Below are 57,671 nucleotides of genomic sequence, written 5' to 3' on the forward strand. Positions count from 1 at the left end.
GTTTACAAAAACAGAAGAAGAGTTTTTACGAATTGCTGCTCCCAAAGTAATCGGTACAACGTTACTAAGGAACGCTTCTGCAAATCTGCCACTTCAATTTTTCGTTACAAGTTCTTCGATGACAACGATCGTTGGTTCGGCTGGACAATTCTCTTACACATTTGCGAATGCATTCTTAGAAGGTGCATCGCTTGCAGATGAGCGGATCACGTCAATCCAATGGCCGGGCTGGAATGATACAGGAATGGCATTAAACTTTGGAGATATTGCCACAGCTGATGAGCATTTATTAATGAAGTCGATTCCTGCTATTGTCGGACGAGAATATATCAGATTAACGCTTGATGCTAATACGCCAAGAGTTATTGTAGGGGAATTTAATAACGAGAAAATGGAAGAGTATCTAGGCAGCTATATCCGTTTGCCGAACCTAGAAGGACGTAAAGTTGTTCGTTCTGAAGGAGATGAAAGTGCGAATGGTGCGAGCCCATACAAAATTAAAAGTTTTGAATCACTGACGGTTACTGGTGCAGAAATGCTGAATGAAACACAAAAATTTATTACTGTTGTATTCGCTTCTGTACTTGATCTTGACCAAATCGATGTGAAAAAGACCTTTACTGAGCTAGGGGGAGATTCTCTCAAAGCATTTGGTATCTATGCGCCAATCGCAGAGCAATTCAAGATTGATATGGAAGTAGCAGACGTATTTATTTATCCAACGATTCTTCAACTAAGTGAATACGTGGAGGAATTGCTAGAGGATGCTGCAGCATGAGCAAGAGTGAAAGCAGTGTAGTTATCGTAGATTGCCGTTATGATCTTCCTGCATCGAATGCCGATGCAGCGAAGAAACTCTTTTATAATAAACGGGCTATTTGGGAAAACAGGCTACTAGAGCTGAGTAGACACTTTAATACGAATATGGAGGGAATAGAATCCTTTGACGGATTGTTCTATCCCTCTGTAACAGAGAAGTTTGAGTTGGAATCGGTTGAGGCAAATAAAGCCCGATTCCTCCTCTCAAGTGAACGAATGACGTTATCTTTGTTTCAATCACTGGTAGATGCACACCTCATTGGGACAAAAAGCAATTTGCTCGTTTCAGTTGGTTCACCCCAGACCGATCAGCTTTCTAAATCGATGTATTTGGGGTTAGAACCGGAAAACTTTATGACGGCGATGGAGTTTCTCGATCCCCTCGCCTATCTAAAGCAACTGAAGACGGGGAAATCACCAGCAATAGAAATGATAAGTGAGGCATCGACTTCAGGAATCGGATCGCTTTTTAGCAGCTATAACCGGATTAAGCAAGGTCAGTTCGATACTGCAGTATGTGGAGGTTCATGTGCAGCTACTAGCCCTTTTCCATATGAACTCTCCCCATTCGGAGTAGGTAACGATCGATTCACAGAGCCATTCGAGCAAGGTGCTTCTGGTCATTATTATTCGGAAGGCGGAGCAGCCTTTCTGCTCAAAGATAAGGAACAAGCGTTATTAGACGGAGACACCATTTTAGCTGAAATTCGGCATATCGGAGTAGGAACGATGAGGAGCGCTGTTGTTAATCGTAATGCAGTCAAAAAGCTGATTGTAGCTTCATTAAACGAAGCAGGAGTACACACAGACGAACATATTTTCCTCGATCTATATGGACGAGGGAATGAAATCGACGATACAGCAGAGTTTTCATGCCTGCGTAATGTGCATAAAGCGTATCCCAATCTTAAAGGCGGCTTCTTAAAAGAAGATGTTCAATACGTTGTTGGATATTACGGACTAATGGGTCTATGCCGCTTGCTGGAAGCTAAACGTGATGGAACCGTCATTCAAGGCAGGTATGTTGAAAGACCAAACCATTATATTGGCTCAATTGATGAAGAAGTTTGGGCTGCAAACAGCAACGATTACCATTTGTTTTCATTTCCGATCTATTCAATGCACGGAAATATGTATCACTTGTTAATTGATACAGATATAAAAGGGAGGAATGTTTGATGAAAGTACTATGTTTCCCTTATGCAGGTTCACATATCAATGTATTTGCAGAACTGCAGAAACATTTAAAGAAAATTGATGAGGAAATTGAAGTGATTTCGGTAGAGTATGCGGGCCACGGACGAAGATTTTCCGAAAAGCCCTATGATTTGCTCCATGACAACGTCTCTGACTTGTATCAGCAACTTTCTGGTCAGCTAAATACGACTGAAGAAATCATCTTTATCGGCTACAGTATGGGATCCATTATCGCTTACGAATTAGCGAAATTGTTTGAAAGCGAAGGATACAACATTACGAAATTGATGTTTATGGCAGCTACACCGCCTCATCGTATTGAAGTAGTCCATGAAAACATTGAAAGTGATGAAGATCTACTCCGGTATTGCAAAGTTTATGGATTAATTAGCGAAGATCAATTTCAATCACCACAAATGCGTAGGCTATTTCTACCAGCGCTGCGCAGTGACATTAAGTCTATTCAAACGTACAATCTCTTCAATCATTTTCACTGTCATTCTTTTGACCCCTCCATTCAAGTTGCAATCTTCCAGGGGAGCGAAGATCGTTCTGTATCCGAAATTGATCATTGGGATGAATTATCAAGCGGTGAAATTAGCAAATACAATTATGCAGCTGCGCATTTTTTCCTCTTTGAATGCCAGCAGGAAGTCATTACTGATATAACGACATTTATTTTGAATAAAAAGCAATCCCTGATTTAAAAATAGGAGGCTAAGGATGATATGACTAATATTTTAGATTTTTTAAAAACGCAGTTTTCGAGCAAAAAAGATAAAGTCGCCATTTCGGAGACAAATCGATCTATCACATTTGGAGGACTAAATGCACTTTCAAATCAATATTACAATCATTTACGTGAAGCAGGCGTTTCTCCTGGTGAAGTTGTAGCTATCGAACTGGAACGTAGCATTGAAGCTATTGCTTCAATGATTGCCATTTTAAAAGCGGGTGCGGCATACACGGTTATTAATAAAGACTATCCAGAAAGCCGTAAGCAATATATGCGAGAAACGCTTAGCATTCAAGTAACGATCGATCAAATCCTTGAGCCTGATGCTTCTCTCGAAGAGGTATGGCAGGTGGAAGAACGAACGCCGGAGCATTTATGTTACGTTATTTTTACATCAGGAACAACATCATTACCTAAGGCAGTTGGTATTCCAGACCGCGGAATCATTCGGTTACTTGGTGAAGAACGTCTTGGTTTCTCAGCAGATAAAACGATTTCGCATATTAGCCCATTAGAATTTGATGCCTCAATCATTGAGATTTGGGGAGGATTAATGAATGGGATGACGGTAGCGCTCTTATCCAAAACAGAAACTTTAAACATTTATCTAGTCGAAAAACGTATTAAGCAAGAAATTGACATGATGTGGATTACAAGCTCGTTGTTTAACTTCTGGGTTGATAAAAAGCCGGAAATGTTTCAAAAGCTTAGCCACATCATTATTGGAGGGGAACAGCTTAGCTTACATCATGTGCGCCAAGTGCTGCCATATACGAAAGTTATTAATGGCTACGGTCCGACCGAAAATTCAGTGTTTACAACAATAGATGTAATGGAAGGTGAAGTAGACGAAATCGCAATAGGGAAAGCATTTTATGGTACAGAGTTATTTATTGTAGATGATAAGGGAGAGCTTAGTACAGAAGGAGAGCTTTATGCAACTGGTATGGGGGTAGGACTTGGTTACATCGGTAACGAGGAGAAAACACGGGAGTCCTTTATTAACTGGAACGGTAAAAAAGTGTACAAGACAGGAGATTTGGTAAGGATCAGAGATGACGGTAGAATTGTTTATCTTGGTAGAAAGGACACTCAAGTGAAAATAAACGGCTATCGCATTGACTTGCAAGAGGTCGAATATGCCGCTAAATCATTAGGTGTAAAAAATGCTCATGCTTTCGTACAGGATAAAAAAATCTATTTAGCTGTTACGTCTCGATTAGATAATCTGAGCAATAAGCTCAAGAAAGTTCTTCCGATGTATATGCTCCCATTCAAAACGGTGTATGTAAGTGAGCTACCGCTCACAAACAATGGAAAAACGGATACAAAAACGTTGTACGATCATTATTTCTTACCTAAAACAAAAAGGATCGCAAAAATTATACAGAAGTATGTAAACGCTGAAGAAGTAACCGATGGAACGAATCTATTCGAATTTGCTATCGACTCTATTATTATTTGGGAAATTGCTCGTGAGATTAATCACGCATTCGGAAGCGACCTTAGTTTCTTTGACATTATCGAAAACCCAACCATTTCTGAAATTTCCAGCATGATAGGAGATGAAAGGCATGCAGCGTACAATCTATGATTTTTTGTATCGGAAATACGAGCTGCAAATGGACAGCTCCCAGCGTACAATGTTTGAAGGAAGTTTGAAAGTATATTGGGGTATAAAAATGCTCATGGTAACGGCCTACATTGTTTATTTTTTAGTTGCTATAGGTGAAGATCAATTCCTCCCTAATGAAACGTATTGGATCGTCATTGGAATGGTAGCTTCAATGGTAGTAGTAACACTAGCTTACATGAATGTAGTCACTGCCTGGTTTTCTATTATGCTAGGGCGCCATCGAAAATGGATTGATAATTTGCTCATTATAGCAGGAATATTGCTCTGCTTGAAAATTCCAACCTATACGTTAGGCCAAGATGGATTTGAGTTTGGTTCAATACAGGAATCGTTGCTGTACCCAGGAATATTCCTGTTCGTAGCAGGCCTTTATCGGAAGCTGCATTATCGATCTGCAAAAGTTGTTCAGCTTTGTGCTGCTGTCAGCGTACTCCTGTCCGCTGCAATATTATCTACATTTTCACTAGATACTATTGGAGGCAGCTTATATCTAGGTTTTATCTTGCTAATAAACGTCGGCTTTACAGCCGATCTGTTGTTCTACTATTATTGGCAGACAAAATCGAAAAAAATGTTATCGTATACGGGGTGATTCACCTATGATTATCCCGAATCTTATCCGGATCGGTGGACAGGAGTCGATCGACGTCGGCACAGTTTTGAGCCCTTTCGAAATGAACATGTATCAAAAAATATCAAATGAAGGAAGGAAAAGAGAGTTTCTTTATGGTCGATATGCCATTAAGAAAAATTTATCAGACAACTTCCCTTCTCTTGATGAAGCATATAATCGAATAACGGTTGAGTACGGTGTGCTCAGGTTTCCTATTATTAAAGATCATATTATTGAAGTAGGGCTTAGTCATTCCAAAACATATGCTTTATCTATTCTTTATTCGAAAGACAACTTAGTAGGTATAGATATGGAAACGATGCGTCCAGACATTCCGATTGAGGATATGTTAAACGAGTCAGAGAAAGTTCTGATCGGGGAATCATCATCCAAAATAGAAATGGCTTACATGTTCTTTAGCTGTAAGGAAGCATTAGGTAAAGCACTTAAGATGGGCTTGCTAGCTGACTATACCATTTACGAGATCCAGACGATTCAATCAGAAAAATATGGCGAGAAGGAGGTTTATAACTTTCAGTTTAAGCGATTCCCCTTTTTGACAGGGTATTGCTTCATGAAAGAGGAGACGGAAATATGCAGTATCGTCGTTCCAAAAAAAGCTGAAGTGAAAGACATTATTGAAAAGTTGATTGCCAGCTGATAACGGAATGTCATTCATTAGAAAGTAAAATAAAAACCACCTTACTAGCAATGGTGTACAACCAATGTTAGTAAGGTGGGTTTATTTATTATTATTGCGGTTAGGCAATAAGGTCACCCGATCTTTTCAGCTGCTTTTGAGATGGAGTTGGTTTTGAGCTGCTGAACTCTAACATGATGAAGGTCATCTAGCCTGAAGTTGCTGCTTGACTGTATCCCTTGGCTAATCGGCAATATTTTTTGTTCGAAATAGACTTGGAGACGATCAACATCCTTGGAACGAATGTATTCGGACATCGTCAGCAAAATATTGACATAGTCATGGCGGAATTTCTGCATATCTACATACAGGCTTTCTAAATCTTGCGTGTATACCTTCAGTCGATTATATTGTATTTGCTGGTTTTGTAAGTTTGTTTCTTTCACTACAATTCTCATCAAAACGGCACATACGGCGATAATCATAATAAAGTAGAAGAAAAAAAGAACACTGTTTGCTCTAACAATTTCATCAGAAAAATCCTGTTGCTTGCCAAGCCATATATTAATGTAAAAAATAGCGAGTGTGAGAACACTCATTATCGTAAGGAGCAGCCCGAAACGTTTAAAAAACAGTTCATTTTCACCCATTTTATAAAACAAGTAGCGACCAGCGTAGCAGAAAGTGATTCCAAGAATTGAAATTCCAGTAACAAGTAATAAAAGGTAGTGAGGTTGTTGTAAATCAGCACTGGAAAGTTTGAGGAAGTGCATGGTTAATAGACTAATCGTATAATCACTTATGACCATAAGGAGTACTGGGATAATTGAAATTGTTATACTCATTAATACTTTTTTTGTCTTCACATACATACATCCCATAAAAAAGACGACTATAATCAAGGTACTCATTGCGCCCATTACTGGAAACAAGTTATAACCTATCGATTGCGCACCTATGAGCATTACGGCTATTGTTTTCCATCCTAATCGTTCTTTTAGTAGAATGGGGATAGCCAGACAATGCGCAGCCATTTGTATTAATGAAATAAAGAAAAATGACATGTACGTCCACCTTTAAGGATGAATTTATATATCTTCCAAGTAATTTCTTCTTATTGTCAATGAAAAACACCTTCAAATTTGTCTCCATATCTTCCGACATGGGAACATTATATTGAAGGTGTTTTCTGTGTAATAAGATCACCCGATCTTTTTAGCTGTTTTTGAGAAGGAGTTAATTTTGAGCTGCTGAGTGAAATGAAATTCATTTAGTTGTGTATCCAGTTCAGCGGTATCACAAGTAGAAACGATCTCTGTCAAAGTTTTAAGAGCAGGGCTGATGTCAGTACCTTTTGATGTGAAGCCTCTTGTTAACAACTCTAAGACAAATGGCGTTTTGGATTGGCAGCTATTTGTTATCGTAATATCAACTGAATTTTCTGATTTGGTGATGCTTAAGTTGACACTTGGCTGAGCACATAAGACAGCTTCTTCAATGGCACTATCGAGCATAATGTCGAGACAGCGAATTAAGACAATGGAGTTCATATTCACTTCAACAATTGGCTCAGAAACCTCGGTAACAACATCAATGTTTAGTGCTTGTGCTCTAATGAGTTTGGAGGATAGATGCCGTTTTAATTCCTGAACTTTAACATTATGAAGCGCATCTAGTTTGAAGTTGCTTGACTGCATGCTTTGGCTGATCGGTAATATTTTTTGTTCGAAGTAGACTTGAAGACGATCAACATCTTTGGAGCGAATATATTCGGACATCGTTAGTAAAATGTTGACATAGTCATGACGGAATTTCTGCATGTCTACATACAGGCTTTCTAAATCTTGTGTATAGACTGTCAGCCGATTATATTGGGTTTGCTGGTTTTGTAAGTTTGTTTCTTTTAATACAATTCTCATTAATACGGCACATACAGCGATAATGATAAAAAAGTAGAAGAAAAAGAGGATACTATTCGCTCTAACAATTTCATCAGAAAATCCTTGTTTCTTGCCTAGCCATATATTAATGTAAAAAATGGCTAATGTGAGAACAGTCATTATCGTAATGAGCAGCCCGTAACGTTTAAAAAATAATTCATTTCCTCCTACTTTATAAAATAAGTAGCGACCAACATAGCAGAAAGTGATTCCAAGAATCGAAATTCCGGTAAGAAGTATTAGAAGGTAGAGAGGTTTTTGTTGAAGATCAGCATTGGACAGTTTGAGGAAGTGTATAGTTAAAAGACTAATCGTATAATCGCTTATGACCATGAAGAGTACCGGAATAATTGGAATAGTGATACTCATTAATACTTTCTTCGTCTTAGCGTACATACATCCCGTTAAAAAAACGAGGACGACTAAAGTACTCATTGCTCCCATAATCGGGAATAAGTTATAGCAAATTGACTGTGCACCTATGAGCATTACGGTTATCGTTTTCCATCCTAATCGTTCTTTTAGAAGAATGGGGATAGACAAACAATACATAGCCATTTGTATTAATACAATAAAGAAAAATAACATGAAAGTCCACCTTTAGGTATAAATTTACATATGATCAATTCAATAGTATCTAACACGTTAATTATTGTCAACGACATGAAAAATCACTTTACTTAGTTTTTAACATAAGTAAAGTGATTTTTATTTGGGTTTGATTGTATAGTTAAGATTTCTTCAACAGATCTAAAGGTATGCTCGGTTCGTAAAATGTACCAAGACAACATTTTTCTAAAGCAACTTCACCACTTTTAATTACAAATTTACTCATCGATTTCGTAAATTGATCTTTCATTCCTTTAACAAACTTATCTCTCATATTGTTCATAATTCTGAACACTCCTATTCAATAGTTTATAAGTTATTGGAAGAATCATTATGACCTGTAACGCTAATCCGATCATAAGCAAGCTTTTAATAAGTATGTTTGGACATAAGAGGGCAATTAGTGTAATAAGAATACTAGTAATGACTGATGAACGGCGTAACTTACGTCTACGTTCTTCCCCTAGTAATGGAAATTTGTCAGTGTCAGCCGGTGCGTACCGGTATAACAATAGAGTAAGCAAACTTCCTAGTATGGTTACAACCAAATTGTTCATCAGGAGGTAAGAGCCGAGCATCGGTGTTCCTACAAAGAGTACAATACTGACAGCACTACATCGGAGACGGGTACTAGCATGTAATCCGAAAGAAACTCGTCGAATGGCATAGTAAGCACTGTGAAGGACGAGCGTCTGAAGTACCAAATTACAAGCTAATGCAACTCCATAGATGAGGACACTAGTTGTTAGATTTGTAAGTATTATCTCGATACCTAACTTCATCTTTAAATAGTCAATGTGGCTTCCATTACGTTCTTTGTTTAGCCATAAGGCCACTTGGTCTGCAATCGATTCTATTACATTCATCTGTACAGTAGCTTGTTTTTGCATCTCGTTTGTTCACCCCTCTGCAACTAATAATAAGGGAGAACGTACGATTGTGATTATATTAGCCCTATCAGCTTCATTTTCTATCATAGTTGAGTAGGAATGGATAGGATAGGTTTCATAACTGTAATAAAAAACCATGTAACCGTATATTTACCTTCCTAGTCCTATTAAATTAAGCTAGAAGACTCAAACGCAATAACTTGCAAACTAACATCTATCAATACAAAATTAGGACTATGAAGGTATCAATGGTCTTTGTTCCTAATATTGACTATTCATGTAGCGATAGGTATCCTATATTTAAGTGGTAATGTTTGCACGTAAGGAGAAGTGGGAAATTGATCTATTATATAGAATCACTTCAGTTGATAAGTATTGCGATTTTCATCCTGGTGTTATCCAAAACGAAATGGAATACTAGTATACTTCTTGCAATGATAGCAGGCGGAGTAGTACTAGGGATATCTTCTCTTTATGCAATGGGATTTTTAGGAATAATAGTAGTTATTATTTATTATATGATTTGTTTATTTTTGAAATATAGAGAGATTGGGACTAGCATACTACTTCCTATTGTGTCTCTACTATTACTAGAAATAGGTCATTTCATCTACCATTTTATTAGTACTAAAATGTTTTCTATTACATCAGAGATGACACAAAATGAAGCATTTTACGCTTACGTCGGTCTCATTGGTAGTTTTGTTATCAGTTTTATCCTGTGTGCAATAATCCGTCTTTTCTTATATAAGATCAAGAGTGAGCAAAAGATGGTTAAACGTTATAGCATTCTCTTTATTACACTTTGCAGCGCAACATTTTTGATTCTCTATGCCAATAGCTGGATCGGTGCCCAGCAAGGATATACCGACGATAATATCCGAGTGAACAGCGTTATGTTTCTTTTTTATTTTGCAATGTTGGTCATCGTATTTATCATTATCATTCGCAGTGTAAAGCGGGATATGGTCATGCAAAATGGACAGCAGCAATACGAGCGAATGATGGAATATACAGTGAATTTAGAGCAGCTTTACGGCGATATGCAAAAGTTCCGCCAAGACTATATGGATACATTACTAACGATGTCTGAATATATTCAAGGAAAAGACATTGGGAGACTACAGTCCTATTTTGAACAAAAAATCATTCCGATAAGCTACGATATGCAGTCAAATGACTTCAAACTAACTGCGTTACATAATGTGAAGCTGCAAGAGCTTAAAGGGATTTTATCCTCCAAACTAATTAAAGCACAGGAATTAAAAATCGATACAGTACTTGAGGCTTCGGAGCCAATTGAAACGGTTCATATGGAATCCGTTCAGCTATGCCGCTGTTTAGGTATATTGCTCGATAATGCTATTGAAGAAGCTGTATTGTGTGAAGCACCCACATTAAAGGTAGCTTTAATTAAGTATGAGCACTCAGAACTAATCATAGTAGCAAATAGTTGCCGAGAGGGAGAAGTACCACTCTACAAATTGTTTGAAAAAGGATTTTCAACAAAAGGAAGCAACCGCGGTCTTGGACTTAGTAACTTAAAGGAAATCATCAGTCAATTTCAAGGTGTTACGCTCGATACTCAGAGCAATAAGGGTGAATTCGTTCAACTACTCTATTTAGGCAAATAATAGTAGCAGGAGGGTACCGTATGTTAGAGGTGTTTATTTGTGAAGATGATGAAGAGCAACGTAATCGGATGATAAAATATGTGTCTGACTATATTATGATGGAAAACCTCGATATGAAGATCGTTCTAGCAACGGAAAATTCAGAAGAAATTATTGACTATTTAAAAAATAATAAAGTCATAGGATTATATTTTCTAGACGTCGATTTGAAAGAAGAAAAAAGCGGGATTGCACTCGGAGCAGAAATTCGTCAATATGATAGTCAGGGAGCAATCGTATTTGTTACTTCACATCCTGAGCTAACCTATTTAACGTTTACTTATAAAGTAGAAGCAATGGACTATATTACGAAGGACAAGTTTACGGACATACGCAAACGTGTTACTGAGTGTATTGATACAGCCAACCAACGTTATGTGCTCAATAAAACTAACAACCGAAAGCTGTTTCAAATGAAAGCCGGAGATAAAATGATTAGTGTAGAATACGGTGACATCATGTTTTTTGAAACGTCATCCCAACTGCACAAAATTATCCTTCATGCCAAAAATCGTCAGGCTGAGTTTTATGGTAAGTTAAAAGAAATTTTGGAGATGGATAGTCGATTTTACCGATGTCACAATTCGTATATTGTAAACAAAGATAATATCGTTGAAGTAGACGTTGGCAAACGTGAAATTAAGATGGTTAATGGTCAAATTTGTTACGCATCTAGTAGATTTCTAAAGGGCTTAAAGGATATTGTGCAAAATAAATAGACTAACAAAAAAAGAGACTTTTCATGAGAGCTACAGTTCCATGAGAAATCTCTTTTTTGTGTTCATGTATCTATAACTCTGTGCTTAACGCGAAATAAGCTAAAATATCATTAATAATGTTTTCTCTGCCTTGTGGCGTCCAGCTCATTATAAACCAATTGTCAATAAACCTGATTTGCCCAATATGATCGGTTTGAATAGATTGCCAGAAGGGCAAAGCTTGTACTTTACGGAGTGTTTCTTGAACGTCTGCATGATCGGAATATAACCGAATCCATAGTTGCTCAGTTTCTAAAGGTGGGATGTCTGGGGTGAATAGTTCCAATCTCATCTTTTTGCTAGGAATATGTTTCCCAGGAAGTAATTTGAGCTCGGAGTAGAGCAGGTCATTCAGTGGGTGATTGATTGTTCCTTGCAGAATAACATGGTCGCTCATTAATTGCATAACGGCTACACGTTTTTCTGCTGCTATAACCTTTAATAGCTCTGCGGCTTCAGCGATTCGTTCATTTAATTGACTGATGACCCTATTCGCATCCTCTTCACGGCCAACCAATTCAGCAATTCGCATATATGGAATTTGCCAATTCAGATCATAATCGATCATTACAGTTGGTGCAATCCGTTTGAATGTATCATAGAAAGGAGCATGAGAATAGTCTCCAATGATCAGATCTGGGCCAGCTATTTTTAACTCTTCTAGTTGACTGGCTAACCGGCGTTCATAGTCTGCTTCATCTATTCCGGGATGTTTATAGCAATCAATAGTAACTACTGGCTCGATGCCTACTGAAATGAGACTAAGATGATAATCGAAACGAGAAGCAACGGCGACTCGGAGGTGTTCCCTTTTGAGATACAGTGTTGGAGGAAGTCCGGTCTTCTGTTTAAATAAGCGACTAAAGTAATATTCACTCGCGTATCCGAGAGAAACAGCTACATGTTTGCTGGGTATTCCTTCAGATAGTAATAACTTAGCTTGGTTAATCCGAATATCGCTTAAATAATCCATAGGGGACATACCCTTTGATTTTTTGAAGCTTCTACAATAGGAGCTGGGTGTTAGCTGTGCGATACGAGCTAATGTGTCACGGTCTATTTTTTGAGTATAGTTGTTGTGCATATAGGTAATGCTTTCTTGGATACCACTCCAAGCTGCACTATTTCTTTCAGTTATGAGGCTGTTCTCTTTAATGAGTAATAATAATTTATGGAGGGAAATATCTAACTCATTCGTTTCATGGTCGGTGTTTTGACTTAATGAATAGAGCTTACGAATAGCTATAAATAGGGTCGTACTTCTTCTTAAGGGAATATAACCTATTGTTAAAAAAGATAGAGGGTTTAACGAAGGTGAACAAATCCAATGTCCATCACGTTTGGTTAACGTGAGTGCTTCGTATGTAATGGTATACCATTCCACTATGCGTGAATGAAAGGTTCCTTCATAAGAGCCTCCTTTTGGCACAACATATAAATGAAGGGGTTCTACTTGATAGGTGGAATGATTAATGACAAGAGTACCTCTGCCTTGTGAGAAGTATAGGAGTGTAGGTTCATCGACGCTAGAGGGTGGCAACTTAGTATCACTAACTTGTAAATGATTATGAATGCTAGTAAGCGTATGTATGGTTCGTTCCTTTATGACTGACAAAACCATGAGCTTTACCCTCCTTAATAATGTAACCAATCGAGTGAGAATACGAATCTTTCGAAAAAAGTTAGTCACTCTAATTGCTGAGCTGCAACAATAAGGCAAAGTTTAGGAGATTCTAAGATATGGACGGTTAAATAAGGATGATTTATCCTAAATATTATAGTGATAATGATCCTTATTATCAACTATAAAGTAGATAATCGTTTAGGAGGAATGTGAATCTAACTCATTCATCGCAGTGCTTTCTAATATCCTTTAAACCAACTTATAGGAGGTAATTAGTAGATGGGTAATACGTTTACGATTAAGATTCATTCCCAGCGGGTGGACAAGCATGATGAGAAGAAACTATTAGAATTGTATCATTTATTAACAAGCCACGTATCCGATTTTTATCCCCTCGAGCAAGTTCAAATCACATTTCTGAGTAGTATAGAACAGTCTACGATTCCAATAGATATTCATCCACGATTAAGTGAACGACAAAGGCAGGTAGCCAAACTTCTCATAGAGCATTATTCGATTAAACGAATAGCAGAACTGATGTTTATTTCGGAAAATACAGTAAAAAAACATATCCAAAATATTAAAAAAGAATTGAATTTAGATAAAACGGGCGGCGACTTTGTCTATGAGCTGAATCGAGAGCTAGGGAAGTATAGTAAATCATTCAATTAGATAACCATTAGTATCTTTTCGGATAATATACCATGTGGAAATAGGGTGATAAGATATGGATGTAGATTGATAATGATACTCATTATTAACTAATGCGTGAAAGGAGGCGTCATAGTCCATGTTACAGTCGCAAGCTACTTTACAGACTTATCCGTTTAAACAATCCGTTATTGAATGTATTGGGGATACACCACTCGTACATTTGGGAAGACTTTTCCCACAATTAGATGTGGAAGTTATCGCTAAACTGGAATATATGAATCCCGGAGGAAGTATGAAGGATCGTCCAGCCCGCTACATTATTGAACAAGGTTTAAAGAAGGGGACGATTCAACCGAATACTCATATTGTGGAGAGCACATCAGGTAATTTAGGGATTGCACTGGCCATGATGGGGAGATTGTATGGACTCGCTGTTACTTGCGTCGTTGATCCCAAAATATCTTCTACCAATCTAAAAATTATTCGTCAAATGGGTGCGAACATCGAGATGGTGACGGAGCCTGACGAAAAGGGTGGATATTTAATAACCCGTATTCAACGAGTTCATCAATTGCTTGAGAAAATTCCAAATAGTATGTGGGTTAATCAATATGCTAACGACGATAACTGGAGAGCTCATTATGAGGGAACTGGTTCGGAAATTGTAGATCAGCTTGATTATGCGGATATACTAGTCGCTGGTGTTAGCACATCAGGTAGTATTATGGGAACTTCTCGTCGTATGAAGGAGAAATTTCCGAATCTTCAAGTGGTAGCTGTTGATGCGTTAGGATCGATTATTTTTGACGGTCCGCCAGCTTCACGTGATTTACCGGGGATTGGTGCAAGCAGAGTTCCGGAAATTTTAAATCGTAACGAAATTGATCGTGTTATTCACGTGAATGATCGCGACTCGGCCGATGGATGCCGTGACTTGTTAATGTATGAAGGTATTTTTGCTGGTGGCTCCTCGGGTTCAGTCGTTTCAGCTATCAAAACGTTGCTTCCGCAACTGCCAAGACCATTAGATCGACCATTACGCATAGTTGTATTGCTGCCGGATCGTGGGGATCGTTACATGGATCTTGTATATGACGATGATTGGTACGCCACTATTGCATCCAAATATGAATGATTAGGGAGGAAATTAGGGCAATGAATGTACCAGTTGTGCATGCAAATGTAACTATTGAACAGACTGCTGCGAAAAAACGACCGCAACTCATGTATTTAAGTAGGGAAGAGATTGTGGAGGTTGGCGGTTCTTCTTCCACTTTATATGTAGAAGCTATAACGAATGCATTATCTTTACATGCACAAGGGAAATATGTGCAGCCGCTTAAACCGTATCTACGAACACAAGATGGTAATGGTCACATTGCTGACCGTATTATAGCGATGCCTGCTCATCTGTCTGGAGACGATGCGGTTTCGGGTATTAAATGGATTGGGAGCAAACATGATAATCCAGTTGTGCGGGGACTTGAACGTGCAAGCGGAATTATTGTATTAAATGATCCTGAAAGCAACTATCCAATAGCTGTCATGGAGGCTGGACTTATTAGCAGTATGAGAACGGCTGCTGTAACAGTAGTTGCTGCACGTCACCTAGCTAAGAGTGGCTTCCAATTCGTCACGTGCTTAGGATGTGGTTACATCGCGAAAGCACAACTTTATTCCTTATTGCAACAATTCGAATCTATCGAAGTGATTACTTTGTTTGATGTAAATAAAGAAGCGGCTGTCCAGCTAGCTTCTATACTTAGTAAGCAATTTAATCGTGTCGACTTTAAAGTTGCAGACAGTGCAGAAGAAGCCATTAGAAGCGGGGAAGTCATTGTGACATGTACCGTTACGGATACGCCATATATTCCTTTTGAGTGGATTCCTAAAGGTGCTTTTGTAAGCAATGTATCGATTATGGATGTTCAAAAAGATGTGTTTCTATTAGCAGACAAAGTAGTAGTAGATGATTGGGATCAGTCTAATCGTGAGAAAAAGATCATTAACCAGCTTGTATTGGAAGGATCATTTTCTCGTGAAGGACTGCATGCAGAGCTCGGGGAAATCATCATTGGCCGTAAGCCAGGACGTGAGAATGATGACGAAATTATTATTTTGAACCCGATGGGTATGGCAATTGAAGACATTGCTTGTGCGAAGCGCATTTATATGGAGGCAGAACTTAAAGGGTTAGGTACGAGATTGGATTTGTACTAAATTCCGAGCAAACTATCTCATATGTAGGTTAAGAGTGGAAGGTAGTGATAGATATGAAAGCAATAGTTACGCAATCGACCGCGGAAAGTGCGCTCCTATCAGAGCAATATACAGCAGTTAAGAAACGAATATTTAAACAGCTAGTAGAAGCATTGTTATTTGAAGGTGTGCTTCATGCTGATATAGCGGATAATGGCGAGGAAACTGAATTTACGATACGTGTTCAGGATGAGTCGAATAAGCCAATTATATATACGTGCTGGGGTAAAAGAAGATTAACGTTTGGAAGAATTACGTTAAGTGATAGGTGGATAATACGCTGTGCAGATGGAATAACTGTTCCGGTAGATTCACTTGCTCAATTCGTTAGTGATATTGAACATACTATTGGGGCGGACCATAAGTTATCTGCGATGTTTGTACGTGAGCTTGAGCAGACACTATTAAATGATACGTTAGCCCAGCATTTCCGTGTGGAGCGTGGGGAATCTCTATTAGCAAGCAGTTACGATGATCTTGAAGGCGATGTTATGGATGGACATTTGTACCATCCAAGTTACAAATCGAGAATAGGCTTTACTATTAATGATCAGTACGCATACGGTCCTGAGTTCAAAAATAATATATCTCCCATCTGGATTGCCCTCCATAAAGAAGGAGCTACTGCGGTTTGTTCATCTCACTTGGATTGGGAGTGCTGGTTAAAGGCTGAATTAGGAGAATCACAGTGGCATAACTTTAGGCAAAAACTACATCAAGCGCACGTCTCCTCTCAAGATTATATTTGGATGCCTGTTCATCCATGGCAATGGAGTAACCACATCATCCCTCACTACCATGAACAACTCCATAACAAACAAATCATATATTTGGGTGAATCCCTAGACTACTATCGTCCGCAACAATCCATCCGTACACTAACAAACTATTCTGCACCGACCAAAGCTTATACGAAATTGTCCATGAATATCGTTAACACATCTACAGGTCGTGTACTTGCGCCGCATACGGTTATGAATGCACCAATCATATCGGACTGGCTATCAGCGATTGTCCAAGGGGATACGTATTTGTCACAGGAATTAAGAGTATCGATTCTTGAGGAATTTGGAGGTGTAACTTATGAACCTTCGGGTAAAACTTCGGCTGCAACCTATGGATCATTGGGTTGTATATGGCGATCTAGCATACACACGAAATTAGTTGCAGGTGAAGAAGCGATTACTTTCACTGCGCTATGTGCTCGCGACATTGATGGAAAACCATATGTGGATCGTTGGATTCGTCAGTATGGGTTACGCAATTGGGTTAACGGATTGCTTGAGAGCAGTATTCGCCCCATCATCCATTTACTGTATGCCCACGGCATTGCTTTTGAATCCCATGCACAAAATATGATGCTCGTTCACAAAAAAGGATGGCCGACTCGTATTGTGTTGAAAGACTTCCATGACGGCATTCGGTTTTCACGAACGCATCTTGCTGATGAAAGCATATGTCCGAGGTTACTAGAAACACCAGAGGCACATGCTAGAGTGAATCGTAACTCGTTTATCGAAACGTCCGATACGGACAATATTAGAGATCTTGTATTAGGTGCGTTTTTCTTTATTAATTTAGGGCAGTTCGCCATCTTTTTGGAAGATCATTATCAGTTTTCAGAGTCAGAATTTTGGCAGGAAGCTAGACGGGTCATATCGGATTACCAAGAGCGGTTTACACACTTGCAAGATCGTTTCCAATTGTTTGATCTATTTACATCACACAATGAGTTGGAGCAGTTAGCCAAACGTCGATTGTTTGCCGACACGGAATTGCGCAAACATAAAGTTCGAAACCCGATGTCTATATAGGACGATGAAGGAGGATGAAGATGGAGCGGGGGAATAGCTTTTATTTAAATAGCCAATCTAGTTGGGAGTCGAATGCACGTTCATATCCTCGGAAAATTCCGATTGCGATAACTTGGGCTAAAGGAATAATGGTAAGGGACGCAGATGGAAAAAGTTATTACGATTGTTTATCCGGTGCAGGAACATTGGCACTCGGGCACAACCATCCTGTCGTCATAGAAGCGATGCAGGAGACATTAAGAAGTGGTCTTCCGCTGCATACGTTAGATTTAACGACGCCGATGAAGCAACAGTTCGTTGAAGAGTTGTTTCAATGTTTGCCTTCTAAGTTTGCGAATAGAGCCAAAATACAGTTCTGTGGACCAACAGGAGCAGATGGTGTAGAAGCAGCTATTAAGCTTGTGAAGACGGCAACTGGCAGACGCAATATGATGTCATTCCACGGGGGATACCATGGTATGACAAACGGAGCACTAAGTCTTACAGGTAATTTGAGCCCAAAGCAACACGTCGCTAATCTTATGCCTGATGTTCAGTTCATGCCTTATCCTTACAACTATCGTTGCCCATTCGGCGTCGGAGGGGATGAAGGCCATCGGATAGGCAGTCGTTATATGGAGCATGTCTTAAATGATCCCGAGAGCGGGATTGTGAGACCGGCTGGAATGATTATTGAAGTTGTGCAAGGGGAAGGCGGAGTTATACCAGCACCAGTTGAATGGCTTCGTGAAATACGACGTATGACATGTGAACGGGAAATCCCTCTCATTATAGATGAGGTCCAGACTGGTCTTGGACGTACTGGGAAAATGTTTGCGTTTGAACATGCAGATATTACGCCGGATGTACTGGTCTTGTCGAAGGCGATTGGTGGAAGTCTTCCACTCGCAGTCATTATTTATGACGAGTCGCTGGATCAATGGCAACCAGGGGCACATGCTGGAACATTCCGCGGTAACCAACTTGGGATGGCGGCTGGAATTGCTACGATACAGTTTATTAAGCAAAATCAAATCGATAAACATGCTGAAAAAGTTGGCGACTTATTTCAGTACCAATTGGTAAACGTGAAATCTGATACATCCTGTATTGGCGAAGTTCGCGGCAAGGGATTAATGATAGGGGTCGAAATTGTTAATAAAGAGGGTACCCCTGATCATCTAGGCAGTTATCCTGCTTACCCGGAACTTGCCAAAATGATTCAACAACAATGTGTGTCCCGCGGTTTAATTGTTGAGCTTGGAGGACGATATGGCAGCGTTGTACGTTTCCTGCCACCATTAATAATTACGGATGAACAAGTTCATGACATTATAGCTATATTTCATGATGCTGTAACGGCATCAGAGCGGGCGATCATATCGAAGCTTGTGGAGGTTCTTTCATGACTTCATTTGCTTCCCCTCTTTTCCTTGATGGGTCGCCGGAAAGTGAATCGGCATTCCGGGAGGCCGTTCAAGCTGCACAAGAAACGATTCTTTTTTGTTTTGCAAATCTAGATCGACCATATAGCGGTGAATCACCACTCGTATTAAGTGAGCTGGCAAAGGGGATGAATCGTACCTTTGCAACTGGTGAAGCGCTGGATGCGGTTATTCAGCAGGTGGGACAATCCATCCTTCGTCATTCAGCTGTCGTCACTCATCCTGCGTGTATTGCTCATCTTCATTGTCCTCCCCTTATTGCATCTGTTGCGGCGGAAGTTATCATTGCAGCGACAAATCAATCGATGGACTCGTGGGATCAGAGTATGTCTGCCACATTTGTAGAAGAAGGTATGATCTCCTTTTTATGTGATCTATTTCGTTATGATCATCATGCGGATGGTGTCTTTACGAGTGGTGGAACACAATCTAATTTGATGGGTCTACTGCTCGCAAGGGATGCTGCAATTGAACGGCATTTGGGCTGGAATGTACAGAAGCAAGGTTTGCCTCCTGAGGCGTCTAAGCTCAGAATGCTTTGCTCGGAGGTTGCCCACTTTACCGTTTCTCAATCTGCTGCCCTCCTTGGCCTTGGTCATCAAGCAGTTGTAACGGTAGAAGTAGATTCCGATTATCGGATGTGTCCTGAAGCTTTGGATCGTAAGCTAATGGAATTAGAGGAAAAAGGATTGATTCCGTTTGTTCTCGTGGCTACTGCGGGTACAACTGATTTCGGAAGTATTGATCCGTTGAAATCACTTTCTGAGCGAGCTAGAAAGTACGACATGTGGCTACATGTAGATGCAGCATATGGCGGTGCGCTGAAACTGAGCTCTTTGCACAGCTACAAATTAGACGGAATTGAGTATGCGGATTCTATAACGGTAGATTTCCACAAACTATTCTATCAGTCTATTAGTTGTGGTGCGTTTTTACTGAGAGAGAAATCAGACTTCAAATACATGCAATTGTATGCAGATTATTTAAACCCCGAATCGGAGCAGAGCCATACACCCAATTTGGTCGGAAAATCACTTCAAACAACGAGACGTTTCGACGCTCTAAAGTTGTATATGTCCTTGCAACATGTTGGAGTAGAGCGATTTGGCTCTATTATCGATACGACAATTGCACTTGCAAGCAATGTAGCAGTGTCCATTGAGCAGGACCCTTCATTAGAGCTTCTGCATAAGCCTTCTCTTAATGCGGTTGTATTTCGTTATGTTCCTCACCAATTGCCAGCATCAAGAGATTACGAGCAATGGTCTGACGAAATAAACGGACATATTCGTAATACTTTATTGCTTGATGGGATAGCTGTACTTGCTAGAACAAAAGTAGCAGGCAAAGCCTGTATGAAATTTACGTTGCTTAATCCACAAACAACGCTCCACCAGTTGGAAGCTATCTTGGAACAGGTCAAAGGAATTGGTAGTCACTATGAAATAGAAGAGGGGCAGAAACAGAATGAACGCTGCAAAACGTTTAGCTGAACAAGCAACTATCCAAAGCTTCTTGAATTGTTATTTGCGTGAATCAGGTCCGTTTGATTGGATTAACGCATCATCTGATGTTATACCAGATCCTATTCATCTAGCGGTTAAAGCGGATCAATACATTCGTTTTGAACTTATCCATTTGAATGTGACCTTCTATGTCGGGGTTCATTATAAATCACCAACGGGTCGGCATATTTTCCGTTTCCCTGTCTTTTCTATTAACGATTCAGAAGGGGAAGCAGTTGAATCTGACTATGTGTTTGTTGTTCGCTCGCTTTCAGAACAACTATCGTTGGAAGCTAGCTTGGTAGCGAAACCAGATGAGCTAGTGGAGCGGGTAATGGAAAGTTGTGCGTATATGGAAAGTTTTATTCTTGGACGAGAGTGGGATGCTAGCGAGTTGTATGAAGGAAACACGACGTTCCTTGAAGCGGAGCAAGCATTGCTGCTTGGACATCTCATTCATCCTGTACCGAAGAGTAGACAAGGTATACCTGAGGGACTGCATGGTCTTTACGATCCAGAGCTAAAGGGGGAATTCCAGCTTCATTATTTCCGTGCACATAAATCGATTATCAAAGAAGGATCTTTGCAAGCTGTTACAGCTACTAATTGGGTTAAAGAAGAATTAAAAAAACAGTGTGGTGAAGAGGATTCATTTGTACTTGATTATTGCCAAGAAGATGATTATTCTCTCATCCCTATTCACCCATTGCAAGCGATGTGGTTGCTGCGTCAAGAAGAGGTAAAACAATTATTAGAGGGCGATCAGCTTACTTATCTCGGAGCAAGTGGTCACAAATATAGTGCAACTTCATCGATGCGAACAGTCTATCAGGCTGAATCTGAATTTATGGTAAAAGGATCTATCCCCGTTAAAATTACAAACTCCCTTCGAGTGAACAAATATAAAGAACTTGAACGGGGCGTGGAAGTTAGTAGATTATTGGAAACATCACTTGGAAGTAGTTTGCGAAATCAGTACCCGCAATTTCAAATTTTATGTGATCCAGCCTTTTTGACGGTGCATATTGATGGGCAAGATGAATCTGGTTTTGAGGTCGTTTTGCGAGACAACCCGTTCCGGGGTGAACATGCAGTAGATGCGATAGTCGTCGCTTCATTGTTCCAAGACCCTGTTGTTGGTACGAGGTCACGTATTGGAGAGACGATCCATACGATTGCTGAGAAGGAGCAACGACCTATAGTGGAGGTAAGCTTGGACTGGTTCCGACGTTACTTGGATGTTTCACTAGAACCGATCGTCTGGTTATATTTACGTTATGGTATTGCACTGGAGGCTCATCAACAAAATAGTGTTGTGAAATTAGAAAATGGTTATCCTTCGAGTTTCTATTATCGTGATAATCAGGGCTACTACTTCTGTAAGTCTACTTTTAACACGCTAAATACGTTGCTTCCGGGAATAGGGAGTGTCAGTGAAACGGTTTGTGAAGACAGTGTTGCAGATGAACGGCTTCGTTATTATTTAATATTTAATCATATGTTTGGTGTCATTAATGGATTTGGTACGGCAGGTTTAATCGATGAATCGATATTACTCAAAGAACTTCGTGAGCGTCTACAACGTTTTGTTCCTCAAAACCGTGAGCCTTCCGAATTTCTAAGCAGCTTATTAACATCGCCACATTTGCCATGTAAAGCAAATTTGTTAACTCGATTGTATGATATGGATGAGCTGGTAGGGGCAATGGAGACGCAATCGGTTTATGTATCTATCCCTAATCCGCTTTATTCAGAGGAGAGCAGCTATGTTTACCGATAAAACAATAAAGCAAGATGTGGGAAGTTCCACCGTATTCGAAATGATGCATCCTAAACTCGGATGCGTTATTTCGTTTCGACGTGTAGAAAGTGAGATCGATTTCGAGCGACTGTATGAATGGCAACATTATGACCATGTGAAACCTTATTGGAATTTGGCCATTTCTCGTGAAGCCTATCGGCAACACTTAGAAGCATTCCTATTAGATACTCATCAAACACTATATATCGGCTCGATTGATGGTGTACCTATGAGTTATTGGGAATGTTATTGGGCGGTTGACGATGTGATAGCGGGTTGTTACGAACCAAAAGTTGCGGATCAAGGCGTTCATTTGTTAATAGGTCCACCAGAATATATTGGGCGCGGCTATGCGCTGCCGATGCTGGAGGCGATGGTTTCTTTCTTATTTCTGCACAAGGAAACGGATCGTATTGTTGCAGAGCCAGACATAAGGAATGACAAAATGATTCATATCTTTAAGAGATGTGGCTTCGAAGTGCAGAAGACCATAACGTTGCCAGATAAGCAGGCATTGCTTCTATTTTGTAATAGAGAAAACTTTCGGGGGAGCGGTAATGATAATGACTGATAGATTAGCTCCTTCTGATGTAACCTATGACGTAATCGGAATAGGCATTGGTCCGTTTAATTTAGGACTCGCTGCTTTATTGCAAGGATCGGATGAATGTGCGGTAAAAGCTTTATTTTTCGAGCAGAAACCAGAGTTTGAATGGCATGGCGGCATGTTAATTGACGGAACGACGTTGCAGGTTCCCTTTATGGCTGATCTCGTTACGATGGCTGACCCAACAAGTCCGTATAGTTATTTGAATTATTTGAGGGCAGAAGGAAGGTTATATGCCTTCTATTTCTTTGAGAAGTTTCATATTCCACGGCAAGAGTACAATCACTATTGTCAGTGGGTTGCAAAGCAGCTAACGAGTTGCCAATTCGGACAACAAGTTGTTCGTACTACACAAGTAACACGAAAGGATGGAGTTTGTTATGAGGTTGTTGTCCAACATGCGGAGTCAAAGGAAGAGGCGATATATTATGCGCGTCATCTCGTTCTCGGCGTAGGAAATGTACCGCATGTTGGGGAAACACTCTCGTCACAGCTCTCGGAGACGATGTTCCATTCTGCAAGTTATACGAAGCGTCGCAAGCAGTGCTTGGATGCGAAAAGTATTACAGTAGTTGGCTCTGGACAAAGTGCAGCGGAAATATTTTACGATTTGCTGAAGTCTCAAAGTGAATATGGTTATGAGCTGACTTGGCTCACAAGGTCTCGCGGATTTTTCCCAATGGAATATTCTAAGCTAGGATTGGAACATTTCTCGCCTGATTATACATCGTATTTCTTTGATTTGCCTGCATCCAAAAAAGATAGCATATTGGGTCAGCAACATTTGCTCTACAAAGGAATAAGTGCTGTAACGATAGCAGACATCTATGATGAGCTTTACCACGCCACTAGTTGCGGGAAACGACCAAAAATTTCTCTGCGTCCATTAACTGAGGTGAAGGAAGTTATAGCGCTTAACGAAGATGGGGAAACGGGATATCGGCTTTCTTGCTGGCAATGGGAACAAGAGGAGTGGTTTAGTTTGACTAGCGAGCAAGTTATTTTAGCAACGGGATACCGTCAAATAACACCACATTGTCTCGAAAGTCTAACACCGATCATCAATTGGGATGGGCAGGGACGATATCAAGTAGATGCTCAATATCGTCTTGCTTTAAAAGATAAAGTTAAGGGTCAAAACAACATTTATATTCAAAATGGTGAACTTCATACGCATGGCATTGGTGCACCTGACCTTGGTCTTGGTGCTCATCGAAATGCTACCATTATTAATGATTTAGCCGACCGAGTCGTTTATCCCGTTACGAATCACAACGTTTTTCAACAGTTCGGTGTGCAGTGATATCGGGGCTTAGAAGTTCCAGCAAAGTAGTGAAATCGTCGCTGCTCGCTTGTGTTTTTTTGAGCATTTTTGGCGAGGTGATGTTGTCTCCCTTTTATCCTCAATTTTTTCAAAAAGTGTTTCACATTGATGATTTATCGTATACAGGTTTTTATATTTTCGTATGCCGTTTGACGGTAGTGTTATGTTCACCTTTATGGGGGTTATTAACGCGGAAATTTTGTGTAAAAAGATTGCTTCTTATCGGTCAGGGGGGCACTGCAATATGCACTGCTCTCCTTGCTACCGCGTCTAGTGCAGAGCAATTTGTCATGTTAACTGTGCTACTGCTGTTGTTCAAGAGTAGCTACATGCTGGTCTACCCGCTTCTAATCGAAGTAGCTGGCCCAGAAAACAAAGCGCCTTCTGCTGGAAGCTACCATGCGGTCTACCATACAGCTATTATCTTTTCGAGTATAGCGGGTGTAGGAATGATCAACATGGCAAATCCGCTCGTATTGTTTTATTGGGTTGGTGTAACTGATATCTTACAGTTGCTGTTGTGCTGGTTTGTACTGCGCGGTGTTACTTTGAAGAAGAAGGTAGAAAAGCAAGCTGTTCTTCATAAGGATAAGGGTAGCCGGAAGTATGCTGACAAGCTTCCGCTTATTTATTTGGGTATTACTTTGCTTGGGTTTCACTTAGCGGTCAATATGGTAAGGCCATATTTTACAATATTTACAGGTGAGTATTGGCAACTATCGTTAACTGAGCAGAGTATACTCTACTTTTTACCTAATGCAATTGCAGTGTTCTCCTTTGTTCTTGTACAAAAAATGTGTGCTCCACAGCGGTTGCGAGCAACATTAATGATCGGTTTGTCTTTATTAGCCGTTACACTTGCCTTGCAGGGAATAGAGGGAAGTATTGTTTCACTTATTGCCAGCCGCTGCATGTTTGGTGTATTTCTGATCCTTTCTCAGGCAGCACTCGAGGTGGTTGTCTTCTCGACAAGCAGTTCTGACAAGCTTCATATGAACTACAGTTTTATCGTATCTTTTCAAAATATTGGGCAATTGCTAGCCCCACTACTAGCTTCAGCTATCGTTATAAATAGCGGGTATGGCAGTCCATTTTATGTTGCTGCAATCATTTGTTTATTTAGTCTGGTGTTTCTATGGCGTGTCCTATTGCGACAGAAACAGGGTTGGATGAACATAGTCGATAATAGTAGAAATACGATAAAGGTAGATGAAAGTGGTACGATTAGACAATAAAACGGGCATTTTAAGATATTGGAATCCAGAAGGACTTCTACTAACATTATGAATGAAAATAATAATTATTATCAGTTAAAGGGAGAGAGAAAGCAGTCATGGCACAAACAAGGAAATATTATTTGTCTATTTTGTCATTGATTCTAGCGTTAACCTTTATTCTATCGGCATGTGGCGATGGGTCAAAGGTTAATAACAAAGGGGCCGATGCTACAGCTTCGCCAGCGGCATCACCATCTGCAAGTGCTTCGCCAAGTGCAGAAGCTACTGATACAACCCCTTATACGGTTCAGCATGCAATGGGAAGTACTGAGATAAAAGGAACGCCTAAACGTATCGTTGTTCTTACTAATGAAGGAACAGAGGCTGTTCTATCTTTAGGTATTACGCCTGTAGGTATTGTAAGAGCATGGGGATTAGATCCAATCTATCAGCATTTGGTAGACAAACTTAGTGGAGTAGAGTTGCTAGGGGATGAGAATCAACCAAATCTAGAATTAATCGCTGCTTTGAAACCAGATCTGATTTTGGGTAACAAGTTCAGACAAGAAAAAATTTACGAGCAATTATCCGATATTGCACCTACTGTATTCTCGGAGAGATTAAACGGCGACTGGCAAATTAACTACAAAATTTATGCAGAAGCGCTTAACAAAAAAGAAGATGGACAAGCGCAAATAGATCAGTTCACGAAACGTACAGAAGATTTTAAAACTGAACTGGGTGATGACATTAATAAACAAGTATCAATCGTCCGCTTTAACCCAGGTGGAATTGTACGGCTCTACTTTAATGATACATTCTCAGGTGTAATTTTGAAGCAAATCGGCTTAAAACGTCCAGCTGTACAGGATAAGGCTGCTTTCTCTGAAGATGTTGGCAAGGAGCGTATTCCTGATATGGAAGGCGACGTTCTCTTCTACTTCGCTTATGACAATGAAAAAGGCGAAGCTGCTCAAGCAGAAAAAGAATGGCAAGAGGATGCACTATGGAAAAACTTAAACGTTGTAAAAAGCGGAAATGTACATAAAGTTTATGACGGAGTATGGAACTCATCAGGTGGAATTTTAGCTGCTAATTTGATGTTAGATGATTTGCAAAAATATTTGTTGAAAAAATAATAGGATGAAGTTGGAGAGCAGCCCTGTAATTAGGGCTGTTTTTCCAGGTTTTATCGGGAATAGGAGTTACTACAGATATGCTGCACACAGTGAAGTGGAAAATAATAGGGTTAGTCCTAGCGATTATTTTAGTCTTTCTTCTGTTCGGAGCAAGTGTGCTATTTGGTTATACGAATACAACATGGCAAATGGTCATTCAAGCATATACGGCGTTTGATGGTTCAAATGAACATATTATTATTCGCGAAGCTAGAGTTCCGCGTGCAGTTGCAGCATTGCTCGTAGGTGCGGCTCTTGCTGGTGCGGGCATTATTATGCAAGCTTTAACTCGAAATCCGATGGCGTCTCCTGGCATATTAGGTGTCAATGCAGGTGGCGGATTTTTTATAGTAGCTGGTGTTTCGTTTTTCTCCATATCATCAGAGAAAAGCTATATGTGGCTTGCATTTGCAGGGGCAATTATAGCTTCTATATTTGTATATGTTATTTCTTCTATTGGACGAGAGGGGATGACGCCGCTTAAGTTAACGCTCGCAGGTGCAACCACTGCGGCATTATTTTCTTCTTTTACATCAGCACTCCTTGTCATAGATGAACGGACATTAAGTGATGTTTTATACTGGCTTGCTGGTTCAGTGGAAGGCAAAAGTTTGAATTTGATTACCTCTGTCCTGCCATTTCTTATAACAGGGTTTATCGTTATTTTATTTTTGGGTCGAGCTTTAAATGTGTTTGCTATTGGTGAAGATGCCGCTGTTGGATTAGGTCAAAATACGGTTGCACTTAAACTTCTTTCATTACTAGTCGTCGTAGTTTTGGCAGGAGGAGCAGTAGCGATTGCAGGACCTGTTGGTTTTGTCGGTCTTGTTATTCCGCATATCGCAAGAGGGCTAATTGGTAGAGATCATCGTTGGATTATCCCGTATTGTTTAGTATTGGGTGCAATTTTATTACTGTCTGCAGATTTAGGAGCCCGTTTTATCGCATTCCCACGCGAGGTGCCAGTAGGAGTAATGACAGCTATTGTTGGAGCACCATTCTTTATCTACTTGGCTAGAAGGGAGCTGTTCCTGAAATGAATCGGTTAGACACTGGGCAGATTAAATCTACTTTGACTGAACGGAATCGACGCCGTAAAGTAACAGCCGCGGTTACATGGATAGGATTGCTATCGTTGTTGTTTATACTTTCCGTTGCTAGTTTGAGTGTGGGATCACTAGTAATAGCTCCATTCAAGACACTTGAAGTTTTATTTGTATCCGGCTGGGGAGGGGATTCCGCTGAAAATACGGTTATTTGGAAGTTTCGGATGCCGCGATTGTTACTTGCTGGCTTAGCTGGTGCTGCCTTAGCGCTCTCTGGAACCATTTTGCAAAGTGTCGTTAGAAATCCACTGGCTTCTCCTGATGTAGTTGGCGTTACAAGTGGAGCTTCAATGATGGCAGTTGTGTTTCTAGCATTTTTTAATGAATCGCTCAACATTGTTTGGATGCCATTGTTTTCATTTGCTGGTGCGGTAGCAGTTACCTTTTTTATTTATGTAGCATCGTGGAAGCGGGGAGTTTCACCTCTTCGTCTTATTTTAGTTGGTCTAGGTGTCGCCGCATTATTAGAAGCTTGTAAAACGTTATTTCTTATATTCAGTCCGATTTTTTTGACAAGTCAAGCGCAAGTATGGTTAACAGGCAGTGTGTACGGAACTAGTTGGCATAATATTTACTCTTTTTTACCCTGGTTTGTTTCACTTACGATTGTGCTTATATTTATGGTTCGTCAATTAAATATCGGGGTACTTGGAGATGAGTTAACGATATCACTCGGGTCGCGTTTACAACGTCAGCGTATGCTGCTTATCGGAGTAGCAGCTGCATTAGCGGGATCTGCGATTTCTTTTGTTGGTGGGATTGGCTTTATTGGTCTTATGGCCCCCCATTTAGCTCGTAGGTTAGTAGGCAGCTCACATGCTCTTTTGTTGCCATGTGCGGCATTGGTAGGTGCCATTTTACTTATTTCAGCAGATTTAATCGGCAGGACAATGTTTTCACCAAGGGACATTCCAGCGGGGGTGTTTACAGCAGTTATCGGGGCACCTTTTTTGATCTATTTACTTATGAATGTGAAGAAGCAGGTATAGGGCTATTTTGTAATAGACCAGTATGTAAGATTTTCTTTTCTTATACAGTTTAGTGACGACTAGTCAGTTTGCCATTTTTATTACGATTTGACCAGTCGTCTATTGCTGGTTAACTATTATTTTTGTTTAGAGATATGCTTTTGCAACTCCGCTTTTTTATCTGCAAGTTGCTTAGTTTGTAGAAGTTGTTGTTTGTTTATCTCGCTAAGTTCAACATTTAGCTTTTCGATGCGAGTCATTTTATTGCTCAAATCACTTGGTAACAGGCTTTTTTGAATATCCCTTTGCAATTGCTTTAGTTTTGCTTGCGCGCCATCCTTTTTCTTCTGATCGGATTTGCTGCTTTGCTCCAGCTGTTCAATTTCTCTTTTTAACCTGCTTATTATCGATGAAACAAAACTAATGGACATTCGGACACCTCTTTAGGAATAGTGTCACTATTCTACTACATAACGCCTACATTAGCGAGAATATCGGACTGGGTAGGACTTATGCAAAATAATGAAGACACAAAAACAAGGAAGACCCATTAAAGGGTCTTCCTCGTTTTCGTCTAAAAGGCACGTTCAAGTCTGAATGCATGGAGGTTACATATCAGATTTGAATTAACAGAATTTGCCACCGAAGCCGCCAACACCGCCAAAGCCAAAGCTACAAGCGATGATTACTAGAAGGATGAAAAGAACCAAGATTGCTCCTACATTGTTATCTCTACCAATTCCGCCAACGCAACCACTCATTGTTTCCTGCACCTCCTTCTTGTTGAGTACTCTGTAAGTTATGCGCCTGTGGACCAATGTGACTGGGTATTTGTTACCGTGGTATTTAACTTCGGCTAATGCCTATACATAAGGACAAGTGCTTAGAAAGTATCGGAAAAAAGCCGTGACCAGGCAGGAAAGGTGCGGGCATAGAGCAAATATGTGCAAACACACAATTTTCCTAATAGCCTAAACAACTTACGCAAATATACATAGGATACTGTACCTTAATAAAAAGGAGATGAAAAAATGAACTATGCAGCGAACGTTTCTGGCGGAGCTAATTCTCACTTCCCTGTAGGTGGTGCACACCATCATAATCATTGTGGTCCAGTTGTTGGAGGATGTGGTAACAACGTTGGAAGCATCCTAGTACTCTTCATTTTATTGGTTATCATCACTCGTGCTATCTGTTTCTAAATCGTAGCGGTTTCACTTTAAATAAGGGCTTAGGCGTGTCCACAAGCTGAAATAGCATGAAAATCCCCAAGCGAAATTCGCTTGGGGATTTTATTTGTTATGAGGATATGTGATTAGTCACGAACTTCAGCAATTAGCTCAATCTCAACTGGTGTATGGAATGGCAAGTCGCTAGTTCCGATAGCGGAACGTGCATGACGGCCGTTTTCACCAAATACTTCGATTAGAAGATCGGATGCACCGTTGATTACATAAGGTTGGTCGCCAAATCCAGGAGCACTGTTTACGAAAGCAAGGATTTTAACGATCTTTACAACGCGATCCAAATCACCAAGATGAGCTTTCATTGCAGCAAGCAAGTTGATTACAACTTGACGAGCAGCTTCTTGGCCTTGTTCAATCGTTAGGTCTGAACCGACTTTACCTTCATACATAAGAACGCCATCAATACGGCAATCGAATCCAGACGTGTAGATTAGGTTGCCTGTTTGGTTAACTGGCTTGTAAAGAAATTTTGGTTCAGTAGTTGGAGGCAATGTAATTCCTAGTTCAGCTAGACGGTGTTCAATTTTAGACATAGTAATTAGCTCCTTTATGTTTCCGTTATTTGTTTGACTGCTCGTTAGATCGAGCAGCAATGTTGTGCGCGAATGAGTGAACCTTCACGTTTATGCGTATGAACACCATGTTGCATCGTAAGCTGACCGCCTACAACAACATGTGTAATACCAGTAGGGAATTGACGTGGATCGGCAAAAGTTGCCGTATCTTGAATCGTATCCATATCGAACACAGTAATATCTGCAAGATAACCTGGAACGATAAGGCCGCGTTTGCCTAACTTGAAGCGTTGTACTGGGAATGAAGTAAGCTTGCGAACGGCTTGCTCCAGCGAAAGCACTTTATCTTCTCGTACATATTTGGCAAATACACGTGGGAATGTGCCATACGTACGAGGATGCGGCTTGCCGATTTCACAGTTCAAGCTGTCGGATGCGATCAATGATTTCTCGTATGCGATAACTTGTTTGACATCATCATCAGACATATGGAAATAGACGATTGCAATTTGGCCGTTTTCTTCGAGGAGCAAATCCATCATGCAATCAACGGGATGTTGACCACGAATCTCGGCAACCTCAGCGATATGTTTACCTTCGAGCGACTTGTTTCCTTCTGATTGAACAGCGGAAATCACAATACTGTTCCAGCCAGTAGAGCAAACAAGATTGTCCCAGTGTTGTTGCTCATGACTAAGTTCTTCCTTAATCCGTGCTCTTAGCGTTGGATTACGGAACGCTTCCAGCGTTGCTTCAATACCGCCTTCCAGTACCCAAGGCGGAAGAACAGTCGTTAATGTCGTTGAACCTGCATTGTATGGGTAGACATCAACGGTAACGTCCATGCCACGTGCACGAGCATCTTCGACAAGCTCTAGAGCTTCTAGTACTTTACCCCAATTTGCTTTACCAGCCGCTTTCAAATGACTGATATGAAGGGAGATGCCGGCACGTTCTGCGATCCAGATAACTTCAGCAACGGACGGCAGCAAGTTGTTTCCTTCGCCGCGAATATGGGTAGAGAACAAGCCATTGTATTTCGGAAGTACGCTACAAAGCTCAACTAATTCTTCTCTTGAAGTGTAGCTTCCTGGTGCATAGAGTAGGCCGATTGACAAACCAATTGCGCCAGCACGAAGTCCCTCTTCCAGCAATTCTTTCATACGCGCGATCTCAGCAGTTGTAGCTGGACGATTCTCGAAGCCCATAACGGCAATACGAAGTGCGCCATGCGCTACATATGTCGCGATATGCTCGGAAGGATTGGAGCGAGCAACAAAGTCCATATACTCGCCAACCGTTTCCCAAGGCCATTCCCAGCTTGTACTGCCTAGAACAGGTTGGACGTAAGTTTGCAGAAGGTCCGCTTTGTTGCGGACGAATGGAGCAGGAGCTAATCCGCAGTTGCCGACAACTTCGGTCGTTACCCCTTGCTGCATCTTTATTTCACTATGAGGATGATCGATAATCATAAGATCAGAATGACAATGTCCATCGATAAAACCAGGCGAAATAATTTTGCGACTTACGTCGATTACTTGATGAGCTTCTTGATCGATTTGTCCGACAGAGACGATTACGCCGTCTTTAACGCCAACATCGCCTCTATACCAAGGATTGCCGCTACCATCTACGATTTTTCCATTTTTCAATACTAAATCTAGCATGTTTGACTTAGCTCCTCTCTCATCTGGAAACTACTCTAGCAACCCACGTGCGGCTACAGCAACTTTTGTAAGCTCACCATCGGAGTTTTGAAGATAGATAAAGCTATGCAAATTAACGGTACTGCAAATATGGTTAGGAATAATAGCAATCACGTCACCAATTTGATAGTCGCTAGCAGGGTTTACACGAATAACGCCATGTTCTTCATTCATGCGCTCGAATACAGCGTCATCATCTCCGACAATATGCCCGAAACCTTTCAAGTTTAGCGGGGCTTTGTCTGGTTGTACGTCAGTAGCAAATGTTTTGCTTCCGCCGTCAATGACAATTCGGTCCGATGTTGGGCGACTTACAACAGTTGCCCATACAGCGCCGGCACATTCTTCGAAGGAGCAAATGTCAAAGGCAGCTTGCATGCGATCTTGATAAATATAAGTGCCTGGGCGAACTTCAGTTATACCCGCGATTTCAGCAGCATAAATGGCTGTTGGTGATGAGCCGACGCTAACATCTTTAATCGTTAATCCAGCATCTCGCAGAGACTGGGCAACGGAAACCATGAAAGTACCTTCTTCATGACCAGCAGCTCGCAAATCCATCGTAGGTGCACCGCTTAGCATAGCTCCACGATAAGTGAATATGCCATTAAGGCTTACAGCTTCTAGAGAAGCAATTGCTTTCGCAAGTTGGGCGGCAGATGATGCCTCTACGCCAGTACGATTGAGACCAGACTCAATTTCTAAGCGAACTTCAAGTGTTACACCCTGCTCGCTAGCTACAGTAGAGATTCGTTTTGCACCTTCTATACTGTCTACTCCAATAATGAGGCGAATACCCGACTTCACAAGTTTGGCAGCGCGTTCAAGCTTGCTTGTACTTACAATCGGATAAGCGACAAAAATGTCCTTTATCCCACCCTCGGCCATTACTTCTGCTTCAGCGATTTTGGCAACTGTAATACCAATTGCTCCTGCTTTCAGTTGGCGAAGCGCCATTTCTGGCATTTTATGCGTCTTCGCATGTGGACGAAGTTTAACACCAGTAGCGTTTATTGTTTCTGCGATCTTTTGGATGTTGCTATCGACTATATCACTATTAATGACGACACAAGGTGTTTCGAAGATTGTGTTCGTAGTTACGTTTTGACTCATTCTTTTGAACCTCCTATATCATCCGAAGATTTTGATTCTTCCAAGTAGTTGTACAAGGTAAACTTGGATATGCCCAAGTAACTACAAATTTTTTCGCCAGACTTTTTAATAAGGAATGCACCCTTTTGATCCAGTAGCTGAATCAACCGAATTTTATCCTCTTTGCTCATGAGTGCAGGTGGTCTGCCGATAATTTCTTGCGTTTCTTGCAGCAACGTGTCGAGAAGCTCATTCACATTACTGACGAAAGATTCTCGTATAGGCTGAAGACCACTTGCCGTCAACGATTGCAACGTTTTCTCCGCCATCATCAGATCAGTAATGTCAAAGTTGATGCATACTGCTCCAATGATCGTGCCTTCATTATTTTTTACATACATAGAAGTAGAACGGAGAATTCTACCGTCAACCGTTTGTGTGACGTAGTTATGTCGATTGTCACCGTCTGATGTTCCCCTCATAATTTCCAAACCGAGATTTGTTCCGGGATCTCCGACGTTACGGCCGGTGACATGACCGTGTTCTATAGCGACAATAGTACTTTCATAGGGCTTCGACCAGTCATGGATAACGACTTCGCAATTTTCCCCGAATTGTGCGGTTATACCTTTGGCTAGCTCGGAGAAAAATAATAATTCCTGCGATATTGACTCCATCTTACGCCTCTTTTCATACCATTAACTTTTTCTTTGACCACATGGTACACCTATGCGAGTGAAAAATCAAACAAAAAATTTGTTAAGCTAAAAAAAAGTATGATAGTATTCGATTAAGAAAGTAGGATGTCCGCTTGGTTATGGTGCAACTATGAAATGATGAAGGGATGAGGAGTATCGATGCGTTGGATTAGCAGCTCTTTGAAACGCAAGCTATCGACTTTACTACTTTTTTCCGTATTAATTCCGTTATTAGCTTTAGGATTGTTTGCTTACAATATGGCAGCTACAACGACAGAAGAAAAAGCGAAGCAATCGGGGACAAGTATTTTACGGCAAATGAGTACGAACCTTGAATTTATCGTTCATGATGTTGAGAACATGTCGCTCTTTATGATTGGTCAAAAAGATATTCAAAAGTTTCTGAGCAGCGATGATGAAGATCCCGTTAAGCAGACACAAATGATCGAATTTCTTTCGAATTTGGTTTATTCTAAAAGCTATATTTCAGATATTACGATTTATCCACTGAACAAATATCCACCTGTTTCGAACGCAACAATATTTGATACAGGATTATCTGGAGACGATGATGAACGTATTCAACATTATCAGTCACAAACGAAGTTTTGGACTGCGCGATATGAGACAGACACCGCATCTGGTCCGAAACAAGTTATCTCACTTATTAGGCCGATTCGAAGCTTAAATAGTTTTAGACAACTCGGAACACTCGTCATTAGCTTGGATGAAAAAGCTATTTCGCAAATTTTGAGACAAGCAAACTTACCGGGTAGTGGAGATGTTGTGCTTACTAACAGTGAGGGCAATATTTTGTCCAGTTCAAATGCAGAAAAGAATGATGGAAACATGAAAGATATGTTGCCCGGGTTTCAGCTTGAGGGACGTTCAGGCTGGTTAAACTACGGAGAAGGAGATAATAAGCAGACCATTCTTTATGATTCTGTTGCTGATATGGGGTGGACTCTAACAGGTATAATGCCCTTTGCTGAATATCGTAATCAAAATAGTTATGTATTAAAACTAATGGCAATCGTCATCGTTGTGTCTGTATTAGTCGTATCTATACTTGTTCTTTATTTCGTTCAACGTGTGACGAATCCGCTCATTATGTTGACCCAATTTATGAAGCATTCCAATCCAGAAGAACCGTTGCAAAAGTATCCAGTGGAAACGATGGATGAAGTAGGGCAGCTGGTACGGAGTTATAATAAGCTTAGTGACCGAATTGCGCATTTAACAGAACAAGTAAAGCAAGAGGAATCGTATAAGAAAGAAGCGGACATGCAAGCACTTCAAGCTCAAATAAATCCGCATTTCCTCTATAACACGCTTTCATCTATTCATTGGATGGCACTAATGAACAAGGATGAAAAAATTGCAGATATGGTAGGAAGTTTAAGCGATTTTTTGAGATTCAGTCTGAACAAGGGAGAAGAATTTTGTTCGGTTGAGCAGGAAGTTGCGCATGCTATGCATTACTCCAATATCCAATCGATCAGATTCCCAGGCAAGTTTAAGCTTCAAATGGACATTGATCCAGCACTATCTCATACTAGAATGCTTAAGTTATTGCTACAGCCGTTGATCGAAAATGCGCTCATTCACGGTATTCAGAAACAGCCTGCAATGGGTGAGATTAAAGTAAGTGCGAAGCTGGAATCCGAATGGATGCACTTTATGGTAGAAGATACAGGTGTAGGGATGGATGATGAAAAGCTGAACGAAATTAAAAGAGAGTTGCAAGCTCCGCATGATCAGAAGATGGACAGGGAGCGACTAGAGCGTGGAAGCTACGGACTACGTAATGTTAATCGCAGGCTTCATTTGCACTATGGTCTACAATCTGGGCTGATCATTGAAAGTGAAATAAATAAGGGTACTGTCGTATCCTTTTCGATACCAACTGACACATTAGGAGGGAAAGACATCGAATGAAGCTGTTTTTTGTGGATGATGAAATCATTATACGAACAGGCTTAAGTACAGTTATTCCATGGGCGGATAGTGGGTATGAGGTTCTTGAGCCAGCAGCTTCAGCAGAGGAAGCGATCGCCCGTTTAGAAGTAGAGAAGCCAAATATTATTGTGACGGATATCCAGATGACAGGTTTGACGGGTTTCGATTTGGCGAGCGAAGTGAGACGGTTGCTTCCTGAAAGTGAAGTCATCATATTATCGGGATATGATCAATTCAAATATGCACAAAAGGCGATCCGTGCAGGAGTTAGTGATTATTTGCTCAAAACAAGTCGCCCAGATGAAATTGTAAAAGCTGTTGCAGGTGCAAGGCAACGTATCATTATGCGTGGTGAGTCTTTGAAGAGAAATCATCTCCGAGACGAAGCGATGGAGGGGCTTCTAAGAGGAAAGGAACTTGACGATTCAACCTTGATGCAAGCGAAAGTGTTGCTTCCTAAGCTTATGCTTCATGAGCCGAATGGCTATTTGGTCATTAAAATTGGCGCTTCGGGATGGGAAGAAGATAGCGGTATTCAGAAGCTTTTATTATTCGCCGTCCATAATGTCATTAGTGAACTTATAGAAGGTGAAGCGATTATTTGGGATCGAACGATCGTACTTATCGTGCGTTTGAACGGTGGAATATCATCTCCAATTCAATTGGAATATGAGTTAGCAAAAATTGAATTAAAGCTAAAATGTAAAATTTATGCGGGTGTCGGGGAGTTTGCGGATGGTCAGAAAGGTTTACAAAAAGCGTACGAAACAGCTGCCTATTCCTATTTATTTCGTGGCTTACTTCCACATCAAAAGATTATTACCCATGACGCCATTTATAGACGAAAGGGTGGCAAAATCGAATGCTCTCAAACGGAGCGGGACGAGCTAGCCCTTATTTTGGCGCAGAGAGATGAGACGTTATTACGAAAATGGGCTCAAGAAGTTTATAGCCAGCAGAGGTCTAATAAAGATACAACGCCGCAGTCGCTTCTGACTTATCTCCGATCGGTTAATATGACTGCTATGGACTTTATTAAAGGTAGTGGAAGTGAGATAGATTTCCTTCCGAATTCTGATTCTACTACACTAGAAATGGTTGCGATTAACGGTGGAGAGTTGCTAATAGAACGATTATTGGAGTTACTGAAGGATGAGCAAGTTTCGTCTGAACAATCGAATATACCTCATATTAACCGAGCTATTTCTTATATTCATGAACATTTGAGTGAGTCTATTACGCTTGAAGATGTTGCCGATTATGTTCAATTAACGAATAGTCACTTTGGTGAAGTATTTCATCGCGAGACGGGTCAAGAATTTAAGGAGTATTTGTCGAAATTAAGAATGGAACGGTTGAAAAATATCGAACATGAACGAGGTAAAAGCTGATAAAAATCATCCTAGTTTCCGAATTCTAACCCTGTCTATATGGATTAGATATACGTATACTAAAAAGGGAGAGAGACTTTGTGAGGAGGAAGCATGAGATGAAGCGTATAATTTCTGCTATAATTCTGATGTCCCTGCTTGTTACTGTATTATCGTCATGTGGCTCCGAAAAAAGTGGCGTTACTGTTACGGAATCAATGGATAAGATTGAAATTTCATTATGGCATAACTTTACTGGAGATGATCTGCGCGCACAAACGATGCGAGCTATTATAGACGAATTTCAAGCAGCGAATCAACATATTCGATTAGATATACAAGCGATTCAACCAGACGGCTATCGTTCTAGGCTCAAGACGGTTGCGGCAGCGGACGAAATGCCGGATGTGTTCGTTATGTGGAGTGGGGCGATGACACAAGAGTTTTCTTCGGCTTCATTAATTCAGCCCATTAATGAGCTGATAGAGGCGAATCCGGAATGGAGAGATGGTTTTTTGCCCAACTCGTTAGAATCGTTCACTGAAAAAGGTCATACATATGGAGCGCCGATGGGTTTATCACCAACGTCAATCTTATATTATAATAAGAAGATTATGGATAAATATAATATCGCAGTTCCTAAAACGTGGGATGAGCTAATGCTTGCAATAGAAACGCTAAGGAATAATGGTATTACTCCAATCGCACTCGGTAATAAAGCGGCATGGCTTGCACAATCCAGCATTTTCAGCTCGTTAGCAGACAGAGTGACTGGAACGGAGTGGTTCCTTAAGGCAGCGAAGCAGGACGGAGCAAGCTTTACTGATCCGCAGTTCATTGAGGCACTTACCTATATGAAAGAGCTAGCAGAAGCAGGTGCGTTTCAGAAAGACTATAACGCCATTGATAACAATCAGATGGAGTTAATGTTTGCACAGGGCAAGTCCGCTATGATGATTGATGGTGGCTGGGCACTGACGAATCTCGCAGCAAATACGTCAAAAGAAGTGATGCGAGAGATGGGGGCAACTGTACTCCCAGCTATTCCGGGAGGGAAAGGTGACCCGAATACATTATCTGGCGTTGTCGGATCTGGTATGGCACTTGGCAAAGATGCTACTGGCGAGAAAAAGGAAGCTGCTCTAAAGCTGATCTATGCAATGTCAGGGCCTGATGCTCAAAAGCGTACGCTTGAGAGCAATCAGCTTGTTAGCTATAAGATTGAGTTAGATAAAAGTAAAGTGTCACCAATCTTTGCTGAGGTGTACGACTTGGTTAATAGCGTAAGACTAACACCTGTCTACGACGGGGTGTTATCATCTGAGAGCGCTGAAGCAGTTAATAACGGATTACAGGAGCTGTTAGCTGGAGGCGATCCGAAGAAGATTGCACAGACTATTCAAGAGGCTCATAAGAAAGCAATAGCACAAGGGAGTTATTATAATGACAATCCAAAGTAATCAAGATAATGGATCAGCGCCAACGCCGATCCATTTGCTGTCTGGTTTTCTTGGAAGCGGGAAAACAACACTTTTAACGGGCATGCTGGCACATTTTAAGAGCCAAGGACTTAAGCCTGCCGTTATTATGAACGAGCTCGGAGAAATTAATTTGGATGGTGAACTAGTAGATAAGGAGGTCCCCATGGCGGAGATGCTCAGCGGTTGCATCTGTTGCTCCATCAAAGGGGATCTAGGGCTTGAAATCGGCAGACTAGTTGAAATACATCATCCAGATGTCATCATTATCGAATCTACTGGCGCAGCTAATCCGATGCAAACACTTGATGGTGTGACGGATGCTGCAATGTATCAAACTGTAGAGCTTCGCTCAGTTATAACGGTCGTGGATGGTCCTGAGTTATTGGATCGAAGCCGTAAAGGTAAAGGAAGCACTTACAAACTTATGTGCGAGCAGATTCGGTGTGCAACTAAGCTCTTGCTTAATAAAAGCGATAAACTAGCCGCTGATGAGCTAGTTGAAGCGCAACAGATGTTAAGAGAAATGAACGCTCATGCGGAAATTACTACGACTGTGCGTTGCGAGTTAGTGGATTGGAGCTGGCTGAGTGTGCTTGTTATTCCATCGGTAGAATTGCAGAAAGCCTCACATAAGCAGCTCCTTGTGAATGAAGAAACTCTTCTAAATTCACACTCGCATTCCAGCGAGGCATTGGGTCATCATGTACATAACGATCCAAATGAAGCATCGGATCACCATCATCATTCCCATGAACATGTAATGGTCGTGACGCATTATTTTGATGGGCCGGTCAGCAGTGAAGCGTTTGAGGGGCTGTTGCGAAAACTACCTGACAATATTTATCGAGCTAAGGGAGTCGTTACATTCTCTGATACATCCGCTACTAGTCGTTTTTTGTTCCAATATGCATACAAAGAGTCTGATTTCATACGAATTGAGCCACAGGGGAAAGTCAACGATGTCGCAGTGTTTATTGGTGAACACTTCTCGAAGGAATGGCTTCTGAGTGAGTTGAACCAGCTTAATTAGACGAAAGAGCTAAATACGCTAAAAGAGCAAATCATGATTGAGTCGTAATCTGCTGAATTATGTCTAATCATCCCAATGTATGGGTAAAATAATCCAGAAGAGGGCAATGTTTTGGAGAAAATTGTCCCAAACATAGATGATATAGAAGGGTGAGACAGTACGTGATGAGCAAAAAAATAGTAATGACGTTAGCGGTGGCTGTTGTTATAGCTGCCGCTTCTGCTTTGTCCGTGCAGCCTGTAGGTGCTGAACGGTTAGGGTTACAGTTAGTGACTGAAGGTCCAACTACTGAAGGGTCAGTTCTTAAGGAACCAGCACATGAGGGAGATAAACATCACAAACATCATAAAGGTGGAATGTCACGCGAGAGCTTTGAAGCTTATCGATTAAAGAAGCTTCAGGAGATGGCAGCCTACTTCGGCATCCCGACAGAGGGGAAAACTGCTCAGCAGCTCAAGAAGGAGCTTATTGTTGCGAAGGAAACGAATAAGGAAAAGTGGGAAGCGTTTAAGCAGGAACATGAGGCAAAGCGATTAGAGCATCTTCGAGCTATCGCGAAGAAGCATGGAATCTCAACAGAGGGCAAATCGGTAGAGCAGCTTCATAAAGAGCTGATGGAATCACGTAGTAAACAGGAATAACGGGAATGTTCAAGTAAGTTGGCGAGCTGTTTTGTAGGCTGTAAGGGTCAAAATGATCCTTGCAGAGCTCAAAATAAAAAGCTACCTCGCGAGGGTAGCTTTTTATTTTTTTTAGCATGCGTTATACAGCGATACTATTAAATAAGTTATGTATAAAGAAATGGTTTAGTAGCTTCCTAATGTACTCCGAATGCAAATACAAACATCATGACAATGTTTACGATAGGGATCAGCATGATCAAAAACGTAAGCAACCATTATTCTACTAATATTGAGCTAAAAATACTAGATACGAAAAATAACGAATAAATCGCAAATGGATAGTTGTAAATTATGGACAAAAAAACACTTGCACCTCACGTTACGTCAAGTGATATGCTCGAAGCAGTTGAACGAGGAGGAAATCTAAATGGAAGTTAAACCATTTATCAATTTAATTGGGAGGCATAAGCCTGCAAAGTGGCTAATTGCTGTCGCAATCATTCTGGGGCTTGGTGAAACGATATTAACTTTACTTATTCCATTGTTAACGAAAAACATCGTAGAGCAAGTTTCTATTTCTGCACTTGAGACGATGACGATCATTTTGTTAGCGTCAGTATTCATTTTACAAACAGCAATGTCTGGATTTTCGGTTTATACGATGTCTTATGTCGGACAATATATTATTAGTGGGCTTCGGAAAGAAGTATGGGAGCGAGTACTTCGTCTGCCAGTACCTTTCTTCGATCGTAATACATCAGGCGAGACGATGAGCCGAGTTACTAATGATACGAATGTAATTAAGGATTTTATAGTCGGACACGTTATTTCATTCCTTGGCGGTATAGTATCCGTTATCGGTGGGGTCACCATTCTTCTCTATATCGATTGGAAAATGACGTTGCTCATGCTGATTGCAGTACCGGTTTCGCTGCTCGTTTTGTGGCCACTTGGTAGCAAGATGTTCAAAATTTCGAAGTCTATGCAGGATGAAACGGCACTTTTTCAAGGTGATCTAGGACGGGTGCTTTCAGAAATTAGGCTTGTTAAAGCTTCACTGGCTGAGAAAGAAGAACACCGCCAAGGTCAGGTTCGTATAAAGAGCTTATTCCGTTTCGGACTGCAAGAAGCGAAAATTATGTCAATCGTGACACCATTAATGATGTCAGTTATGCTTCTTATTCTGGTCTTATTAATTGGGTATGGTGGCGTTAGAATTGCGCAAGGAACGCTTGAAACAGGGGAGCTAGTAGCCATTTTCCTCTATATGTTTCAGATCGTTATGCCATTTACACAAATGGCATCGTTTTTTACACAGTTCCAAAAGGCTATGGGCGCATCGCAACGTATTATTGAGTTAATGGAAGAGACGCTAGAAGAAGATTTAGAGATAGTTGAAGGCAATCCCACATCAACAAATAATATCTCATTTAAAAAGCAACCATTATCTTTTGAAAATATTAGTTTTTCGTATACGCCTGAACGACCGATTCTTCATTCATTATCATTCCAAGCTGAGCCTGGGGGGATGACGGCAATTGTTGGACCAAGCGGTACGGGCAAAACGACGTTATTTTCGCTTATTGAACGATTTTATCAGCCTACACACGGGAATATTCGATATGGTTCCGAGGACATATCGTCGCTTGCGCTGAAAGATTGGCGAAACCGCATCGCATACGTATCACAAGATAGCCCAATGATGGCGGGCACTATACGTCATAATTTGACCTACGGCTTGGAGCAAGTGGATGACGGTAAACTGAAAGAAGCGCTCCAGCAAGCTAATTTGAGTGAATTTATAGATTCGCTGCCCGGAGGACTAGAAACGGAGGTAGGAGAGCGCGGAGTGAAGTTGTCGGGTGGACAAAGGCAAAGACTTGCAATAGCACGTGCTCTACTTCGTGATCCGGATATTTTATTGCTCGATGAAGCGACAGCTCATTTGGATAGTACATCTGAGAAGCTTGTACAGGAAGCTCTACACGTTCTAATGAAAGCGAGGACGACATTAGTTATTGCACATCGCCTGTCTACAATTGTGAATGCGGATAGGATAGTTGTACTTGAGAAAGGTTCAGTTACAGGTCAAGGTACACATTCTGAACTACTACAATCACATGAGCTTTATTCGAAGCTAGTGCAGCAGCAATTTATTGAAAACGAGACTTTATAGGGATATATATAATAGGAATATATAACCATCATGTCCGCATGTGGAGCAGATAAGCTCCACATGCGGATTTTTTAGTGGACTGGCAGGTTTCCTTACCTGAAATATTTATAGAATCGGCGATAATTGACTAGCACATCCATTTGATTGCGTTAATAAGATGTTGTAAGACAAGTAATTAGTTATTTAGCAGAGTAATTACTAGGAGGAGTGCAGTATGAAAAGGAGAAAATCAACGATTGTGAATAGAGCCGGATCTCTTAGAAAAGCACAGCGGCACGTCCACGAATTTGAAGGTAGTACTCAGCTCGCTGAGGAAGGCAATGATCGGCATAACCATCGTTTTGCGGGCGTAACAGGGCAAGCGATTAGAGTGGGTAGAAGTCATGTCCATGAAATTAATCTTTCGAACACGGATTTCTTAAACCATTTTCATAATTTGAAAAAGATTGTAACAGGACCAGCAATACCAGTAGGAAATGGCAAACACGTACATTTTGTAAAAGGCCAAACGACATTAAATGATGGACATGTTCATCAATTTAAGTTCGCAACAGCGATACAAGCACCTCTTGTTAAATGAATGTTTAATAACCAATCAAAAATCCGCATATGGACCATTAAGGTCCACATGCGGATTTTCGTATTATCAAATAATTTAACATGTATTTCTATATTAAACAGCCTGCAAGCCAGCTTGGTTAAGTAAATTCCAAGGCTTGTTGTAATGAGGCTGGAAGAAGAAGTCGACAAAGCTGAGCTCATCCATCGTCATTCTATTTTGAATACAAACCGAAAGTGTATTAATCGATTGGGTTAAATCAATTTTCGAGATTACTTGAGCACCGAGGATTCTTCCTGTTTCTGCTTCGTATACGACTTTTAGTGTTACTGGTTCGTAGGTTGGCATAAATTCTGGTCGATAGTTATCTAAGATTGTGACTATTTTCACATTCATTCCTGCAGCAAGAGCAGCCGTCTCTGTCATCCCCGTCGATCCGATGTTGTAGTCATATATTTTGAGACCCGAAGTACCTTGTGTTCCCATATATTTGATCGTAGGCTCTAAGAGATTTCTTGCAACTAGTGTACCCATTCGAACTGCATTCGTTGCGAGAGGGATATAAGCATGTTCACCTGTTGGGTTGTAATGGACGGCACAGCTATCTCCAGCAGCGAAAATATCCGGGTCACTCGTATGCATATATTCGTCTACAAGGATGGCACCGTTCGGAAGCATATCGACTTTACCTTTTAACAGGTCCGTATTTGGACGGAAGCCGATACATAGGACAACAAGATCTGTTTCATATTCTCCAGCAGTTGTTATTACGGTTGTCACTTTTCCGTTCTCATCGCCTGTAAACGATGTTACAGTTTGGTCAAGTGCAAGCTGAACACCTCGTTCCACAAGCGCTTGTTCCGTTACGTCTGTAAGTTCCTTGTCCAAATATTTATATAAAATGCGATCCATATTATCGATTAATGTCACTTCTTTACCTAACATCTCGAAGGCTTCAACGAGCTCGACGCCGATGTAACCTGCACCAATGACAGAGATTCGGTTGGCTGTTTTCGCTTTTTCGATAATTGTTTGTGCATGATTAAAGTTTTTGCAAAGTACGACATTTTCTAGATTGATGCCGTCCATCTGAGGGACAATCGGCCACGAACCAGTCGTTACAACTAGTTTATCATAGCTATGTGTAATTTCTTCTCCAGTTGCTAGGTTTCGAGCTTGCAACGTTTTTGCTTCTGTATCAATGTTCATCACATCGTGACGCATAAGAGTCGTCACACCGAGATCAGCTAATTGCTGTGGCGAAGAATAGAATAATCCATCTGCATTTTTAACGACGCCGCCAACATGCAGGGCGATTCCACACGACAGGAAAGAGATATTGTCATTCCGTTCAAAAACAGTTATTTGAGCATCTGGGTATAAGCGAGCCATACCAGTAATGGCAGCAGTTCCAGCATGTGTACATCCAATAACAGCAATTTTTGTTTTCATCGTATTTCCTCCTTTAGATGTAGTAGGCGTGCTAGCTTAATTGTATGCTACGACCTACTAGGTGAATTATTTCACAATCTAATTTATAGTGTGAAAACATTCACAATCTTTTCTTGCTCTTAGCATATGATATTTCAACGAAAATGACAATGTCTAATTTGTGACTTTTTTCACAATCTATAATATAGGGAAAAAGAGAACTCCTTCTACCCCGTAAACATGACCCAAACTTGCCGTGCAATTAATAATGTACTAACCCCGATAAACAGAGGTCTTACATAACGTGCACCTTGACGAATCGCCACTTGTGAACCAACGAGCGAACCAAGTACCATAGCAGCTCCCATCAAAAGACCGATGCCGTATGAAACAGAGCTAAGACAAATAAATACGAGGAGACTGGATATATTACTAGTGAAGTTGAGCAGTTTTGCATTGCCTGCCGCCTTTACAAAATCTAGGCCAAGTATCAGAAAGGCGAATATAAGAAATGACCCTGTGCCTGGTCCGAAAAAGCCATCATAACTGCCGAGTAGCAATGCAGTAAGTGCTAGAGCAATCCAGCTTCGTTTAGTTAGTGTTCGGAAGGTGGCTACATCTCCCCAATCACGACGAAATAGTGTATAAATCGTTACTACGATAAGTAAGACGATAACGAGTGGACGGAGCCAATCGGTAGGAACGAATTGAAGGAGCAATGTGCCAGCAACAGCACCTATTGCTGTTAGTGGAACTAACTTCATCGTCATTTTAAGATCGATCTTCCCAGACCTTAGAAAGGTTAGTGTACTTGTCAGCGAAGACATCGTTCCAGCGAGTTTATTCGTCCCGAGTGCTAGATGAGGTGGAAGTCCAGCAGCGAGTAAAGCTGGCAAAGCGATAAGGCCACCGCCACCGACAACAGCATCGACGAAAGCTGCGAGAAAACCTCCTACGACAATAATAATGATTATTTCCCAAGTTAGCTCGATACCCATAACGGCAGCAACATCCCTTTTCTATGAGGTCATATACATTTTCGTGGACATTTAAGTTGTCATTAATAGTAGCTTACTTTGGATAAAAGAGGAAGAGCTATTCCTCGGATGTGAGAAATAGCTCTTTATCATTTTTAAACTTAGTTTGATACCGTTTCTCCTCGAACTGGAGACTTGATGCCTTTCCATTGCACGTTTATGGATTTGGAAGAGTTTAGATCTTTTCCATCGTTTACTTGAAAATGCATATGAGCTTCGCTTGAATTTCCAGAGTTGCCGAGTTGTGCGACTAGTTGTCCACGTTTAACGACATCTCCAGGTTTAACAGACACAGAATCTTTTTTAAGATGTGCTAACACACTATATTCGCCCCCATGATCAATAACAATCACATTCCCAAAAGGCTCCTTTTCATTCATTACTCCAACAGGTTCATTATCTACGATGTCGTTGACGACTGATACAACAGTCCCGTCTGCTGGTGCGTGAACTTCTTGTCCAAATGCGAAGTAGCTATCATTTTTGGTTGGATCTCCTTCATAGGACAATCCATCCTTTTCTTGAACGAAATCATAGGCATAACGCTGGCTTTCATGTGCGTAATGATAGTTAGCTAATACGTTGTTGCCGCCCCAAAAAACGAACCAGTCTCCCTTAAATGGTAGAGAGTATTCCAACTTACTCAACTTGTTATCCGTCTCAGTTGCTGGAGTGAGCGGCTGCATCAGCATTCCCGTAATGGAATCATTTTCACCAAACAGTGCGGATATAGCTTTTAGTCCAGAAGGATCTATCCAAGTTATCACATTAGCTCCATTTAGTTTGAACTCATGGTGTTGCTGAAAGCTTTTAACATCAGTTGTATACCCTGCACCCATCTCTGCTAAATCTTTTAAACTTATTTGGCTTTTAAAGTCAGGGCTGAAACTGTTATAAATCAATTCATAGTCGCCATTTATCATCGCTTGAGGCAGATCATCTGGTTTTAAATTGTTTTCTACTTTAGTTTGTTCAACCGTCGCAGTTGGCGTTTTTTCCACATTAATAGCTCCTTTTTGGTCAGTGCTGCCGCAAGCAGCTATAAGTGAAACAATCGTGCATATTGCTATTATTCCTGTGAATTTTCTAATTGTACGTTTTGTGTTTTCCATCTTGATCATTGTAGGTTCCCCCTAAGTGTAATTAGAGCAAAGCTCGTTATGTTTTGAAGCTGTACTTTGCTTTGCTGAATCATTTGATAGCTCAATAATAACTGCTCAATCTTATTGGCTCCGAAACGGTATATGTACTGTATCTTAATAATGAGGTTTAATTTTCCATCATAATTAAGATTCCGTTAAGATAGTCTATCCGTATGTTTTGAGTTTTCATGATAAAATAGTAGTCTATAATCCCATTTACTAGGAGGAAATAGATTGAACGATGCATTCATATTACTCGTAGATGATGAACAGTCGATATTGGATATGCTGGAAACTGTGCTTCGAAAAGAAGGATTTACTAGCATCCTTAAAGTAACAACAGCTGAGGAAGCATTAGATGCTTGTAGCGATAGAAGAGTAGACATAATCGTGCTGGACGTTATGCTTCCAGGACGTAGCGGTATAGATGCGGCTCCATTTCTTCGGCAACTAACGAATGCGCCGATCCTTTTTCTAACGGCTCGAACATCAGATTTCGATAAGCTAACTGGTTTTGCTGTAGGCGGGGATGATTACATAACGAAACCGTTTAATCCACTTGAAGTTGTTGCTAGAATTAGATCGCAGTTACGTCGATATTTGGTTGGAACTGACGTTAAGAGGGTAGAGGCAGTGGAACGTCGCACGCCGACAATCTATAACTTTGGGCGATTTCAAGTTAATGAGGAGGCAGGTGAACTGATCGTAGAGGGACAGTCAGTTACTTGTCCTGCTCTTGTGTTTCAGTTGCTCTTGTTTCTATGTAAAAATCCGAATCGTATATTCGGAAAAAGCGAGCTGTATGAATCCGTTTGGGGGATAGATGCACTTAACGATGATAATACAGTTATGGTACATATTCATCGTATTCGAGAACGAATCGAGGTTGATCCTTCTAATCCGCAATTTGTCGTTAATGTAAGAGGATTAGGTTATAAGCTAATCCAGAAAAATACTCAGGGGACAGCTAATCTATGAATATGAAACGTAGACTTGCCTTGAAGTTTATTCTGCAATTGGTTATAGCGGGATTAGCGTCTTTGTTGATCATATGGTTCAGTGCTAATTGGATTAATCAACAATTTGCTGATATTAGCATCTCACGTGATTTTGCTTCAATCGGTTTAGATAGGTTAGTTGAATCTTCAAAACTAACGAAAGATGGGATTGTGTTCGATCAGAAGTTGTTAGATCAAGTGAAACAAAACAAAGGGTGGCTCCAAAGTTTAGATGAGAATGGCCGAGTTGAGCAATCTTTCAATACGCCAAGTGACGTTCCAAAACAATATATACCGGGAGAGTTTGCAGGATACATTACAAAAAGAATAGATTTCCCTTATGACGTTTACTTTTGGGTTAGAGAAAAGAATGGGAAGTTATTTACACTAATTTACGGTGTTCGCGACGAATTAACTCCATTGCTGAATCAGGTGTCTAAGGAAGCGAAGTTCACTTCAAATAAAAAACTTGAACTGCCTATTTTCATACAGGAGAAAACAAAAGCACTTGGTGGCTATATACAGTTATTGGACGAAAAGGGTAGGGAACTGGTCTCATATAATAAGCCAACTTCAATTGCAGAGCAGTACAATTTACGAGATCTTGCAATTCGTACGATTGACCAAGAGCAAGCTTTTCAACTTGCTTCATTTTACAACAGTGAAACAAAGTTAACTTGGCTTGTTGCACTGCCGCGATCTTCTAGTGGAAGTAATGGAGAAGGGGCGATGGTGTCAGAGGAGACAAAGGTGCTGTTTATAGGTGTTGGAACAATATTTATTGCTATCATTGCTTTATTTGTTCTTCTTTCCTTGTGGAACGCTCATCGATTCGGCGGGCCTTTGCTTCATATGCTTGTTTGGCTAGATTCATTGGGGAAATCTATTTATGAGGAGCCGAGTGATCGGAAAGGAATTGTGCGAAGCCGTACTAGATCAGGTCGATGGCGTTCACGATATCGAGTGTTTATGGATGTAATGAATTCCATCCAAAAGTTATCTGAAACGCTACAACAGAATGATGAGTTACGTAAGCAAAACAATAGATTAAGAGAGGAATGGATTTCTGGTATTACTCATGATCTGAAGACTCCACTGTCTTCCATTAAAGGGTATGCTCATATGCTGTCTGAGGAAAGTTATGAGTGGAATGTAGAAGAAGTTCGTAAGTTCTCCACGATTATGCTAGAAAAATCGGGACATATGGACATGCTTATTAATGATCTCGCGATGACCTACCGGCTAAGTGCAGGAGTAGACGCACCTGAAGGGGACAAAATTGAACTTAATGAATGGTTGCGGGCTATGTTAGATCAAGTAGCGGTCAATCCTTCCTTTGATAAGAGTAGAATCTTATTTAGGCCAGCGGAGAAGAGGATAGTGGTTGAGCTTTACACGCCATGGTTAGAGCGGGTTATTATGAATATTGCGGCGAATGCTCTTATCCACAACCCACCGGAAACGATATTAACGGTAACTTTGTATGGCCCAAGTGAACAGAGTTCGATGACGATAACTCTTTCTGATAATGGGAGAGGAATGGATGAGTTGTCGGCAAGTAAGTTGTTTGATCGTTATTATCGAGGTACAAATACCTCTTCAATGATAGAAGGTTCAGGTCTAGGGATGGCTATTTCCAAAAGTCTTGTAGAAGCGATGGGAGGCAACATTACAGTAAAAACATCAATAGGAAATGGAACAACAATTCAATTGTCTTGGCCGTTGCTAGCTTATGAAGCAGAAAAAGAGTGAGCTTATTTTGGCGCTTTAGGTTGTAAATAAAGTGTTGTAAATGTTGGGAGCCCGATATCGTCGTAGAAATACGATGATATCGGGCTCCTGTTAATAGGTGAAACATTACCGTTAATGATACAAGCTTCTTTGCGAAATGTTTAACTGCTACCGCATCCCCCACCACACGACGAGCCACATGAAGAACCGCTAGAGCCTCCATCAGATGAACTGCTTGAAGAGTTGTCTGAGCTACCTTTAGATGAGCCTGAATCTGATCCCTGCTTGGAGTAAGTGCTACAAGCTATAGCTGCTGAAGAACAACTTGCCGCTTTTTGTTCTTCTTGCGGGGGATTTTCAGTAATGGGAATGAACAGCATTGAGGTGACAGGTAATAAAGCGCTGTTGTTTAATTTGTGTTTCTTTTTATATGCTGTATGCGCTTTGTGTATATGATTAATAATTTCAGTCTTTAAAGAATGGAATATATCTGTAGTGTACGGGTTAAAATATTTTTCGATAATGTAATCTTCTGAAAATGTTCCGATATCATAGAACAAACCTTCATCGACGTTATATCGGAAGAAATGTTGTAACAATTGCTTGTTTTCATTATGGATGGTAAATAGAAGGCTATATGCTAGATCAAACTGTGCTCTTTTATGTTCAATTGCAGTTTCGACTCTAGTCTGATCCGTTGCGAGATTTGGCTGATGATGTATAAAGTGACCACAGAAATTGCTACAAAACTTCTCGTATTCCCTCGTATGCAGGATCATTTCGTGCCAAATTGTATCTACATCTTGGCTATACATCGGAACATCTTTCATAATTGTGCTTAATAGGAAGAACCGTTTCAGTTCTAGCAACATCCAGTTATATTTTTGCTCATTGTAGTTATATTTTAATATAAGCTTTTGACGAACATGCATCATATATGTATCGTCTAAAGCTCTTTCTAGTTTTTCTACGATCGTCTTCAGATGTGGTAATGACTCGTGAGTCCCTAACTGCTGAGGTATGTCTCGTGAGAACTGCGAGTCTAAAATCACAATGTTTTTCCCGTTATTCTCATTTAATCTACCGAAAAGAGAAGCAAGTTTTCTCTTCATAGAGCATTCCCCCTAGATCATCAAGTTGTTCCTTATATAGGAAGTTTACCACTTGGAAGATTGTTCTGTCACGACTATGCTACTGTTAAGATATTGTAAATTGTCCGTGAAATGATGAAGAGACCAACTTGAAGTGAAATCAAGCTGGTCTCCTTAAATTAGATGTTTATTAGTTGCTGGAGTTCTTCTGTAGAAGACGATTCAATTCCTCATCTACACGTGCATTACGTTGCTCTTGCTGCTGCTCGTAGCCATTACCGCTGGAATAAACACTGTAAGAACCTTTTGCAAGCTCACGTCCAGCTTCCCACTCCATTACTTTTTGCTCAATACGATCAAAGCCTTGTGCTGCTGTACTTCCTCCATATGGGGAATTTGTTTGAGAGGAAGAGGATGTTCCTTCAGCTTGCCTAACTCTAGTAATGAGCTCATTTCGTTTTCCTTGCAATCTAACTTTTTCTTCTTTCAATGATTCTAGACGTCCTGTAAGTTCGATTGCTGCTTGCTCGGCAATATGGTGAAGTCTAGCTGTTTCTTCAGCTTGTTCCAGGTAGAGAAGTTTTGCTTCCAGTGCTGTACGAGTTTCGGCTTCGCGTCCGGCAGTAGCGGCTTGTTCTGCTTTTTGATCATAATAACTTGCTTGACCATGCAATTCTCCTAACTTCGTTTGAAGGAAGCGAGTCTGTGCATGTTGCTGTGCGATAGAACGTTCCACTTTTGCAATTTCTTCGTCTAAATCTCTTAAGTAATGATTAAGCATCATCACTGGATTTTCTATCTTATCAAGAACCTCATTTGCTGCTGCCTTTGTCATACTGAATACACGGTGTAAAATTCCCATTTCTCATCTCTCCTCAAATGTATGTTACTTTTTATAAGTTATTTCTTAGGTATGCGCTAATCTATGTTAGTAGTGATCAACTGTTCTGAAGCTGTTGCTTGAATCTTTAGGGATAAACAGCGTTGCTATAAAGTAGGCTAAGATAACCCCTCCAAAGCTAAAGAATGCTGCTATAACAACAAGAAGTCTGATAATTGTTGAATCAATTCCTAGATACTGTCCAAGCCCTCCGCATAGTCCTGTAAACTTGCTATCTGTCGTTGAACGAAATAATTTTTTCATAAATCAATCATCCTTTCCTGTTGCTCATCTATGTCCTAATTGTAGAGCTTACAAGTTCTTTTCGTAACGGTCCTCGGACCATAATACGTGCTGGCCTTTAGGCGGGGAGAGTCTGCGACGGACGACGGGGAGACATAATGCAACTTTTCCCAGTTGGTTGCGTCATAACAGGTGGATCGAACCCCATTTGAAGGAGGAGCAATAATGATGAATGGTTTTAAAAGCGTAAAAGGTATTGCTTTAGCTATTGCAATAGTCGCGGTGGTTACTACTTCACTACCGCAAAATATAAAAGCACAATCAAAACCTGTAACGATCACTTTAAACGATGTTAAACAAGATCACTTTAAGAATCCGCCACTCTTGCAAAACGGCTCCGTTTTTTTACCACTCAGGGAAACGGGGAATTTATTGAAAAGTAAAGTGAGTTGGATTTCCGAGGGGAAACGAATAATTGTAAATGGGCCTAAGACAACGATTGAACTGAAACTTGGCACCAAAACGGCAATTGTAAACGGGAAGTCGTATACATTGACTGCAATCCCAATGAACAAGAATGGTGTTGTTTATGTGCCAATCCGATTCATATCAGAAGCATTTGGATCAAAGGCAGTATGGAAGGCAAAAGAAAAAACAGTTAATAGATAAATACATATTCACTGTGAAAGGGTCAAAAGGTTATTGGGTAGATAAAAAAAGTGGAGAGCTGTTTGTCGCTAGTGGAGTTGGAACAGCTAAGTTTTTCGCTGATACTTCTGTTGAAGTATTGGATTACAATGAGTTCACAGTAGAGCATATTTCACCAACTGTAGAAGTACTCAAAATTTATGATAACTTTGGCGAACCAAGTATTAATAGTAATATTTTTAAAATCGGACTTGTTGCTGGTAAGGTAGAATTGGAGACGAAGACAAGTTACGGAGGTACTCACCCTAATCGATCCATCGACTTATCAACGGATAAACATGCACTATTAATCGATGGAGCGACATTGTATGAAGTGGATGGAAAAGGTGTTAAAACTGAAAAACATGATTTGAAAGCACTCACTGGTTACAATGATGACACATTCCAAGTAGAGTTTTATGATGATGAGTATATGGTTGTAAGACCTTATTTCTCAGGATGGTTGACTCTTATTAACAGGGAGACTAAAGAAGCGACGCGATTAGCGGATCATGTGTTAAATGAAGAGCAGTTAGCTATTTATAAGACTGCTGATTTTAGTGATATTACATTTAGCCAGTGGGAAGGTTTAAGTGTTATTGGTAGAGAAGGTAACAAGTTGAAGCTTAATCATTATTGGTTCTTGGGAGGGAAAGAGACCGAACTAATTTTTAACCTAACAAAGTAACTAGAGAGGACTACCTCATAGATGCCAAGAATCACAGATTCGACAGACGAAAGTGAAAGTCATCCTAAATGGTTGCAGTGTTATTTGGATTCTCCAATTAAGCAGCAACAGCTATATAAACGAACGTTAATTATTGTTGTTCTTTCACAAATATTTGGAGGAGCAGGTCTTGCTGCAGGTATAACCGTAGGAGCTTTGCTTGCACAAGATATGGTTGGTGCGGAGGGGCTCACAGGAGCTCCTACTGCTTTGTTCACTCTAGGTTCCGCAATTGCAGCACTGTTAATAGGGCGATATTCAGAGCGATATGGTCGCCGAATTGGTTTAGCATCAGGATTTATTGCTGGTGGTATCGGCGCAATTGGAGTCGTTGTCGCAGCTGTAACAGGATTAGTGTGGCTTTTGTTTGTATCCCTTTTTGTATACGGCGCTGGTACGGCGACTAACTTACAGGCTAGATATGCAGGAACGGATATGGCTACTCCCAAAAAGCGAGCTACCGCAATAAGTATTGCGTTAGTATCGACGACATTAGGTGCTGTTGCAGGACCCAATTTAGTTGATGACATGGGACGGTTCGCGACTTCAATTGGTGTACCTGCGTTAGCAGGGCCATTCATTCTAGCTGCAGCAGCATTTATCATTGCTGGGTTGGTATTGCTAGTGTTTCTTCGTCCAGATCCTCTTATCGTTGCAAAAGCGGTAGCAGCTATGCAAAAATCGAATGTTGTTAATGAAGCAAATGTGAACACGCCATCGGATGTTGCTGGCAAACGGGGAATCGTTGTTGGGGCAACCATTATGGTGTTAACTCAAATTGTTATGGTAGCGATTATGACGATGACACCTATACATATGAGTCATCATGGGCATAGTTTAAGCGATGTAGGCTTGGTTATTGGTATTCATGTCGGGGCTATGTATCTGCCTTCACTTATAACGGGCTATCTAGTGGATAGAATAGGACGAACTCCGATGGCAATTGCTGCAGGTGTTACGTTACTCGCTGCGGGTACAATAGCTGCTACAGTACCAGGTGATTCAATACCACTGCTAATTGTTGCTCTTGCTCTCCTTGGACTCGGGTGGAACTTTGGATTGATTAGCGGGACAACACTTATCGTGGACGCCACCACTCCATCTACACGAGCTAAAATGCAAGGGAAAGTTGATGTTACGATCGCGTTAGCTGGAGCATCAAGTGGTGCTATGGCTGGTATAGTCGTTGCGAGTTCAAGTTATACTGTACTATCTTTTGCTGGAGGAATTCTCGCGCTCTTATTTATACCTGTTGTTGTCTGGTCTCGAAGAAAGTAAAGTAGTGGTATATGATTACACATAGTTACATTTGCATGATTTTTAGTAGCTTCGATAGTTAAATTAAATAAAATGAACAATTAAATGTTAACAGGACAAAAACCTCCAGTGCGCGCATGAGATTGCGGAACTGGAGGTTTTGCTTTAGATATGAAGTTTATTTATTGGAGAATGTCGCATTAATTAGGACAATTTCGGCCTGAGAACCGATACGGATGGGTGGTCCCCAAAATCCAAATCCAGAGGAAACGATCGTATGAAGCTGTCCCTTTCGTAAATAACCCCAATCATTTTCGAATATGCGACTTGTAATAAGATTAGCTGGTGCAATCTGTCCACGATGCGTATGACCTGACACGACAAGATCGATACCAAGCTTCTCTGCAATATCAAAGCCATGAGGCTGATGGTCTAACAACATTATTGGGTTAGATTGATTTAAGTTTGCTGTTAATTGTGCAAGCTCTGCGCGTGTTTTGTCACTGTAATCTTTGCGGCCAATTAATGTAAGCCAGCCACCAACATCAATAGTTTCATCATACAAAACTTGCATATTGCTCTCTTCAAGAAGTGCAATCAGATCTTTCATCTCGCCTTTGAACCGATCATGATTGCCTAATGAGGCGTAAACGCCATAAGGCGCTTTTATTTGCGCTAATACTTTACCAATTCCTTGATTCACATAAGGAACAATATCATCATCAATGATGTCGCCAGGGAACAAGACGATATCTGGCTTCAATGCATTAATTTCTTCGACCATTCGAATCGCATGATCCTTGCCGGATAAGTAGCCGAAATGCATGTCGGAAGCCATCACAATTTTAAGCTTACCGGTAACGGGTCCCTTTTTATCAATATGAATGTCGTATGATTTTACGTATGGGCTGTAAGCATTAAAGCTACCAAAGCCGATAAGGCATACAAGAGCCGTTAGTGTGATAATTCCAGACCATCTCTGTACGTGGTGGCGTGGCAACGATGTGAGCTTGGTCAACCACACGATGAGATGGACAACTGGCAAAATCAACACAAGTAAACTGAAGATCGCTAGCCAGTAAGAACCTATCCAATTCAGTATAAAAGAACCTTCGAACACTCTAGCAAGGATGAACGAACTGGCTAGAAAGACTAGCGAGATAATATAAACTAATCTGAAACGACGGGATACCGACGACTTCATCCATGACCAGCCGCTCCAACCGATATAAAAGACGATAAGTGCGTATATAACGAGAAAAATTAGGCCTATTGCTATGAACATGATGCCCTCCTTATGGAAACTGGTTCTATTATATCATTTAGAAGTTGTTATAGCATGTTGTTCGATTTGACGTTAAATGGTTAGATTCATTGTAACAACAAACGATCGGAGAGTATTTAGTTGATAGCGAAATCCATGAACGGAAGGTACACAGTGGACAGCAATAAACTTAGTTTGTATCGAGCTCAATGAAAGAATGTCTACATATTTTTTTGAAAATGCAGCATTCAAATACTTTGGAAAAACCAGTTGCGGCATTAGACCCTGAGTGGAGTTATAAGGGGATTGACGATTTTATTGTAGGTTCGGGTATGTTTACTTTAGTAAAGTAGACATACCCGAACCTACAATAGAAAAATTATTAGATCTTTTTGTCTGAGTGTTTAATGATGGATTTAAACGAAGTATGTTGGCAGGTAGCGAGAAGTTAAAAAGCGATCTAAGTGCATAAATACACTTAGTTGGCTTAGATGAAGCGGGCTCTTTATCAATTAAACGTATTTTTGTGCTTAGTTTAATAATTACGCGAAAAAGACTTCGAAATAAGTGTGTTTTTGAGCTAAGATGATCTGTTTGGTCTAATCAGTCGTATTGTGCTTTCAGTTACTGCTGGATAAGTTGTTATTATTAAATTCAAAATAGATTGCCGGCATAATGATGGTCGATTACAATATATGTAATCATTTATGGCGAAGAACGCTCCATGTCTACTTCTACGGAAGAAGCATGGGGCGTTCTTCTTTTTACTTCAAAAAAAAGGGGTTGGTTAAATGGGATTCGCTGAGGAGCATGAGAAATGGTTAGAGGGGCATTTACGTAAAAGGAAAGGTGAACAGAAGAGCAGACTTAAGCGTGGGCATGGACATGGAGAACGGTTGTTTTTGGAACAAGTTTGGTGGCCTATATTCGGAAATTTCGAACATTTGCATCCAGAGTATGAAGTTGTAGATTGGCACGGTCGACCGTATTTTATAGATCTAGTTTGGCATCGTGGTCAATCGAAGTTTGCATTTGAAATAAAAGGATACGGTCCTCATGTCCAAAATACTGATCGTATTCGTTATCGGAGGGAATTAAACCGCGAGATATTTTTACAGGTGTTAGGTTATCGTGTGGTTTCTGTCCCATTTGATGAGTTAGAAGAAAAGCCTCAGTTTATTGTTTCTTTATTGCAGTCACTAATTGCCCCATATTGGGGTGCTGGGACGTTTGAACAATCGTTATCTCTTCTGGAGCGCGAAGTGCTACTTGCGGCAGTTCGGTCGGGTAAGTCCATTCGCCCAATGGATTTAATAAGAGAGTTTCAAATAGATGGGAGAACGGCGGTGAAATATTTAAAAATGTTATGTGATAAAGGCAAATTACGACCTATTGTCGCAGGAAAAGGTGTTCGAATTGTTAGATATGAGCCAATACGCTCAATTTTAGATCCATGGATATGGTAGCTGAAATTGGGAGAGCCAGTAAATGGGCATGAGAAGTTTTATTAGGAGTAGAAATACACTTAATTGAGATGCATTTTAGTAAAAAAGAAGAATCAAATACAAAAATACGCTTAGTTAATCGGATATCCAATTGGAGCGATGAAATAGGCGTATTTTTGCGTCTAAAATCAAAAGTGGACAACGATTTAAGTCTGAAATTTATTAATTTGAGCTACTTATCGTTATTTTTAAGACGCCGCAGATTCGGATCTGGAATGAAAAGAAAAGAA

53 protein-coding genes (1 of these 53 running past the window's edge) are annotated in these 57,671 nt (G+C 40.6%); 35 read left to right on the top strand and 18 right to left on the bottom strand.

Going from position 1 to position 57,671, the window contains the following annotated elements:
- The 6 genes in view from I6N90_RS19965 to I6N90_RS19990 are tightly spaced (at most 21 nt apart) and all read left to right on the top strand, a layout consistent with a single transcriptional unit that may run on beyond the window.
- Positions 1-778, top strand: the 3' portion of a protein-coding gene (locus I6N90_RS19965; protein ID WP_197937417.1) for a beta-ketoacyl synthase N-terminal-like domain-containing protein. Its footprint begins 3,710 nt before the window's first position; 778 of the gene's 4,488 nt are visible here — the last part of the coding sequence; its start codon lies beyond the left edge, outside the window; the stop codon is at positions 776-778.
- Entirely contained in the window at positions 775-1,998 is a 1,224-nt protein-coding gene (locus tag I6N90_RS19970; protein WP_197937418.1) for a beta-ketoacyl synthase N-terminal-like domain-containing protein, read from the top strand. The genes I6N90_RS19965 and I6N90_RS19970 overlap by 4 nt, the downstream gene beginning before the upstream one ends.
- On the top strand, positions 1,998-2,723 hold the full coding sequence (locus I6N90_RS19975) for a thioesterase II family protein (RefSeq protein WP_197937419.1): 726 nt from the start codon (positions 1,998-2,000) through the stop codon (positions 2,721-2,723). Before I6N90_RS19970 ends, I6N90_RS19975 begins: the two co-directional genes overlap by 1 nt.
- Before the next feature lie 21 nt (positions 2,724-2,744).
- Positions 2,745-4,346, top strand: coding sequence for a non-ribosomal peptide synthetase (locus tag I6N90_RS19980; RefSeq protein WP_197937420.1), 1,602 nt, complete (start codon positions 2,745-2,747; stop codon positions 4,344-4,346).
- Complete coding sequence (locus tag I6N90_RS19985) at positions 4,327-4,980, top strand: hypothetical protein (protein ID WP_197937421.1); 654 nt, start codon at positions 4,327-4,329, stop codon at positions 4,978-4,980. The genes I6N90_RS19980 and I6N90_RS19985 overlap by 20 nt, the downstream gene beginning before the upstream one ends.
- Positions 4,981-4,987: 7 nt before the next feature.
- Complete coding sequence (locus tag I6N90_RS19990) at positions 4,988-5,662, top strand: 4'-phosphopantetheinyl transferase family protein (RefSeq protein WP_197937422.1); 675 nt, start codon at positions 4,988-4,990, stop codon at positions 5,660-5,662.
- 113 nt (positions 5,663-5,775) lie between these two features.
- On the opposite strand, the gene I6N90_RS19995 is transcribed toward I6N90_RS19990, so the two are convergent.
- From I6N90_RS19995 to I6N90_RS20010, 4 genes are all read right to left on the bottom strand, one after another.
- Complete coding sequence (locus I6N90_RS19995) at positions 5,776-6,705, bottom strand: hypothetical protein (RefSeq protein ID WP_197937423.1); 930 nt, start codon at positions 6,703-6,705, stop codon at positions 5,776-5,778.
- A 138-nt stretch (positions 6,706-6,843) separates the two neighbouring features.
- Complete coding sequence (locus I6N90_RS20000) at positions 6,844-8,169, bottom strand: GHKL domain-containing protein (RefSeq protein WP_197937424.1); 1,326 nt, start codon at positions 8,167-8,169, stop codon at positions 6,844-6,846.
- A 142-nt stretch (positions 8,170-8,311) separates the two neighbouring features.
- A complete protein-coding gene (locus I6N90_RS25485; protein ID WP_197937425.1) occupies positions 8,312-8,473 on the bottom strand; it encodes a cyclic lactone autoinducer peptide in 162 nt (53 codons plus the stop codon).
- The gene (locus I6N90_RS20010; protein WP_197937426.1) at positions 8,454-9,080 is read right to left on the bottom strand and encodes an accessory gene regulator B family protein; all 627 of its coding nucleotides are present in this window, start codon (positions 9,078-9,080) and stop codon (positions 8,454-8,456) included. Before I6N90_RS20010 ends, I6N90_RS25485 begins: the two co-directional genes overlap by 20 nt.
- A gap of 338 nt (positions 9,081-9,418) precedes the next feature.
- Here I6N90_RS20010 and I6N90_RS20015 point away from each other — a divergent pair, with 338 nt between their 5' ends.
- Together I6N90_RS20015 and I6N90_RS20020 are read left to right on the top strand one after the other, a co-directional pair.
- Positions 9,419-10,714, top strand: a complete 1,296-nt coding sequence (locus tag I6N90_RS20015) for a sensor histidine kinase (protein WP_197937427.1) — start codon at positions 9,419-9,421, stop codon at positions 10,712-10,714.
- Positions 10,715-10,734: 20 nt separating this feature from the next.
- On the top strand, positions 10,735-11,472 hold the full coding sequence (locus I6N90_RS20020; protein WP_197937428.1) for a LytR/AlgR family response regulator transcription factor: 738 nt from the start codon (positions 10,735-10,737) through the stop codon (positions 11,470-11,472).
- A 70-nt stretch (positions 11,473-11,542) separates the two neighbouring features.
- On the opposite strand, the gene I6N90_RS20025 is transcribed toward I6N90_RS20020, so the two are convergent.
- Entirely contained in the window at positions 11,543-13,132 is a 1,590-nt protein-coding gene (locus I6N90_RS20025; RefSeq protein ID WP_197937429.1) for a helix-turn-helix domain-containing protein, read from the bottom strand.
- A gap of 282 nt (positions 13,133-13,414) precedes the next feature.
- Between I6N90_RS20025 and I6N90_RS20030 the strand changes: the two genes are divergently transcribed.
- From I6N90_RS20030 to I6N90_RS20090, 13 genes are all read left to right on the top strand, one after another.
- Complete coding sequence (locus I6N90_RS20030) at positions 13,415-13,807, top strand: LuxR C-terminal-related transcriptional regulator (RefSeq protein ID WP_197937430.1); 393 nt, start codon at positions 13,415-13,417, stop codon at positions 13,805-13,807.
- 118 nt (positions 13,808-13,925) lie between these two features.
- Positions 13,926-14,924 (top strand): 2,3-diaminopropionate biosynthesis protein SbnA, encoded by a 999-nt coding sequence (sbnA, locus tag I6N90_RS20035; RefSeq protein ID WP_197937431.1) that lies wholly within the window; start codon positions 13,926-13,928, stop codon positions 14,922-14,924.
- Between the two features lie 89 nt (positions 14,925-15,013).
- Positions 15,014-16,009, top strand: coding sequence for a 2,3-diaminopropionate biosynthesis protein SbnB (sbnB, locus tag I6N90_RS20040; protein WP_232243204.1), 996 nt, complete (start codon positions 15,014-15,016; stop codon positions 16,007-16,009).
- A gap of 53 nt (positions 16,010-16,062) precedes the next feature.
- On the top strand, positions 16,063-17,862 hold the full coding sequence (locus tag I6N90_RS20045; protein ID WP_197937433.1) for an IucA/IucC family protein: 1,800 nt from the start codon (positions 16,063-16,065) through the stop codon (positions 17,860-17,862).
- Between the two features lie 20 nt (positions 17,863-17,882).
- Entirely contained in the window at positions 17,883-19,250 is a 1,368-nt protein-coding gene (locus I6N90_RS20050) for an aspartate aminotransferase family protein (protein WP_197937434.1), read from the top strand.
- Entirely contained in the window at positions 19,247-20,779 is a 1,533-nt protein-coding gene (locus I6N90_RS20055) for a pyridoxal phosphate-dependent decarboxylase family protein (protein ID WP_197937435.1), read from the top strand. The genes I6N90_RS20050 and I6N90_RS20055 overlap by 4 nt, the downstream gene beginning before the upstream one ends.
- A complete protein-coding gene (locus tag I6N90_RS20060) occupies positions 20,754-22,571 on the top strand; it encodes an IucA/IucC family protein (protein WP_197937436.1) in 1,818 nt (605 codons plus the stop codon). Before I6N90_RS20055 ends, I6N90_RS20060 begins: the two co-directional genes overlap by 26 nt.
- A gap of 40 nt (positions 22,572-22,611) precedes the next feature.
- Positions 22,612-23,163, top strand: coding sequence for a GNAT family N-acetyltransferase (locus I6N90_RS20065; RefSeq protein ID WP_197937583.1), 552 nt, complete (start codon positions 22,612-22,614; stop codon positions 23,161-23,163).
- Positions 23,156-24,502, top strand: a complete 1,347-nt coding sequence (locus I6N90_RS20070) for a lysine N(6)-hydroxylase/L-ornithine N(5)-oxygenase family protein (RefSeq protein ID WP_197937437.1) — start codon at positions 23,156-23,158, stop codon at positions 24,500-24,502. Before I6N90_RS20065 ends, I6N90_RS20070 begins: the two co-directional genes overlap by 8 nt.
- 29 nt (positions 24,503-24,531) lie before the next feature.
- Positions 24,532-25,758, top strand: coding sequence for an MFS transporter (locus I6N90_RS20075; protein ID WP_332262480.1), 1,227 nt, complete (start codon positions 24,532-24,534; stop codon positions 25,756-25,758).
- A gap of 98 nt (positions 25,759-25,856) precedes the next feature.
- Positions 25,857-26,879 carry an ABC transporter substrate-binding protein gene (locus I6N90_RS20080; RefSeq protein ID WP_197937439.1) on the top strand — a complete coding sequence of 341 codons (1,023 nt, stop codon included), beginning with the start codon at positions 25,857-25,859 and terminating at the stop codon, positions 26,877-26,879.
- A 77-nt stretch (positions 26,880-26,956) separates the two neighbouring features.
- Positions 26,957-27,958: a FecCD family ABC transporter permease gene (locus I6N90_RS20085; RefSeq protein WP_197937440.1), complete on the top strand. Its 1,002-nt coding sequence runs from the start codon at positions 26,957-26,959 to the stop codon at positions 27,956-27,958.
- Positions 27,955-29,013 carry a FecCD family ABC transporter permease gene (locus I6N90_RS20090; RefSeq protein WP_197937441.1) on the top strand — a complete coding sequence of 353 codons (1,059 nt, stop codon included), beginning with the start codon at positions 27,955-27,957 and terminating at the stop codon, positions 29,011-29,013. Before I6N90_RS20085 ends, I6N90_RS20090 begins: the two co-directional genes overlap by 4 nt.
- A gap of 116 nt (positions 29,014-29,129) precedes the next feature.
- Here I6N90_RS20090 and I6N90_RS20095 read toward each other — a convergent pair whose 3' ends face one another.
- Positions 29,130-29,423, bottom strand: a complete 294-nt coding sequence (locus tag I6N90_RS20095) for a hypothetical protein (RefSeq protein ID WP_197937442.1) — start codon at positions 29,421-29,423, stop codon at positions 29,130-29,132.
- Between the two features lie 195 nt (positions 29,424-29,618).
- Positions 29,619-29,753, bottom strand: coding sequence for a sporulation protein YjcZ (locus tag I6N90_RS20100; protein WP_197937443.1), 135 nt, complete (start codon positions 29,751-29,753; stop codon positions 29,619-29,621).
- Positions 29,754-30,023: 270 nt separating this feature from the next.
- Here I6N90_RS20100 and I6N90_RS20105 point away from each other — a divergent pair, with 270 nt between their 5' ends.
- Positions 30,024-30,194, top strand: a complete 171-nt coding sequence (locus I6N90_RS20105) for a hypothetical protein (RefSeq protein ID WP_197937598.1) — start codon at positions 30,024-30,026, stop codon at positions 30,192-30,194.
- Positions 30,195-30,307: 113 nt separating this feature from the next.
- Here I6N90_RS20105 and I6N90_RS20110 read toward each other — a convergent pair whose 3' ends face one another.
- Genes I6N90_RS20110 through I6N90_RS20125 form a run of 4 tightly spaced genes read right to left on the bottom strand, consistent with a single transcriptional unit; the run spans position 30,308 to position 34,229 of the window.
- Positions 30,308-30,772 (bottom strand): RidA family protein, encoded by a 465-nt coding sequence (locus I6N90_RS20110; protein WP_197937444.1) that lies wholly within the window; start codon positions 30,770-30,772, stop codon positions 30,308-30,310.
- Between the two features lie 44 nt (positions 30,773-30,816).
- Positions 30,817-32,421 (bottom strand): N-acyl-D-amino-acid deacylase family protein, encoded by a 1,605-nt coding sequence (locus I6N90_RS20115; RefSeq protein ID WP_197937445.1) that lies wholly within the window; start codon positions 32,419-32,421, stop codon positions 30,817-30,819.
- 30 nt (positions 32,422-32,451) lie between these two features.
- Positions 32,452-33,573: an alanine racemase gene (locus tag I6N90_RS20120; protein ID WP_197937446.1), complete on the bottom strand. Its 1,122-nt coding sequence runs from the start codon at positions 33,571-33,573 to the stop codon at positions 32,452-32,454.
- Positions 33,570-34,229, bottom strand: coding sequence for a helix-turn-helix transcriptional regulator (locus tag I6N90_RS20125; RefSeq protein WP_197937447.1), 660 nt, complete (start codon positions 34,227-34,229; stop codon positions 33,570-33,572). The genes I6N90_RS20120 and I6N90_RS20125 overlap by 4 nt, the downstream gene beginning before the upstream one ends.
- Positions 34,230-34,409: 180 nt before the next feature.
- On the opposite strand from I6N90_RS20125, the gene I6N90_RS20130 reads away from it, so the two are divergent.
- The 7 genes from I6N90_RS20130 (at position 34,410) to I6N90_RS20160 (ending at position 43,469) form a co-directional block, all read left to right on the top strand.
- A complete protein-coding gene (locus tag I6N90_RS20130) occupies positions 34,410-36,188 on the top strand; it encodes a cache domain-containing sensor histidine kinase (protein ID WP_197937448.1) in 1,779 nt (592 codons plus the stop codon).
- Positions 36,185-37,600, top strand: coding sequence for a response regulator (locus I6N90_RS20135; RefSeq protein ID WP_197937449.1), 1,416 nt, complete (start codon positions 36,185-36,187; stop codon positions 37,598-37,600). The genes I6N90_RS20130 and I6N90_RS20135 overlap by 4 nt, the downstream gene beginning before the upstream one ends.
- 98 nt (positions 37,601-37,698) lie before the next feature.
- Positions 37,699-39,039, top strand: a complete 1,341-nt coding sequence (locus I6N90_RS20140) for an extracellular solute-binding protein (RefSeq protein WP_197937450.1) — start codon at positions 37,699-37,701, stop codon at positions 39,037-39,039.
- Positions 39,023-40,090, top strand: coding sequence for a CobW family GTP-binding protein (locus I6N90_RS20145; RefSeq protein WP_197937451.1), 1,068 nt, complete (start codon positions 39,023-39,025; stop codon positions 40,088-40,090). The genes I6N90_RS20140 and I6N90_RS20145 overlap by 17 nt, the downstream gene beginning before the upstream one ends.
- A gap of 164 nt (positions 40,091-40,254) precedes the next feature.
- Positions 40,255-40,731 (top strand): hypothetical protein, encoded by a 477-nt coding sequence (locus I6N90_RS20150; RefSeq protein WP_197937452.1) that lies wholly within the window; start codon positions 40,255-40,257, stop codon positions 40,729-40,731.
- Positions 40,732-41,140: 409 nt separating this feature from the next.
- Positions 41,141-42,889, top strand: a complete 1,749-nt coding sequence (locus I6N90_RS20155) for an ABC transporter ATP-binding protein (RefSeq protein ID WP_197937453.1) — start codon at positions 41,141-41,143, stop codon at positions 42,887-42,889.
- Between the two features lie 214 nt (positions 42,890-43,103).
- Positions 43,104-43,469, top strand: a complete 366-nt coding sequence (locus I6N90_RS20160) for a YmaF family protein (protein WP_197937454.1) — start codon at positions 43,104-43,106, stop codon at positions 43,467-43,469.
- Positions 43,470-43,562: 93 nt separating this feature from the next.
- Here the strand turns inward: I6N90_RS20160 and I6N90_RS20165 are convergent, their stop codons facing one another.
- From I6N90_RS20165 to I6N90_RS20175, 3 genes are all read right to left on the bottom strand, one after another.
- On the bottom strand, positions 43,563-44,900 hold the full coding sequence (locus I6N90_RS20165; RefSeq protein WP_197937455.1) for an FAD-dependent oxidoreductase: 1,338 nt from the start codon (positions 44,898-44,900) through the stop codon (positions 43,563-43,565).
- A 206-nt stretch (positions 44,901-45,106) separates the two neighbouring features.
- Positions 45,107-45,877 carry a TSUP family transporter gene (locus I6N90_RS20170; RefSeq protein WP_197937456.1) on the bottom strand — a complete coding sequence of 257 codons (771 nt, stop codon included), beginning with the start codon at positions 45,875-45,877 and terminating at the stop codon, positions 45,107-45,109.
- A 140-nt stretch (positions 45,878-46,017) separates the two neighbouring features.
- On the bottom strand, positions 46,018-47,037 hold the full coding sequence (locus I6N90_RS20175) for a peptidoglycan DD-metalloendopeptidase family protein (RefSeq protein ID WP_232243185.1): 1,020 nt from the start codon (positions 47,035-47,037) through the stop codon (positions 46,018-46,020).
- Between the two features lie 255 nt (positions 47,038-47,292).
- Between I6N90_RS20175 and I6N90_RS20180 the strand changes: the two genes are divergently transcribed.
- On the top strand, positions 47,293-48,036 hold the full coding sequence (locus tag I6N90_RS20180) for a response regulator transcription factor (protein ID WP_197937457.1): 744 nt from the start codon (positions 47,293-47,295) through the stop codon (positions 48,034-48,036).
- The gene (locus I6N90_RS20185; protein WP_197937458.1) at positions 48,033-49,808 is read left to right on the top strand and encodes a sensor histidine kinase; all 1,776 of its coding nucleotides are present in this window, start codon (positions 48,033-48,035) and stop codon (positions 49,806-49,808) included. The genes I6N90_RS20180 and I6N90_RS20185 overlap by 4 nt, the downstream gene beginning before the upstream one ends.
- Positions 49,809-49,948: 140 nt before the next feature.
- Here the strand turns inward: I6N90_RS20185 and I6N90_RS20190 are convergent, their stop codons facing one another.
- The 3 genes from I6N90_RS20190 to I6N90_RS20200 all read right to left on the bottom strand — a co-directional run bounded on the left by I6N90_RS20190 (position 49,949) and on the right by I6N90_RS20200 (position 52,022).
- Positions 49,949-50,899 carry a hypothetical protein gene (locus I6N90_RS20190; protein WP_197937459.1) on the bottom strand — a complete coding sequence of 317 codons (951 nt, stop codon included), beginning with the start codon at positions 50,897-50,899 and terminating at the stop codon, positions 49,949-49,951.
- A gap of 169 nt (positions 50,900-51,068) precedes the next feature.
- Positions 51,069-51,740, bottom strand: coding sequence for a PspA/IM30 family protein (locus I6N90_RS20195; RefSeq protein WP_197937460.1), 672 nt, complete (start codon positions 51,738-51,740; stop codon positions 51,069-51,071).
- A 66-nt stretch (positions 51,741-51,806) separates the two neighbouring features.
- Positions 51,807-52,022, bottom strand: coding sequence for a PspC domain-containing protein (locus I6N90_RS20200; RefSeq protein ID WP_197937461.1), 216 nt, complete (start codon positions 52,020-52,022; stop codon positions 51,807-51,809).
- Positions 52,023-52,226: 204 nt separating this feature from the next.
- Between I6N90_RS20200 and I6N90_RS20205 the strand changes: the two genes are divergently transcribed.
- Genes I6N90_RS20205 through I6N90_RS20215 form a run of 3 tightly spaced genes read left to right on the top strand, consistent with a single transcriptional unit; the run spans position 52,227 to position 54,693 of the window.
- Positions 52,227-52,670 (top strand): copper amine oxidase N-terminal domain-containing protein, encoded by a 444-nt coding sequence (locus I6N90_RS20205; protein WP_232243186.1) that lies wholly within the window; start codon positions 52,227-52,229, stop codon positions 52,668-52,670.
- Complete coding sequence (locus I6N90_RS20210) at positions 52,621-53,376, top strand: hypothetical protein (protein ID WP_232243187.1); 756 nt, start codon at positions 52,621-52,623, stop codon at positions 53,374-53,376. Before I6N90_RS20205 ends, I6N90_RS20210 begins: the two co-directional genes overlap by 50 nt.
- Before the next feature lie 21 nt (positions 53,377-53,397).
- Entirely contained in the window at positions 53,398-54,693 is a 1,296-nt protein-coding gene (locus tag I6N90_RS20215) for an MFS transporter (protein ID WP_197937464.1), read from the top strand.
- A gap of 157 nt (positions 54,694-54,850) precedes the next feature.
- Here I6N90_RS20215 and I6N90_RS20220 read toward each other — a convergent pair whose 3' ends face one another.
- Entirely contained in the window at positions 54,851-55,957 is a 1,107-nt protein-coding gene (locus tag I6N90_RS20220) for a metallophosphoesterase (RefSeq protein WP_197937465.1), read from the bottom strand.
- 770 nt (positions 55,958-56,727) lie between these two features.
- Here I6N90_RS20220 and I6N90_RS20225 point away from each other — a divergent pair.
- A complete protein-coding gene (locus tag I6N90_RS20225) occupies positions 56,728-57,402 on the top strand; it encodes a hypothetical protein (RefSeq protein ID WP_197937466.1) in 675 nt (224 codons plus the stop codon).
- Positions 57,403-57,671 lie beyond the last annotated feature (269 nt).

The organism is Paenibacillus sp. GSMTC-2017, from assembly GCF_016019935.1.
Lineage (GTDB): Bacteria > Bacillota > Bacilli > Paenibacillales > Paenibacillaceae > Pristimantibacillus.

Excerpts from the sequence above, each read along its gene's own strand:
- I6N90_RS19970 (WP_197937418.1), top strand. The coding sequence starts at position 775 with ATGAGCAAGAGTGAAAGCAGTGTAGTTATCGTAGATTGCCGTTATGAT.
- I6N90_RS19975 (WP_197937419.1), top strand. The coding sequence starts at position 1,998 with ATGAAAGTACTATGTTTCCCTTATGCAGGTTCACATATCAATGTATTT.
- I6N90_RS19980 (WP_197937420.1), top strand. The coding sequence starts at position 2,745 with ATGACTAATATTTTAGATTTTTTAAAAACGCAGTTTTCGAGCAAAAAA.
- I6N90_RS19985 (WP_197937421.1), top strand. The coding sequence starts at position 4,327 with ATGCAGCGTACAATCTATGATTTTTTGTATCGGAAATACGAGCTGCAA.
- I6N90_RS19990 (WP_197937422.1), top strand. The coding sequence starts at position 4,988 with ATGATTATCCCGAATCTTATCCGGATCGGTGGACAGGAGTCGATCGAC.
- I6N90_RS19995 (WP_197937423.1), bottom strand. The coding sequence starts at position 6,705 with ATGTCATTTTTCTTTATTTCATTAATACAAATGGCTGCGCATTGTCTG.
- I6N90_RS20000 (WP_197937424.1), bottom strand. The coding sequence starts at position 8,169 with ATGTTATTTTTCTTTATTGTATTAATACAAATGGCTATGTATTGTTTG.
- I6N90_RS25485 (WP_197937425.1), bottom strand. The coding sequence starts at position 8,473 with ATGAACAATATGAGAGATAAGTTTGTTAAAGGAATGAAAGATCAATTT.
- I6N90_RS20010 (WP_197937426.1), bottom strand. The coding sequence starts at position 9,080 with ATGCAAAAACAAGCTACTGTACAGATGAATGTAATAGAATCGATTGCA.
- I6N90_RS20020 (WP_197937428.1), top strand. The coding sequence starts at position 10,735 with ATGTTAGAGGTGTTTATTTGTGAAGATGATGAAGAGCAACGTAATCGG.
- I6N90_RS20025 (WP_197937429.1), bottom strand. The coding sequence starts at position 13,132 with ATGGTTTTGTCAGTCATAAAGGAACGAACCATACATACGCTTACTAGC.
- I6N90_RS20030 (WP_197937430.1), top strand. The coding sequence starts at position 13,415 with ATGGGTAATACGTTTACGATTAAGATTCATTCCCAGCGGGTGGACAAG.
- sbnA (WP_197937431.1), top strand. The coding sequence starts at position 13,926 with ATGTTACAGTCGCAAGCTACTTTACAGACTTATCCGTTTAAACAATCC.
- sbnB (WP_232243204.1), top strand. The coding sequence starts at position 15,014 with ATGTATTTAAGTAGGGAAGAGATTGTGGAGGTTGGCGGTTCTTCTTCC.
- I6N90_RS20045 (WP_197937433.1), top strand. The coding sequence starts at position 16,063 with ATGAAAGCAATAGTTACGCAATCGACCGCGGAAAGTGCGCTCCTATCA.
- I6N90_RS20050 (WP_197937434.1), top strand. The coding sequence starts at position 17,883 with ATGGAGCGGGGGAATAGCTTTTATTTAAATAGCCAATCTAGTTGGGAG.
- I6N90_RS20055 (WP_197937435.1), top strand. The coding sequence starts at position 19,247 with ATGACTTCATTTGCTTCCCCTCTTTTCCTTGATGGGTCGCCGGAAAGT.
- I6N90_RS20060 (WP_197937436.1), top strand. The coding sequence starts at position 20,754 with ATGAACGCTGCAAAACGTTTAGCTGAACAAGCAACTATCCAAAGCTTC.
- I6N90_RS20065 (WP_197937583.1), top strand. The coding sequence starts at position 22,612 with ATGATGCATCCTAAACTCGGATGCGTTATTTCGTTTCGACGTGTAGAA.
- I6N90_RS20070 (WP_197937437.1), top strand. The coding sequence starts at position 23,156 with ATGACTGATAGATTAGCTCCTTCTGATGTAACCTATGACGTAATCGGA.
- I6N90_RS20080 (WP_197937439.1), top strand. The coding sequence starts at position 25,857 with ATGGCACAAACAAGGAAATATTATTTGTCTATTTTGTCATTGATTCTA.
- I6N90_RS20085 (WP_197937440.1), top strand. The coding sequence starts at position 26,957 with ATGCTGCACACAGTGAAGTGGAAAATAATAGGGTTAGTCCTAGCGATT.
- I6N90_RS20090 (WP_197937441.1), top strand. The coding sequence starts at position 27,955 with ATGAATCGGTTAGACACTGGGCAGATTAAATCTACTTTGACTGAACGG.
- I6N90_RS20095 (WP_197937442.1), bottom strand. The coding sequence starts at position 29,423 with ATGTCCATTAGTTTTGTTTCATCGATAATAAGCAGGTTAAAAAGAGAA.
- I6N90_RS20100 (WP_197937443.1), bottom strand. The coding sequence starts at position 29,753 with ATGAGTGGTTGCGTTGGCGGAATTGGTAGAGATAACAATGTAGGAGCA.
- I6N90_RS20105 (WP_197937598.1), top strand. The coding sequence starts at position 30,024 with ATGAACTATGCAGCGAACGTTTCTGGCGGAGCTAATTCTCACTTCCCT.
- I6N90_RS20110 (WP_197937444.1), bottom strand. The coding sequence starts at position 30,772 with ATGTCTAAAATTGAACACCGTCTAGCTGAACTAGGAATTACATTGCCT.
- I6N90_RS20115 (WP_197937445.1), bottom strand. The coding sequence starts at position 32,421 with ATGCTAGATTTAGTATTGAAAAATGGAAAAATCGTAGATGGTAGCGGC.
- I6N90_RS20120 (WP_197937446.1), bottom strand. The coding sequence starts at position 33,573 with ATGAGTCAAAACGTAACTACGAACACAATCTTCGAAACACCTTGTGTC.
- I6N90_RS20125 (WP_197937447.1), bottom strand. The coding sequence starts at position 34,229 with ATGGAGTCAATATCGCAGGAATTATTATTTTTCTCCGAGCTAGCCAAA.
- I6N90_RS20130 (WP_197937448.1), top strand. The coding sequence starts at position 34,410 with ATGCGTTGGATTAGCAGCTCTTTGAAACGCAAGCTATCGACTTTACTA.
- I6N90_RS20135 (WP_197937449.1), top strand. The coding sequence starts at position 36,185 with ATGAAGCTGTTTTTTGTGGATGATGAAATCATTATACGAACAGGCTTA.
- I6N90_RS20140 (WP_197937450.1), top strand. The coding sequence starts at position 37,699 with ATGAAGCGTATAATTTCTGCTATAATTCTGATGTCCCTGCTTGTTACT.
- I6N90_RS20145 (WP_197937451.1), top strand. The coding sequence starts at position 39,023 with ATGACAATCCAAAGTAATCAAGATAATGGATCAGCGCCAACGCCGATC.
- I6N90_RS20150 (WP_197937452.1), top strand. The coding sequence starts at position 40,255 with ATGAGCAAAAAAATAGTAATGACGTTAGCGGTGGCTGTTGTTATAGCT.
- I6N90_RS20155 (WP_197937453.1), top strand. The coding sequence starts at position 41,141 with ATGGAAGTTAAACCATTTATCAATTTAATTGGGAGGCATAAGCCTGCA.
- I6N90_RS20160 (WP_197937454.1), top strand. The coding sequence starts at position 43,104 with ATGAAAAGGAGAAAATCAACGATTGTGAATAGAGCCGGATCTCTTAGA.
- I6N90_RS20165 (WP_197937455.1), bottom strand. The coding sequence starts at position 44,900 with ATGAAAACAAAAATTGCTGTTATTGGATGTACACATGCTGGAACTGCT.
- I6N90_RS20170 (WP_197937456.1), bottom strand. The coding sequence starts at position 45,877 with ATGGGTATCGAGCTAACTTGGGAAATAATCATTATTATTGTCGTAGGA.
- I6N90_RS20175 (WP_232243185.1), bottom strand. The coding sequence starts at position 47,037 with ATGATCAAGATGGAAAACACAAAACGTACAATTAGAAAATTCACAGGA.
- I6N90_RS20185 (WP_197937458.1), top strand. The coding sequence starts at position 48,033 with ATGAATATGAAACGTAGACTTGCCTTGAAGTTTATTCTGCAATTGGTT.
- I6N90_RS20190 (WP_197937459.1), bottom strand. The coding sequence starts at position 50,899 with ATGAAGAGAAAACTTGCTTCTCTTTTCGGTAGATTAAATGAGAATAAC.
- I6N90_RS20195 (WP_197937460.1), bottom strand. The coding sequence starts at position 51,740 with ATGGGAATTTTACACCGTGTATTCAGTATGACAAAGGCAGCAGCAAAT.
- I6N90_RS20200 (WP_197937461.1), bottom strand. The coding sequence starts at position 52,022 with ATGAAAAAATTATTTCGTTCAACGACAGATAGCAAGTTTACAGGACTA.
- I6N90_RS20205 (WP_232243186.1), top strand. The coding sequence starts at position 52,227 with ATGATGAATGGTTTTAAAAGCGTAAAAGGTATTGCTTTAGCTATTGCA.
- I6N90_RS20215 (WP_197937464.1), top strand. The coding sequence starts at position 53,398 with ATGCCAAGAATCACAGATTCGACAGACGAAAGTGAAAGTCATCCTAAA.
- I6N90_RS20220 (WP_197937465.1), bottom strand. The coding sequence starts at position 55,957 with ATGTTCATAGCAATAGGCCTAATTTTTCTCGTTATATACGCACTTATC.
- I6N90_RS20225 (WP_197937466.1), top strand. The coding sequence starts at position 56,728 with ATGGGATTCGCTGAGGAGCATGAGAAATGGTTAGAGGGGCATTTACGT.